Consider the following 43,495-nt stretch of genomic DNA (forward strand, 5'->3'; position numbering starts at 1 on the left):
CACAACTCATCTGGCACCAGACGCTCAACGATCCCCACGACGCCAGACTATCGAACAGGCCAAATGAGACGACGTCTTAAAGCGGGTGTCGCAGGTTCGAATCCTGCCGGGGGCACAATGCGTTACCGCTCTGACCTGGGATTTATCCCCAAGGGAGGGCTCCTACTCGGCCTCGGGCTCCTCGCCCGGGGCCGTTTTGCGTGAGCGGACGGAGAGTTGATCTCCCGAATATTTCTCAAAGGATCTGCATCATCGGGCACGGCCTCCGAGCCGGGCGAACATGGCATACTTGAAGTATGGCAACCCGGAAGATCACCATTACCGTGCCGGAAGAGCTGGTGGAATCGATCAAGGAGCGCGTCGACGCACGCGGAGTGTCCGGCTATATCGCGGCCGCCGCCGCTCATCAGGACGCCATGGACCGACTGCGCGAGCTGGCCGGGCGCATCGAGGAAGAGCACGGCGCCGTGACGGACGACGAGCAGCAGGCAGCGCTGGACCGCATCGCCGCCATTGACGGCTGGCATGACGAGCAGCGATCGCATTCGGACGAGGCCGCGTGAGCCGCACCGCCCGGGCGAGGCTGCATCGGCCGCGACAGCGCGTCTTCGTGTTCGACTCCGAGGCTCTCTCCAAGGCGGTCCAGGGCGATCGGGAGGTGGCAGCGCTGATCAAGACGGCTCCACGGCTCGACATCCCGATCGTCACCTCGGCGCTCACGACCTTGGAGGCATGGGACCCGCGCGAAGCGTCGAAACAGGCACTGTGGAACTGGACGCTGTCCCGGATCCGCGTCGTGCACACGGACGACCAGGTGATCGCCATGGCGCGCGACATGCTGAAGACAGCCGGCCTGCATGGGCACAAGTACGCCATCGACGGAATTCTGGCGGCCGTGGCCGGGCAGGAAGCCGCGCAGGGAGCTGAGGCAACCGTCTTCACCTCCGACACCGACGACATGAATCAGCTCCTCGCCGGACACTCCGTGCGAGTCGAGAAGGTCTGACGAGACGCCGCCCGCACTTCACTCCGACGACTCGCCGGCTCCCCCGACTGCCCGCTGGCCGTACACCGACAGGCGCTCTGGCATTCCTCAAGATCAGTACCATCCGGCACAGCTTCGGCCGAGGTCTTCCACATCGTCGGGCTCGGACACCATCGGACTGGTACGGAGTCGACGTGGGCTCCCGCGACTGTTCCTCGCTGAACTTCGCATCGGACCAAGTTGACAGTCGCTGCGACTGATCAGCTCGGCGCGGCGGACACGCAGTCCGGCCGGGGCGCAGATGAGGGCGATTCGGTGGGCTTCGGCCAAGGGGCCGAGCTCGGGTGGGAGCTCGACCACGCCGGAGAGGAGCGGCGCCAGCCACACGACTGTCGGCGCCTGCACCTCCGGCTCCTCCGGCGAGGCGGCCGGGGCGGGTGGGAGGTGGCCGGCCTGTCCGTGGACCATGCGGGCGGTCAGGATAGCCGCCTCCCAGACACGCGTGCTCTCCAGGCGTACTGATGGCGTCCCGCGCCGCCGCTCACCCCTCGGTGCGGCGCCACGCCCCGGAGAGGGCCATGTCCCTCAGCTGCGGAATGCCGAGTGCCGGCTAGAGAGCGCAGCGTTCGCGCCACCTCCTTGCAGGCAGCAGGGGCGGAGACGCGGCCGGTGGCGCGCCGCAGGGTGAGACCGGCGAGGGCGTCGGCTGTCTCGTTGAGGTCGTGTCCGATATGGCCCTTGAGCCAGCGGACCTGGAGACGTTCGCGATGGGACAGCAAGCGGTCCAGGAGATCTCGGCCCTCGGGGAAGAGGACGGTGCGATGGGCAGCCGCCGGATCGGCGCTCGCCAGGGCCAGGTTCACCGCGTCGACGGCCTCGGTGCTGTCGCACAGGACCACCACGGGTACTTCCGGGTGGCGGCCCAGGAGGTCGAGGGCCGCCTGGCAGATACCGATGGCCTCGGCCTCGCCGCTGCACGAGGCCATGGAGTCGCCGTATCCGGCTGTCCCGTCCTCGGCGGCCCAGCCGTAGCCGCACAGTGCGGATTCGTCACCGACCGCGGCGTCGGCGACGGCCACTGCGGCGGCGCGGCCGGAGAAGTCGTCGAGGATGGCGTAACGCTCCTTGTATCCAGGGGCAAGACCTTCTGAACCGTCACCGTCACCGTCGCCCTCGCTGTCCCTGTCCCTGTCCCTGTCCCTGTCCCTGTCCCTGTCGCCGTCATCGTTCTGCGACGTGTCGGCGGACGCGTTCTCGGCGAGGAGGGTGGCGAGGGCTCGGTGGCACCGCGGACAGTCATCGGCCCGTGCGTCGCAGACCGTCCGATGCTCGGCGGACAGTCGGCAGGCCCTCTGCCACAACCCGGGTTCATCGGCGGCGAAGCGTATGAGTGTTGCGGCGCGGCACTGTGCGATGAGTGTCGCGAGCGGATCAACGGCCGCACGGTCCCGGATCCGGTCATGGAGATCGGCGATCAGGTGTTTGGCCTCGCGGGCGCGGGCAGCGAGGACGGCGGCGTCCTGGTAGGCGTCGTCGAGCGCGTCGAGCACCACACGGCGGGCGGTCGGAGGACAGGCGAGCACCTGGCGTTCGGCCTGTGCGATGGCGTAACGGCCCCAGGCCAGTGCGGTACGGGCATGCCGGCCCCAGCGTTCGACCACCGCGTCGTGGGCAAGGTGCGGATTCTCCCCTTCCCGGGCGTCCTTCAGGAGAGCCTGGACGAACGCTTCGTCGTGACACTCCAGCAGTTCGCGGACGGCGCCCGGCGGTTCGGGGGCCACCGAACCCCATGCCCGAGCCGTCAGAGCGAGGTCGTTGTCCAGCGCCCGTACATCGGTGGTCGGGAGGGTGTGCCCACCGGCGGTCGGCGACCCGCGGCTGAGGAGTTCCTGCCGCAGGGCCCGGTCGTACGCTTCCGGGTCCGCGGCGCGCGCCACGCGCAGCTCGAGTGGTTCCAGCGGAGGCCTGGGGCGGTCGGCGACGCGGCGCGCACGCTGCTCCTTGCACAGGGCGTCCGCCTCGGACCGGGCCCGGCGCACCCTGCGTGCGTGCTCGCGCAGCGGCCGCAGCCGGTGGGGCGCCGGCAGTCCTGAGAGCTCGGCGCGCCTGATGTCCCCACGGGCGAGGACGTCGGCGTGGGCCAGAGCGATGGCGATGGGCCCGACGAGCGAGGGGTGGGCCAGTGCCTCGGTGGTCTCCGGGGAGGCCATGCCGTTCATACGTGCGAGGACGGCTTCCTGCAGGGCGGTGAAGTCTCCGGTGAAGCGGTGGACCAGCTCTGTGTGCGCGGCGATCGTCACGGTGACCTTCCAAGTCACGTGCAGGGCGATGGGTGTGGGCGGCCGGGGTGCTGGGTCTGACCGGAACGAGGAGCGGATGTGGGCGCTGCCGCCCGGCACCCCCGCGGCGGGTTCCGTCGAACGGATCAGTAGTTGCCGTTGCTCAGGATGTCGCCGGCGGCGTTGTACACGGTGACGAGGCCGTTCTCGCTGTCGTTCCCCCGGTCGGCCTGGAAGTCGGCGAACGCCGAGGCGAGCAGCTTGGCCTTGCCCGCGTCCGCGCTGATCAGGTCCCCGGTGTAGTCCGTGTGGATCTCGGCCGTGTCCAGGATGTCGTTGTTCTCGTCGGCGCCCTGGACCTTGGTGACGTGCGTCGCGGCCTCCTGCGTCGCCGCCGTCTCGTGCTTCTTCACGTACGCCTTGAAGGCGTCGACGGTGGACTGCCGGGGCGCGGCGGCCGCGGCGGAGGGGGAGGACGTGGAGGACTCCGTGCCGGACGAGGCCGACGCGGCGCCGGTCCCGGAACCGGCCGCGGAGTCGTCCGAGCCGGACCCCGCCACGGACGCGATGCCACCGATCACCATCACGGCCAGGACACCGAGGCAGCCCAGCTTGGCGACGGACCGCTTCTTCAGCGGCACGGGCGGCTGCGGGTATCCGAGCTGCTGCGGCGGAAAGCCGGCCTGCTGAGGCTGTCCCGGCTGCTGCGGAAATCCAGGCTGCTGCTGAAAGCCGGGCGGTGGCGGGGGCTGAGTGGTCATTCGGGTTCCTTCTGCTGCGCGTGCGGTGAGCGACGAGTGGCAGCAGGCAGAGCGTCCTGCGCCACGCTTCCACTCGGAAGCAAAACCAGATAAACACAACACTGAAAGCATCGTAAAACGGGATGACAAACTTGACGGCCGCTGTATCGTGTTAGCCATCCCCTGCCCGACTGGCCCGAGAGGTGCGGAACCCCACGCCATGCCCCAGCAGCCACCAGCCCACCCGGCGCCATCGGCGCACGTGACGGCCGCCGAGATCTCCCGCATCGCGGGGGTCACGCGCGCCACCGTCAGCAACTGGCGTCGCCGCCATGACGACTTCCCGGCTCCCAGCGCGGGCACGGAGGCCAGTCCGCTCTATGACCTGCCGGCCGTCCAGGCGTGGTTGCGGGGACGCGGCCACACCTCCGCCGCCTCGCCGGTCGAGGAACTGCGTACCGCGCTACGGCTGCTGGGACCCGGCTCGGGAGTGACCGCGCGGCTGTTCCCGCTGGTGGCCGCCGTGTCCCGCCGCACGCCGGAGGAGCTGACCGAACTCGCCGCCACGTCCGACGACCAGCTGATCACCCGGGCGGAGAAGACCGCGGCCGAGCTCCCGGCCGTCGTGCCCGAGGCCGAGCCGGTCCGTTACGGTCCCAACGACGCGGGCGCGGTCCGGGCACTGCTGGAGTGCGTGCGCGAGGCAGGGGCGCAGGCCGCCGCCGACGTCCTCGCCGAACGGGAACTGGACGAGGGCGCCGCCAGCGGCGTCTACCAGACCCCGGAGGGTCTGGCCCGGCTCATGGCACGGCTCCTGCCCGCCGGCGCGTCCCGCGTCCTCGACCCCGCCTGCGGCAGCGGCACGCTCCTGGCCGCCGCCGCCCGGCAGGGCGCGCGGGAGCTGTTCGGGCAGGACTCGCTTGCCGTCCAGGGCCGGCGCACCGCGGTCCGGCTGCTGATCGCCGCTCCCGAGGCCGAGACGGTGATCCGCGTCGGCGACAGCCTGCGCGCCGACGCCTTCCCCGACCTCACCGTGGACGCCGTCCTGTGCAACCCGCCGTTCGCCGACCGCGACTGGGGTCACGACGAACTGGCCTACGACCCGAGGTGGGCCTACGGACTCCCGCCCCGCTTCGAGTCCGAACTGGCCTGGGTGCAGCACGCCCTCGCCCACCTGGAGCCCGGCGGTCACGCCGTCATGCTGCTGCCGCCCGCGCTGGCCTTCCGCTCCTCCGGCCGCCGCGTCCGCGCGGAACTCATCCGCGGCGGGGCCCTGCGCGCGGTCGTCTCGCTCCCGTCGCGTGCCGCGTATCCGCTCCACATCGGCCTGCAGATCTGGGTGTTCCAGCGTCCCGAGCCGGGCGGCACGGACCGTACGGCGGTGCTGTTCGTCGACGGGGAGGGCGAGCACCGGGACGGCGCCACGGGCACGCCGTCCGCCACCGGTACGGCGACGGCGGGCGCCGGCTCCCGCGGCGACTCGCGCTCCCGCCGGTCCGGCTCTTCCGCCTCCACTCCCATTTCTTCTTCGGCCTCAGCCGCCGCCTTCGACTGGGAGTGGCTGTCGGAGCGGGTCCTCAGCCAGTGGGCCGCGTTCACCACCGCCCCCGACACCTACGCCGACGAGCCCGGCGTCGCCCGCGCGGTGCCGCTCGTCGACCTCCTCGACGACGTCGTCGACGTCACCCCGGCCCGCCATGTACGGGCGACCGCGGCCGACATCGACCCGGCAACCCTGGCCGGGCGCGTCCACGACCTGCATGAGCAACTGGCCCAGCAGGTCGCCGCATTGGGAGCAGCCTCCGCCTCCGGTGGGTGGCAGCCTGCCGGGGACTCGGCCCGCGTGTGGCGTACGGCGACCGTCTCCGACCTGGCACGCGGCGGCGCCCTGACCGTGCTGCGGGCGGCGACGCCCGGCACCCGCGGCTCCAAGGGCTCCGCCGCCCCCGCCGTCGACCGGCCGGTCCTCACCGCCCAGGACGTCTCCACCGGCAACCCCCCGTCCGGCGGGGCCGGCGACCTCCACGCCGACGCCGCGCAGCCCGTCGCCGCCGGGGACGTCCTCGTCCGCGCCGTCGCGAACGGCGGCAACGAGTCCGCGATGACCCGGGTCGCGGACGACCGGGACGCCGGAGCCCTGCTCGGCCAGCACATCCACCTCCTGCGCCCCGACCCGGCCCGCCTCGACCCGTGGTTCCTGGCCGGGTTCCTCGGCGCCGACGACAACATCGCCTCCGCGTCCACCGGCTCCACCCTCGTGCACGTCACACCGGGGCGCCTGCGCGTACCGCTGCTGCCACTGGAGGAACAGCGACGCTACGGGGAAGCGTTCCGCCGCGTGCACGAGCTGCGCGCGGCCGTCCGCCGTACCGCCGACCTCGCCGCCGACACGGCGGCCACCCTGACGACCGGCCTCACGGCCGGGGTACTGCTGCCACCGGGCAGCCTTGATGCGTCGGGCGCCCAGGACAGCCGTTCCGTCTGAAACGCCCCACGCGTCCCACCGCACACGACCACACTGGATCCCTGTCGTCCTCCGCCCGGACGGCGCTCTTCGGAAGGAAGCCGGGACCTCTTGAACAGCAGCAAACACACGGAGCTGGCGAACCACGCCTGGTCCGTCGCCGATCTCCTGCGCGGTGACTACAAGCAATCCGACTACGGCAAGGTCATCCTGCCGTTCACCGTGCTGCGCCGCCTGGAGTGCGTCCTTGAGCCGACGCGCGAGAAGGTCGTTGAGACCGTCGCCAGGTTCGCGGGCCAGGACATCGACACCGGCCACTTCCTGCGCAGGGCATCGGGCCACTCCTTCTACAACAAGAGCGACCTCACACTGAAGAAGATCGCGGCCGACCCGCAGAACGCGGCGAAGAACCTGCAGATCTACGTCGGCGCCTTCTCCGACAACGCCCGCGAGGTCCTCGACAAGTACGAGTTCAACCAGCAGGTCAGGAAGCTCGACAGCGCGAACCTCCTCTACCAGGTCATCGGCAAGTTCACCGACCTCGACCTGCACCCCGACGTCGTGCCCAACCACAACATGGGCTACATCTTCGAGGAGCTGATCCGCCGCTTCGCCGAGCAGTCGAACGAGACCGCGGGTGAGCACTTCACCCCGCGCGAGGTCATCAAGCTGATGGTCAGCCTGCTGGTCGCACCGGATGCGGACGCCCTCACCGTGCCGGGTGTCGTCCGCACCGTCATGGACCCGGCCTGCGGCACGGGCGGCATGCTCAGCGCCGCCGACGAGCACATCAAGGGCTACAACCGGGACGCGACGGTCGAGGTGTACGGGCAGGAACTCAACCCCGAGTCCTGGGCGATCTGCCGGTCCGACCTCATGATCAAGGGCCAGGACCCGGAGAACATCCGCTTCGGCAACTCCTTCTCCGACGACGGCCACGCCCGCCGCAAGTTCGACTACATCCTGGCCAACCCGCCGTTCGGCGTTGAGTGGAAGAAGGTCAAGGACGAGGTCGAGTACGAGCACAAGTCGCTCGGCGACGCCGGCCGCTTCGGCGCGGGCCTGCCGCGCATCAACGACGGCTCACTGCTCTTCCTCCAGCACATGGTCTCGAAGATGAAGCCGGTCGACGTCAACGGCGGGGGCGGCTCCCGCATCGCCGTCGTCTTCAACGGCTCCCCGCTGTTCACGGGAGCGGCCGAGTCGGGCGAGTCCAACATCCGCCGCTGGATCCTGGAGAACGACTGGCTGGAGGCGATCGTCGCCCTTCCCGACCAGCTCTTCTACAACACGGGGATCTCGACGTACTTCTGGATTCTGACGAACCGCAAGGACAAGGATCACAAGGGCAAGGTCGTGCTGCTGGACGCACGCGACCAGTGGGTGAAGATGCGCAAGTCACTGGGCGACAAGCGCAAGGAGCTCGGCGACGGGACGAACGGGCGCCCGGACCACATCGGGGACATCACGCGGCTGTACGCGGAGGCGCTTCAGGTCGCGGGCGATCCGGAGCACCCGCTGCACGGCAAGGTGAAGGTCCTCTCCAACGAGGACTTCGGCTACCAGCGCATCACGGTGGAGCGGCCGTTGAAGCTGCGCTTCGAGGTGACGGAGGAAACGCTGGCGGCGCTGGAGGAGTCCAAGCCGATCCAGAGGCTGCCGAATGTTTCGGTTTTCTTCGACGCCATCGATTCGATGCAGGTTCGATCCTGGGCCACCAAGTCTGAAGCGTGGCTGGCGCTCAAGGACGCGGTGGTTCAGGCCGGGTTGACCTGGCCGACAGGCGCGCCGTTCAACAAGGCGCTGCGGGACGCGATCGGCGTACGGGACCCGGAGGGCGAGGTCCAGATGGTGAAGGGCAAGCCGGAGCCGGACCCGGACCTGCGGGACTTCGAGAACGTTCCGCTCGGCGAGGACGTCGAGGAGTACCTGAAGCGCGAGGTGCTGCCACACGTGCCGGACGCGTGGATCGACCACACGAAGACGAAGATCGGCTACGAGATCCCGTTCACGCGGCACTTCTACGTGTACAAGCCGCCGAGGCCGCTGGCGGAGATCGACGCGGAGTTGAAGTCGCTGGAGGCGGAAATTCAGGCGCTGTTGGGTGAGGTGACGGAATGACCACGGTGCTGGGCGTGTCCCTTCCTAATTCTTGGTCTGCCGCTCCGCTGAAGTACGTGACATCAATGCTGAATCGCGGGTCTGCTCCCGACTATGTGGATGCCGGACCCGTACGAGCCATCAGCCAGGCCTCGAACCAAGCCAGCGGTCTCGACTGGTCGCGCACTCGCTTCCATAATTTCAACGGAAACCCAAAGAATCTCAAGGGCCACCTGCACCCAAATGACGTGCTCATCAACTCCACAGGCACAGGCACTCTAGGCCGCATCGGATATTTTACCGCTCCGGCCGACGGGCTCCCATGCATGGCAGACAGTCACATTACGATCGCACGGGCAGAGCCCGACGAATTGGATGCCCGCTTCTCCTATTACTGGCTCAGTTCACGGCCATTCCAGGAGTACGTGCATGCGGCCCTCGTGGTCGGAGCAACAAATCAGATTGAACTTAACCGGGACCGGCTCGGTGACGCACCAGTCCCCCTCCCCCCACTGGAAAAACAGCGCCACATCGCCGACTTCCTCGACGCCGAGACCGCCCGCATCGATGCTCTCGTCAGCAGAAGGAAGATTCAACAAAAACTCCTCGTGGACCGCAGGGCGGCACTGAAGACTGAATGTGTAACATATTCCGGGACCGGAAAGGTCCACCATCCTCTATTGGGTGACATCCACCCAAATTGGCAGATTCTACCCCTCCGGCGAATTCTGCCAGCCATCAACGTGGGCGTTGTCATCAACCCGTCGCACTTTTTCACGGAATCTGGCGTTCCCTTCATTCACGGATTCAATGTGCGTGAGGGGTTCATTAGCTCCGACGGCATGAAGTTCATGAGCAGCGAGAGTAACGATCTGCACAAGCGATCGAAAGTCTACGTTGGAGATGTCCTCGTTGTGCGCGCCGGAGCCACTGCCGGACGGGCCGCCAAGGTGAGCGAAGGGTTCGGTGGGGCTAACTGTGCTTCAGTTTTGATTCTCAGGAAAAGCGAGGCGTTGGACGCGACATACTTGGAAACGTTCATTAACTCTGCCACCGGAAAGGGGCAGGTGTCTTTCTCTCAATACGGTGCAGCTCAGGAAGTGATCAGTGCAGGACAGGTTTCTTCCTTCTTCATCGCCCTTCCCTCAGTTAGCGAGCAGGTCGCGAGAGTGGCCAGACTCTCAGCAGCCACTGCTGAGACAGCTACTCTCGAGTCGGGACTCACACGCCAAGTCGCTCTCTTGTCTGAACGCCGCCAAGCCCTGATCACCGCCGCCGTAACCGGCCAGATCGACGTATCCACCGCCAGCGGGCGCAACGTAACGGACGGAGTGACCGCGTAGCCATGAGCCCCATCCACACAGAGTCCGCCTTCGGTGACGCCATCGTTGCCGCCATGGTGGAGCGCGGCTGGCGCGAGGCGCGCTCGCAGGACTACCAGGCCGATCTCGGTCTGGACACCAACGAACTCTTCACCTTCATCGGGGCGACCCAGCCCGACGAGTGGGACGAACTCCTCACCGTCTACGGCGGCGACCCGAACGAGGCACAGCGCGGGTTCGCCACTCGCCTGGACCAGGCCATCGCCACCAACGGGCTCCTCGATGTCCTCCGCAACGGCGTCAAGGACCGGGGTGTACTCCTCCGCGTCGCGTACTTCAAGCCGAACCTCGTCGCCCACGACTCCGTACTGGACGGCTACCGGGCCAACCGTCTCACCGTCGTCCGGGAACTCCGCTACGCGACGAAGCAGGCCGACTGGGGCAACGAACTCGACCTCACCCTCTTCCTCAACGGTATCCCCGTCGCCACCGCCGAGTTGAAGAACCCGCTGACCAGGCAGGGAGTGGAGCGAGCCAAAAAGCAATACCGCACCGACCGCGACCCCACCGAGCTGATCTTCACGCGCCGCGTCGTCGCAAACTTCGCCGTCGACCCGGACCTGGTCTTCGTCGCCACCCAGCTCAAGGGCAAGAACACCCACTTCCTCCCCCTCAACACCGGCTCCAACGGCCCCGGTCAGCCGGGCGGCGCCGGCAACCCGGCCCCCACCGCCTACGGCACGTACGCGACCTCCTACCTCTGGGAGCAGGTCTGGCAGCCGGACAACTGGCTGGACCTGCTCCAGCGGTTCGTTCACCTGCACAAGAGCAAGACGCCCGGCGGCGGCACGACGAAGACGATGATCTTCCCCAGGTTCCACCAGTGGGACGTGGTCAAGAAGCTCACCGCGCACGCCGCCACGCACGGCGCCGGGCACGACTACCTGGTCATGGCGTCGGCCGGCTCTGGCAAGTCGAACACCATCGGCTGGCTCGCGCACCGCCTCAGCGACCTGCACACCCCCACCGACTCCCGCGAACTCGACCCCGAGGCCGTCGTCAAGGGGCTCAAGCCGGGCGTTCCCGTCTTCGACAAGGTCATCGTCATCACCGACCGCCGGAACCTGGACGCGCAGCTCCGGGAAACGGTCGGCAGTTTCGAGCAGACCGCGGGCCTCGTCGTGAAGATCGACGAGAAGCACGGGGCGAAGGGCGAGCAGCTCGCCAAGGCCCTCTCCCGCGACACCGGCAAGATCGTCACCGTCACCCTGCACTCGTTCCCGGCGCTGCTCGACTACCTCCAACGCAACCCCACCGAAATCCAGGGCAGCCACTTCGCGATCATCGTGGACGAGGCGCACTCGTCGCAGTCCGGCGACGCCGCCACCGCCGTACGGTCCGCCCTGCGCGACCTCGGCCTGGACTCCGACTCGGACGACGCGGGCACGACCACGGTCAAGGCCGAGGACACCACCCTCGACGAGCAGCTCAAGAAGCGGGCCGAGCAGCGTTCCCGCGCCGCGAACCTCTCCTACTTCGCCTTCACCGCCACGCCGAAGGCCAAGACCCTCGAACTCTTCGGCACCCTCCAGGACATCGACGGCAAGGCGGCCTACCGGCCCTTCCACACGTACTCCATGCGGCAGGCGATCGAGGAAGGCTTCATCCTCGACCCGCTGCGCAACTACGTCACGTACAAAACGTACTGGAAGCTGGTGAACCAGAACCCCGACGAGCGGGAGGTCGACCCGTCGAAGGCGAACAGCCTGCTCGCCCGGTACGCGCTGACCCATGACTCGACGGTCGCCCAGCACGCCCAGGTGATCGTGGAGCACTTCGTGGCGCACAGCCGGGGCCGTCTCGGCGGGCGGGCCAAGTCGATGGTGGTGACGGCCTCGCGGCAGTCCGCCGTGCAGATGGCGCGCGCGATCAAGAGCTACATCAAGGACCGGGACTACGACACCAAGTACCCCGACCTCGGTGTCCTCGTCGCCTTCTCCGGCTCGCTCACCGTCGACGGCGAGGAGACCACCGAGCCGAAGGAGAACGGCGGACTGTCGGAGAGCGCGCTGCCGAAGGCGTTCGCGTACACGCGCGCCGACGACAAGGCCGCCCGAGCCGGCGGTCCGGGCCAGCGGGAGTACAAGATCCTGGTCGTGGCGGAGAAGTACCAGACCGGCTTCGACCAGCCGCTCCTCACGACCATGTACGTCAACAAGACGCTGACCGGCATCTCCGCCGTCCAGACCCTGTCCCGGCTGAACCGCACCGCCGAGCGCAAGACCCAGGCCGACCTGGCGGTCCTGGACTTCGTCAATGACGCCGAGGACATACAGGAGTCCTTCCGCCCGTACTTCGAGGAGGCGAACACCCTCCCCTCCGACCCCAACCTGCTCTACACCGCGCAGAGCCGGGTCATGCAGGCGGCGATCCTGTCCGGGCAGGAGATGGACGAGTTCGCCGCGGCGTACTTCGCCGCCAAGGAGAAGGCGGCGGGCTCGCAGTCCAAGTGGGAGAAGCTGCACGCCGAGCTGTACCGGCTGCTCTCCCCCGCCGTCGCCCGCTTCACCGCGCTGCAGGACAGCGCCGACGAGGACGACCAGGAGACGGCGGAGGGGTTCCGCGCCGACCTCAACGACTACGTCAGGAAGTACGGCTTCCTCGCGCAGATCGTCCCCTACCGGGACGCCGAGCTGGAACGGCTGCACCTCTACGGCCGCTACCTCCTCAACCGGCTGCCGCGCCGCGCGGACGGCGGCGTGGACATCGGCGAGGTCGACCTCAGCCACATGCGGGTGGAGAAGACCGGCGAGTACGACGTCTCCCTCACCCCCGAGGGGCCGGCGACGATGCCGGGCTTCGGCGACGGCTCGGGCGGCGCGAAGGAAGCGGAGAAGTCGCTGCTCTCCGAGCTGATCGAAAAGTTCAACGAACGGTTCGGCACCGAGTTCACCGAGCAGGACGTCATCCGCCCGTTCGAGGAGGCCAAGGCCGACCCGAAGGTGCGGGCGGCGGCCGTCGTCAACGACGAGGAGAACTTCGGCCTCGTCTTCGACAACGTCTTCGCGGACAAGATGGCCGACCACATCGACACCATCGCGGGCATGGGCCGCCAGTACTTCGGCCCCGACAAGGGCTTCAAGTCCAGCCTGGACCGCAGCGCCCGCAAGGCGGCCTGGCGGATGATCCGCCGCGAGGAGGGGTTGGACGACGACGTCTGATGCGTGCGCCCCGGTCGGACATGCCGGCCGGGGCGTCCGGAAGTACAGGTTGCCCTCGTCGTGAGGTGCGACAAATGGGGAGGGGTAAATGAACAACGCAGTGGACGAGTCCGGAGGATCTCGGCTCCAGAAGGCCGTCGAGACGATCGCCATGACACCGGCGGCAGCCGGGAAGGTCGTGGACGGTTACCGGACGGCCTTCGAGGACAAGAACGAGCGGAAGCCCGAGAGCCTGGAGGACAAGCGCCGGATCGCGGCCAAGATCATAGGCCGGTACTCCAAGATGTCGGCAGCCGCTGGGGCCGCCACCGCCGTCCCCAGCGTGATCCCGGGGGTCGGAACGGCGGTCGCCATCCTGGGCGGTAGCGCCACCGACGTCGCCATGGCGCTCAAGCTCCAGGTCGACATGTGCATGTGCCTGGTCGAGGTGTTCGAGACGGAGCTGAGCACCGAGGACAAGAAACATCTCGCCTTCACCCTCGCCCTGGCGGGTTCAGCGGAACAGCTGGCGTCGAAGGGCGGCAAGGCGGCGGTAACGAAGATCGCCGAGAAGCTGGTCTACCAGTATCTCTCAGGGCCCGCCCTGGTCACGATCAAGGAGTTGTTCAAGAAGGTCTCCATCACCTTCACCCAGAAGGCGATGGCCAAGGCGATCCCGGCCGGCGTGGGTGTCGCCTTCAGCAGCTCGACCAACTACGTGCTGACGAGGGTGGTGGGCAGGGTTGCCGTTGCCGTCCTGGCCAAAGACGTGAACTAGCTATGCGGTGGGGGCGGGGGTTTCAGGGGAGGGCGGCAGGGGATCCGCGACGAAAGTGCCCAGCCCGACCTCGCCCCGCGTCCACCCCTGCTCCCTGACATGCCGCATCGCCTTCGCCGCTGTCGCATTCACCACGCCGAACTCCTGGGCGATCTCCAGAGTGGAGGGCACGCGGCTTCCCGGCGGATACGTGCCGTTCTTGATGCGCTGGATGATCTCCGCTGCGATCTGCCGCCACAGGGGGCGTGTGCGGTCAAGCTCCATGACCCCAGCGTGGGTGACCACGGCATTCCGTGCATCCGTGGTTATCTGCGGTTATCTGCGGTTATCCACGCTATTCTAGGTCCGCAACGCAAAGCGGCCCCGACGGGAAGCGGCTACTTCCCTACCGGAGCCTCAGCCGACTGATTGGGAGTCGACCTATGCGCAGCCTACTGGCCGCGATCCTGACCCTCTTCCTGCCCGCCAGCGGTACCCACCGCTCCACAGCACCCCCACCACCACGGCCCCTCACCCCCTGTCCGCCCGCCCCGAAGTCCGCAGCCGTGATCACGTGTCCGCACCCGGCGGACGTCATCACCGCCGACCGCATGCCCCTGGTCCGGCCGTACGTCGTCGAATGGGAACGCGAGCGCGATGAACATGACCGGCGCCGCCTTCAGCGCGACCGGCGCCGGGCGGCGGTCCTGGCGACGCTGGGGCAGGACTACGTTCCGGTTTCGGTGCCGTGGGAGGTCGCCGCATGAGCGGGAGTACGTCGCGGCTGCGCAGTCTCGGCATCGACCCGGTCACCGGCAAGGAGGCACTGGCGGTCACCCGCCCCGGAGGCCTGCTCGCGGAGCTGGCCGACGCGCACGCGCTGAAGGCCGCCACTGTCCTGGTGACGGTCGTCGGCGCGGTGCTGGAGGTGGGGAAGGCGACGGACACCGAACTCGCCGCCTTCGTGACGCCGTTGCACGCCGCGCTCGAAGAATGCGTCGGCATCCTGGCAGCGGACAGGGAGTGACAACGGCGTAGAGATACGCCCCCTTGCGGCCGGTGGCGCCCGGAGGGTTCGTGCTGGGCGCCACCGGCCCACGTCCGCCGCTGTTCCTTGACCTCAGATCCGTATCCGGTCGTCACCCGCCTCGCCCACGTGGCACTCGGCTGCTGCCCGCCTCACTCCCGGATGACCGCGACGCACCGCCCACGGCCGAGCGGCAGCAAGCCGCCGCGAGGAGGCCCTGAACCACGATGCGGGAGGAGATCCTGACCAGCGAGGGCTGCGGCCAGGCGGCCTGACCGGGGCCTCGACGCGGGCGCATCCTGAGCAGGCGGTACGAAGGCGGCCCCGGTCGCCGCCCCACGGGGGAAGGGCGGCGACCGGGGCCGACGACTTCACGTCAGCGGGCTGACCAGCAGTGTTCACCGGTCTTGCGCGAGTTTGTACAGCTCGGCGAACAACCCGGCCGCATCCAGCAGGGACTCGAACGTCCCCGTCTCCACGATCCGGCCGCCGTCGAGGACGACGATCCGGTCCGCGATCCGGGCGTTGTCGAGGTTGTGGGTCACGAACACGGCGGCCTTGCCCACGGCGAGTCCCTTGAACCGGCGGATCACCAGATGCTCGGCCCGCGGGTCCATCGCGGATGTCGGCTCGTCCAGCATCAGCATGGCGGCGTCCCTGTAGAACGCGCGCGCGACCGCGATCCGCTGCCACTGCCCGCCCGACAGATCGGTGCCGCCCCAGTTCGAGCCGGCGACCAGCGTGTCCAGCCCGTACGGGGCCTTGTCGATGACGCTGTCCGCGCCCGCCGCGCGGGCCGCTTCCAGCAGGAGGGCGTCGTCACTGGTGAGGGGCTGGCCGAGGTGGATGTTGGCGCGCAGGTCCATGGGCCAGCGGGTGTAGTCCTGCGGCACGAGCCCGACCTTCGACCACACCCCGGCCGGGTCGGCCTCGGCGAGGTCGGTCCCGTCCCAGGCCACAGTGCCGGTGGTGGGCAGGTAGAGGCCGGTGAGGAGGCGGGAGAGGGTGGTCTTGCCGGAGCCGTTCTCGCCGACCAGGGCGATCAGTTCGCCCTGGCGCAGGGTGAGGCTGACGCCGTCGACCGCCGGGGTGTCGGCGCCCGGGTATGCGTACGTGATGTCCTTCGCCTCGATCACGCGCGGGGCGCCGGCCGTGATCGCCTTGGTGCCGCGAACGGCGCGCAGGGTCTTCGCGTGGCGCAGGAAGGACTGCCAGTCCTCCAGGTAGAGGCTGGTGCGGAAGGTGCGGGCGGCGGCCATCACCAGCGATGTCAGCGCCCCGGTGGAGGTCCGTACGGCGACGACGGCGGTCGCTGCGACGGCGAGGTCCATCCGACCGGTCGCGGCGAGCCACCCGAGCGCCGCCCAAGTGGCGGCGAGCATGAGCCCGCTGGCGGCGGAGCCGACCAGGGTCACGCGCAGCACGCGGGGGGCCGCCTGACGGTGGGTGGTCTTGATCCGATCGGTGATCTCCCGGTACCAGGTGGTGAGGAAGCCGGACATGGTGGCGGCGCGGACCTCGGCGGCGGTACGGCGGTCGGTGGAGTAGTACCGCAGCAGGTAGCGCAGATGGTTGTCGGAGATGTTCTGGAAGTCCGCCCGGTGCCGGATGCGCGCGGTGGTCACCGCGGCGGCGCCCTTGGGCACCACCGCCAGCAACAGAAGCGGCAGCAGCAGCGGGTGCAGCACCGTCAGCACAGAGGCGGCGGCGACGAGCTGGGCGAGCGCGGAGACCATGGCCTGCGCGTCGCGGATCAGGTCCTCAGTCGCCTCCGCGCCCTTGCCGGCGGCCTGGAGGCGGTCGGTGAACCCGGGCCGGTCGTACGCCTCCAGCTCGACCTGCGGGGTTGCGGCGAGAATCTGCAGGTCGGCCTCGGTGGCGACCTCCGGGGCCAGGCGGGCGGCGGCGTACACGGCGAGTGCATCGGCTCCGGCCCGCACGGCGGTGGCCACGGCGGCGACGACGAGCGCAGGCGTCGCGGCGCTCACCCGCGCGGCGACGTCCCCGCCGCCGAAGAGGTGGTTCATCGCGCCCGGGATGGCGGCCAGGGCGACGGCGGCGGAGACGGCGACGACGAGCTGGGTAAGGCCCAGCCAGATCATGGCCGGGCGGTCGGCGGCCCAGCCGAGGCGTACGGCGGCGGCGAGGGTGCGCGGGAGGCGGGAGGCCATCCGCCACCAGGTCGCAGTGGCGATGTCCTCGGCGTGCGGGTCGGACTGGTAGCCGACCTGCTGGGCCGGTGCGGCGGGGGGTTTCGGGGCGGGTGAGGAGTCGGTCACCCGCCCCATCCTCGCGGGGCCGGCGGGGCGCGAGGGGCCGATTGCGCCGAAGTCGCCCAGCCGGTGGAGAAGGCGTCTACAGCGCCCGCAGGGCCAGCTCGACGGCGGTGATCAGATACAGGCCCGTACGGTACGGCGCCGCGTCCTCGGGCGACAGGGCGGCCCGCTCGACGGCCTCCGCGAGCACCGCGGCGTCAACGAAACCCTGCTCGACGAGGTGGAGCTCCTTGCCCCAGCCGCGCAGCAGCCCGGTCGCGTGGCGGTGGACGGCGGTGTTCATCAGATGGCCGAAGTTCTCCCGCAGCGGCGGGTTCACCACGTCCTCGGGCAGGCCGCGGGCGGCGAGCCGCCGGTGCAGCAGATGCTTGTCCGTCTTCCACATGGTCGGCAGGCGGTGCCCGAAGCGGACCATGTCCGCGTCGGTGAACGGCGCGACCGTCCACAGCCCGCGCCGGGCCATCAACGGGGTGGCGACCTCCAGGGCGATCAGCGCGGTCTCCGGCGCCACGGTCGCCGGGGAGATCCCCGTGTCCACCTCACCCAGCAGGTCCCGCACCCGCTCGCCGCACCAGGACGACGCGACGGGCGTCCGGGCGGGTGTGCCGGCGGTGCGACGGGTGCGGGCGACCTCGTCGCCGCCGAACCCGGCCGCCACCGTGTGGACGCCGCGGGCGCGCAGGGCCTGGGCGAGCGCGTCGGCGGCCTCCAGGTGCGGCTCGTCCAGCGGGCTGACCGCCCCTGCCCGGGAGCGTCGCAGGCCGCCCGGGGACAGCGCCAGATGGTCGCCGGCCCGCACGGTGACATCGGCGGCGAAGCCGGTCCGCTCGATGACCGCCCGGCGCCGCGCCTCCTGCTGAGGCCCGGCCTCGCCACCGATGAGCATCGCGCACGGCGTGATCGCCCCCGGATGCGCGAGGGCGAGGGAGATGGCGAGGTTGGTGGAGTCCATACCCCCGGACAGCTGGGCCGCCGTCTGCTCCGGGGCGACGGGCCGCTTGGCGAACACGTGGTCGGTCAGGGCCCCGAAGGCGCCGACGAGTTCCGCCTCACCGACCTGGTCGGCGAGGTCGGAGGGCTGGGCGTGCTCGGCCGCTGCCGGGTAGAGCAGGCGCAGGCCCTCGGCGTCCGCGTACGCGGTGGAGCGCTCGGAGAGCCACCCACGCCCACGCGCTCGCCAAGACCGGTCAGACCCGCCATGCTCTCGCCGACGTCCAGCTCGCCGAGACCGCGCTGGCGGCCAGGGCCGGGGACGAGGTGCCGTTCTGGGCGCTGGTGTGGGGCCCACCGGCGGCCACCGTCCACTCCCGTACGGCGAAGGTCTTCGAGACCCTCGGCGATCGCCCCAACGCCGCACAACGGTACGCGACCGCGGCGGCGAGCAGGCCTGGGGCGACGTACGCGCGGATCATCGCCCTCGATCTGGTCGCCCAGGCCGAGCAGCAGGCCAAGCAGGGCAGTATCGAGCAGGCGTGCGGCACCTGGGGGCGCGCGATCGACACCATGGCCGGGGTGAAGTCCACGCGGACCCTCAAGGCCGTCCGCTCCCTGCGCTCCGACCTTCGCCCTTACCGGGCTCGCGGCGTACGGGTCGCGGCCGAGCTCGACGAGCGTGCTCGCGTCTTCCTCGCCCACGCCTGAGTCGAGGAACATCGGTACAGCGATTACTGACTTCGGCCTGTCAGGGGGAGGTTGGATCGTCGAGAATCAGGCCGGTTCCGACTACGCGGAGGGAGCGGGGGTTTCAGGGAAGGGCGGAAGGGGATCGGCCACGAACGAGCCTCGTGCGCGCACGGTCACCACCAGCCCCCGGTCCCGAAGGATGTTCAGAGCACGGCGGACGGTACCCGGACCGACTTTGTAGTCGTGCGTCATCGTCAGCTCTCCCGGCAGCCGGGTGCCGGGCGCGTACTCACCGGAACGGATCTTCCGCTCAATGATCGCGGCCAACTGCTCATACACGTACTGCGGCGAGTCAGGGCTGATCGTGTCCACGTTTTGACCGTAGAGCGCCACTCTCTACTACGCATTACCTAGCACCACTACCAACTACTACCAACTACTACCCACTACTGCCGTTGCAGCGGTAGGGTTCAGAGGGAACAAAGACGCCCCGGCGGGAAGGTTCAGAGCTTCCCGCCGGGGCTGAGCCGACTGACAAGGAGTCGACCCATGCGCAGCCTACTGGCCGCGATTCTGACCCTCTTCCTGCCCGCCCGCGGTACCCACCGCTCCACAGCACCCCCACCACCACGGCCCCTCATCCCCTGTCCACCCGCTCCACAACCCTCGCCCCTGAGCACGCGTCCGCACCCGGCGGACGTCATCACCGCCGACCGCATGCCCCTGGTCCGGCCGTACGTCGCCGAATGGGAACGCGAGCGCGATGAACATGACCGGCGCCGCCTACAGCGCGACCGGCGCCGGGCGGCGGTCCTGGCGACGCTGGGGCAGGACCACGTTCCGGTTTCGGTGCCGTGGGAGGTCGCCGCATGAGCAGGAGTACGTCGCGGCTGCGCAGTCTCGGCCTGGACCCGGACACCGGCAAGGAGGCCCTGGCGGTCACCCGCCCCGGCGGCCTGCTTGAGGAGCTGGCCGACGCGCACGCGCTGAAGGCCGCCACTGTCCTGGTCACGGTCGTCGGCGCGGTGCTGGAGGTGGGGAAGGCGACGGACGCCGAGCTCGCCGCCTTCGTGACGCCGTTGCACGCCGCGCTCGAAGAATGCGTCGGCATCCTGGCAGCGGACAGGGAGTGACAAGGGCGTAGAGGCAATCCGACCGCAGGGCCGGTGGTGCCGTGGGTGCCCCGGGGTTCTCCTGGGCACCCACCATGCACCGACCGCAGGTCCATGTCGCACCCCGAACTCTGGACGGCATCCTGACGCACCGGCCACACTTGACCCCTGACCGTGACTGTTCACACGCACACCGGGGGCAAGGTGCCGCAGGAGGCGATCTCCGACCGTTACGAACTCCTGGAGGAGCTCAGCCACGGCGGCATGGGTGACGTGTGGCGCGGTTACGACGCCGTGCTCGACCGGCCCGTCGCCGTGAAGCTCATCCGGCAGGCGTCGGTCACCTCCCCGCAGTTGGCCGAGGAGTTCGCCAAGCGCTTCCGTCGCGAGGCCCGCATCACCGCGCGCATCCAGCACCCCGGTGTGCCGCAGGTGTACGACGCGGTGCTCGACGCGTCGTACGAGCGGCTGTTCCTGGTGATGGAGCTGGTCGACGGCGTACCGCTGTCCGCCTACCTCGACCCCGGCCGGCCGCTGCCGGTCAGCTGGGCCGTCGCCGTCGCCGCGCAGGTCGCGACCGTGCTGTCGTACGCGCACGATGTGCCGGTGATCCACCGGGACCTCAAACCTGGCAACATCCTCGTCGCCCGCGACGGCACCGTGAAGGTCCTCGACTTCGGTATCGCGGCGATGCTGCGGACCGACGTCACCAAGCTGACCGCCACCGGCAGCCCCATCGGCACCCACCAGTACATGTCGCCCGAGCAGGTCCGCGGGGGACGTATCACCCCGCAGACGGACCTGTACGCGCTCGGCTGTGTACTGCACGAACTCCTCAGCGGGCGGCTCGTGTTCGAGGCGGAGAGCGAGTACCTGCTGATGTACCAGCACGTCAACGCTGCCCCCGCCCCGCTGCGACAGCTGCGGCCCGACGTTCCTGAGGCGCTGGAGGAGCTGGTCCTGCATCTGCTGCGCAAGGCGCCCGAGGCGCGGCCCGCCGACACGCAGGAGGTGTACGCGCGGCTGCTGCCGTTCCTCCCGCCGCCGGGCCAGGAACCCGGCACGGCGGATACGGGGCCGGCCGGTGCGCCCGACCCGACGGGCGTGTTCCGTCGCCCGTTCGCGCCTCGCGCCCGCGCCCAGGCCCCGGCGCCCGGCGGTCCGGCGCCGACGGCCGTCCTCCCGGAAGCCCCGCCGGTGCCCGTCCCCGCCCGGCTGCGCGAGGACATCAAGGAGGCGTACGCCCACTCCGACGCCCTGCTGGAGGAGGAGCGGTTCGCGCAGGCCGTCGAGGTGCTCGGCGAGGTCGTCGAACCCGCCGCCCTCGCCCTCGGCTCCGAGAGCAGGCAGGTCCTGGCGCTGCGCCGGCAGCGGGCGGCGATCCGCCTCCTCGGCGGCGACTACCGGGCCGCCCTGCCCGAGTTCGACGCCCTCGCCGACGCCTACGCCCGTATCGCCGGGCCCACCGGCGAGCAGGCCCGCGCCTGCCGCGCCCAGGCGGCCCGCTGCCGCGCCGAGCTCGGCCAGGTCACCGACGCGCTGGCCGCGCTCCAGGATGTGCTGAACGTCGTGCGTGCCGTCGACAGCGACGTGAGCGAGGAAGCCGTGGAGCTGCGGCACAACATCGGGATGCTGCTGCTCGCCCAGGGCCGGACCGCCGAGGCGCGGCAGGTGCTCGAACCACTGCACCAGGACATGTGCATGGTGTTCGGCCCGGAGGACGAGATGACCGTCGAGATCGCCGAGGCGCTCGCCGTGATCCGCCTCGACCTCGACGGTCCGGCTTCCTGACCCGCTCCGTCCAGGCGCGGCATCGCCACAACCATGCCGCTCTGCGGCGGTCGGAAGGACGGCAGACAGTACGCTCCAGCGGGATCGGGCCTGCGGCACAGTGTCCGGGAGGTGCTTCATGACGGCCGAGATGGTGGCCCCGGCTTGGATGCATGAGCAGATCACGGCGGAGGAGTACGAGTCGTGGTCCGAGGAGCAGTGCGCCGGTATCGAGACCGTGGACGGGATGATCGTCGTGCGTCCCAGTGCCTCCAAGCGGCACAACCGGCTGGCGCGGATTCTGGCGAACTCCCTGGATGCCGCCGCGGTCCCGGAGTGGAACGCCGACACGGATCTCGACGTCCGGCTTCAGGACGTCCCGCTCACCAATCACCGCCCGGACGTCCTCGTGTACCGCGCGGACACGATCGACATCACCCCCACTCCTCCTGAGCACGTGCTGCTGGTCGTGGAGGTGGTGTCGCCGGGCTCGGAGACCACCGACCGGATCGTGAAGGTCGACCAGTACGCCAAGGCGGGCATCGGCTTCTACCGGTGGATCGAGCAGGCCGCGACAGGCGCTCCTCTCGTATACGTCTACTTCTCGACCCCCGCGGCGTAGACCTACCGGGACGGAGACGTCTTCACCGGCGTCCTCGAGGTCGCGGTCCCCTTCCCGGTGGAGGTCGACCTCGGTCAGGTCTGACCACGCACTGCTTGGCAGTCGACGATGCATGAGCGATGCGTGAGCGATGCGTGAGCGGACTGCCCGGTGTCGCCGATTTGAATCCTGCCGGGGGCACCGGCTGCGCAGCTGGTCAGAAGGGATCCTCCGGCTCCTCGTTCTTCTCGGACGGGGAGCCTCGCTCCCGCAGGCAGCAGGGCGGCAGGTGTCGTGTGGGGATCAGGTCGGCTTTCTCAGGCCTTGTTGTCCAGCATCTCCATGATCTCGTCGCAGTAGACCTGGAAGGCGCGCTGTTCCACCGTGGTCACCACGGACATCCGGTTGTGCACCATGGGGTTGCGCACCTTCGCCAGGAGGGTGAACCGCTCGTTCCAGTAGTTCTTGTCCTTCTTCAGGAACGGTCCGAACAGGTCCCAGTGCGATGCCATCAGGTCGTACAGGTCCCTCGGGTAGGTGAAGTCCAGGATGCGGGTGGATCCTCGGGCGCCGAAGGACCGCAGTTCTCGGGCCTTGAGCTCCTCGCAGTGATCGAGCATGGCGACCAGCTTGGGGCGGACTTTGCGCAGCCCGGTGGGCCAGTCGGTGCCGTACCTGTCCTCGAAGACGGACTCGATCAGGTCGCGGACCCGCCGCTCCACGGTCATCCAGTTGTCCCAGTGGCCCAGCTTCCGCCCGATCAGTACGAGGAACTGCTGGAAGTCGTCGGAGAAGGCCCGGTATCCGCCCTCCCGTACCCTGATCAGCCCTTGCTGCAGCAGGGACTGGGCGTCGTCCGGGGTGACGACGAGTTGCGGGCCGAGGATCACCTCCAGCAGCGCGCGCAGCCGGCCGTCCGCGCGCAGTAACTCTTCGAGATCGCGGTAGTAGTACTGGAACTCGGCGGGCAGCGCGGGAGCCAGCCCGTCGAGCGCGTCCAGGAGGCGCACCGGGCCGCCTCGAGCGGCACTGCACACCCGGTCCAGGAGCACGCTCGCCAGATAGGGGTGGCCACCGGTCAGGTCGTCCAGTCTCGCGACGGCTCGGCTGCCCGGGTCGTCATCCGGATCCGGCGAGGCGCCCGGCACCCGGGAGGTGAGAGCGCCCAGTTCGGCGGTGTCGAAGCAGGTCAGGAACAGGGAGCGGAAGATCCCCGGGAAAGTGGACTCGTCGGGGTCGGCCATGTCGACGATCTCGCGGAGTTCCCGCCGGGACGTGGTGACCAGGCCGATGTTCCAGTCCAGGTTGTAGGCGATCTCCCGGAGGGCCTGGAACGTGCCCGGCTCGGTCTTGAACACGTCGCGGGCCGCGTCGAACTCGTCCAGGATCAGCACGACCCGCCATCCGCGCCGGCGTACCAGGCGGAGGAATTCCTGGGTCTCGCTCTGCGCCTGGGCCCAGGGAAGACCGGGCTCCACGGCCCTGTGGTAGGCGTCCGCGGTCCGCCGGTCGATCTCGGCCGACCGCTCGGTCAGGGCGTCCCAGACGTCGTCGGACAGTCTGCGGAACACCTGCTGCACTCCGGCCTGGGTCCGTACGTTCATCCATACCGGCAGCAGCTGGGGGAACGCCACCCGGGCCTCGGGGCGCATGAAGACGTGGTAGGCCAGACTGGACTTGCCGATCCGCGGCGGACCGATGATGGCGGTGGCGCCGGCGGTCGGCTGGGACAGGACCCGCTCCCGCAGGACCTCGATGGGGCCGGAGCGGCCCACGTGCCCGTCGCCGTGGACGGGATGCCCGACGGTGGCGAAGGGATTGTTGGACGTTCTCTGTGCCATGTCTGCCACGGCCGCTACGCCTTCCTGTGCCAGAGCCATTCCGCGAACAGCCCCACCTTGATCCGGTAGCGGTCCTCGGACTCGCGCACGACCACGTCGCGGCGCAGCAGGTCTTCGATGACGCGGGGGCCTTCGGGTAGTTCGCGGGCCTTGCGGCCGTCGAGGTGGAGGTCTCGCCGGTGTCCCGTCAGGCTGCCTTTGAGGACCGCCAGTATGGTCTCGTCCGACAGGTCGCTGACGTCCGCGTCACCGGGAGTGAGGAGATTGTCGAACTGCTCCTGCAGCAGCGCCCGGTCCCCGCTGACCAGCGCCGCCGCGACGTTGTCCACGTCGGCGGGACCGATCAGCGGCTGGCGTTCGACGTTCATGTGGTGGACGAGGCGGTTGCAGAACAGCTGGATGTAGTAGGGGCTCCGGGCGGTCAGTTCGATGACCCGCTGGACGGAATCGCCGCGATAGCGGCTCTCGCCGTTGTCCAGGGCGATCGGTTCGGTGATCAGTGCCTTGGCGGGCCCCCCGTCGAGATAGGACACCGGCTCCTGCCGGGCCACCTGGAACTCGTTGGGGTACGCCTTGAGGAAGCGGGGCATCAGGTCGTTGCCCACCACCACGCTGCTGAACAGCTTGCTCTCCAGCATGGCCTTCCAGGACTTCATGAACTCCCGCGGGAGATCGCCGCGCTCGATGGCACCGTAGAGGACGGTGAACTCGTCCAGCAGCAGCACCATCCGCCAGCCCCGGTAGGCGTCACTGCGGTGCATTCGCCGCAGGATGTCCCGCATGTAGTCGTCGAAGTGGATCTGCGGCGAGCCGCTGTCGATGAACTCCCGCAGCACGGGCCGGGGGAGGTCCAGTCCCGGGAGCCCGGCGTCCTCCAAGTCCTCCAGGCGCCGGTAGAAGGCGTTCGAGATCTTGTACAGCAGGCCGGCGTGCGTCAGGTTGGTGGCGAGTTCGCCCATGCTGAACTTCGCGGCCAGCACGGGCGGTTTGAGTGCCTGTTGCAGATGGTGCAGGACCGACGACTTTCCGACGCGTTTCTGCCCGTAGATCACCACGCACTTGGCGTCGGCCCGCTCCAGGGAGTCCACGAGAATCTGGATCAGCGGTCCACGGCCGTAGAACATCTGCTCGTCCTCGACGGGAGCGCCCTCGGCGTACGGGTTGCGGATCGGTTTCCAGTCCTGCGAGTCGTTCAGTCGCAGGGGCAGCGTCCGCGGTTCGGTGACGACGCGCCGGTCGGAGCGGACCATGAACTCCAGGCTGTAGTGGAGCGTCAGGACTTGCTCGGCCACGGCCCGGGGCGTCACCACCAGCGGGAGCGTGCAGGTCTCGGTCTGTTCGTCGCGCAGGCTGTGAGCGACCGGTATGGGCTCGGCCACCGGCTGGTAGTCGTCCGTGTTGTCCAGTACCCGCAGCATCACGTCGACGGCGGGGCTGCGCCGGGGCAGGTTCTTGACGCTGAGCTGTACGTGGATGGTGAACGCGGCGCTGGGCGCGTAGCTGGACAGCACCTGGGTCACTTCGAGATCGGTCGGTTCGGCGGCCCGCTGGACATCCGCGAAGTGGCCGGCGAGCGCCTGGTCCAGCTTGGTCAGCAGCGGTACCAGGTATTCCAGGCTCAGCCGGGTCGGATACGCCTCGATGGTGGCGACCAGCTCCCGCACGGCGGTGCGGATCTTGGACTCCAGCCGTTCCTGTTCCAGGTACGAGGGCTGGTCCAGGTAACCGTGGATGTCGGCCAGGGTGGTGGCCACCTTCTTGAGGCGGTCGATGTCGAGGGGTGTGCTGGGCGCCAGGCCCCTGGCGCGCTCCAGCAGTTGCTGGTCCTCGGCCAGGGCGCCCAGAGGTTCGCTGCGATTCAGCGGCAACTGGAGCGACTGACGCTGTGCGTCCAGCTCTTGGCGCAGCTTGCGCAGTGCCTCCTGCCACAGCTCCGCGTAACCGTCGTGCGCGCCCGACGGCTCGGTCTCACCCAAGTAGTCGCACAGTTGCCGGAACAGGATGTCTCTGATGGGGGCGACTCGGAACGTACGGGAGACGATCTCGCGCCGTACCCGGTCGGAGCCGTTGGTCATCAGGCTGAGCAGGCCGAACGTCAGTGGTTTGTGCAGGCTTTCGTCCTCCAGGACCCACTGGAGCGACTTCTCGAACGTCGGGCGGGATTCCGGCTGCGGCCAGTCGGGGTCGAGGTACGACCGGACGAACTGCTTCACCTTCAACTCGCCCATGTCGTCCCACCCGCCCAGTGCCACCGCTTCGGCGTAGTAGGTGCGGGTGACGTCTCCGTGCCGGCGCTCGGCCGTGCAGAGGTCGCCCATGGCCGCGCCGAAGCTCCGCAGCGACTTGTGGAAACGGCCGTCCTCGGACTGGTTGAGATCTCGCAGGATGCGCGCCACCGACAGGTTGTAGGCGGCGCGGTCGGCGGATCTCCGCGATCCGAGGGTGCGGATGAGATCGTCGAGTTCCTGAACGTCCCGCTCGCTCAGGGTTCCTTCCTGGACACGTGCCGGGTTGACTCCGGCGTACTCGCAGCGGTCCAGGTGGAGCAGGAGGATGGGACTGATCGAACCGGGCTGTTCGGGCTTCCAGTCGCTCTTGGCGAGGAGCTGGTCGATCTTGTCCCAGATGCCTGATCGTTCGGCCTTCTCGACCTCTTCCCAGAGGCTGCGGAACTCCGGGTTCCGGGGACCGTGGTTGAGCAGGCGCTGTACCGCTCCCTTGGCCCGCTCGGCGTCCCGAAGCCTTCGGTACAGCACGATCAGGCGCTTCAGCAGGCCGGTCCGGGTCTGCTTGGAGTGCTCCCGCTTCAGGAGCACCTCCAGAAGGCGAGCCGCTTCGTCCCAGTTGCCCTTGTCGCTCAGGATCGTGATGATCATGTTCTGGTGCGGCAGGATGTCCTGGACGACGACACTCGGGTCCCGCAGCAGTTCGAGCGCCTCGTCACTGCGCTTGTAGCGGTGCAGCCCCCAGGCCAGGCTGCGTCGGGCCCGTTCGTTGTTCGGGTCCTCCGTCAGGGCCTGCCGGTACAGCTGCTCGGCTTTCGGCCAGTCCTTTTCCTGGGTGTCGGCATGCTGTGCCCGCACATATGCCGAACGGCGGTGCCGGGGCACCTGCGACTGGGCGGTGCGCTTCGACGGCGGGACGGCCGGTATTCGCGCGACCTTCTCGCGCTGGACGATTGCCGCGATCTCCATCAGTTCGGCATGACCGGGGTGGCTCGCCAAGGCGTTCTGCGCGATCTTCAGCGCGGCGCCGAGGTTTCCCTGATTGAGCTGATTGCGTGCGGCCGCCACATGGAGCTGAGGCTCCTTCGGCCCGGCGGTCCGCTCCGTCCCGCCGTCTGTCCCTCCTGCCCCTCCTGTCCCGCCAGTCCCGCCTGTCCCGCCACCTGTTCTGCCGCCGGGCTTCGCCTGGGGCTCAGGAGCATGGTGCGAGGCCGGCTCCGGAACGGGGCCGGGCCTGCCGCTCTGGGACGGGTGCGCGCGCGGGGTGGTGACCGCCGCCGCTTGCCGGGTCTCCGGTGGCGCAGCGAGGGGCCGCTCCCCGGTGCCCGGGTCGAGGACTTCCAGGACCCGGCGCAGGTCGTCGGGCGACGGTGCCGAGGAGTTCAGCAACGGTTCCAGCGGTGCGGCCAGTTCCGGGGGAGAGAGCCGGGAGACGAGATAGAGACCGGCCCGGGTGGCCACCCGCCGGTGGACGGGGTTCTCCTCTACGGCGGCTCCGAGCGCCGACGCCGCCGTGCGCGCGTCGCCCTCATGCAGCACCAGGGACAGGAACAGCCGCAGCAGTTCATCGTCGGTGTGACCGGCGGGGCTCAGCCTCAGGGCTTCGCCGAGTGCCGCCACCGCCTCTCGGCCACGGCCGTTTCGGATGCGCAGCACCGCCAGGTCCCAGGCGTAGCGGTCGCCGCAGGACACGGCCTCCGCCATCCATGCCTCGGCCTGGTGTCGGGCTGCTTCCGAGTCGACCCGGTCGAGAAGCAACAGGGCGGCGAGGTGGAACGCCGGCGGGTAGTCGCACGCCGCCGCGGCCGCGGCCAGGTCGCGTATCGCCCCCGGCGCACGTGACGGTTCGCCCAGCCTCCGGGCCGACTCCAGGCGATTCTTGGCCCGGTTGATATGGCCTTCGATTTCTTTGACCTCGGTGTACCCCAGTTCCATCGAGGAATCGAGCGCGAACACCGGTGCGGTCAGCCGAGCCTGCCCCATGTCCATCGCGAACTCGCCTTCCAGCGCGCCCCACGCGGCGGACAGCACCACGGGCTCGGGTTCGGGCGGGGGCGGGGGTACGGGGGGTTCCGGTGGAGCGGGTCTCGCGACCGGCGCAGGCGGGCTCATGGCCTCAAGCTGCTCGATCGCGGTGGCTCGCAGCAGGGTGGGCCCTTTGTCGGTGACGAGCACCAGGCTGTCGGTTCCGACCGCCTCCAGACGCCCCCGAGCAGACCGCCCCCCGGCGAGATAAATCACGACATCCGTACCCACGGGGTACCACTGTTGGATCATCCCCAAGTCCACAGGAACACCATAGCCGAGGTCACACCCGGAGTAACCAGGAAAATGCACATCCGTGAACCGGCCGCGGAACAGGCGCCGACCCGCCCGGCCGGAACGGCATCCGCGGCAGCGCCACGGAACTACGCCGCGCACCAGGTGCCAGCCGCGCGGGCACGGAAATCTGTATCCGCGGGGGGAGGGTTTGCCGAATTTCGCGGGCAGTTTTCATGGGGCGACGGGCCGAGTGTAATTACTCAACACGCATGGTCCGGCGCAACGTGCTACTGTCGATCTCAGTTGCAGTTGTGGTTCCCGCATTCCTTTTGGTACCGGTGCTTTTTCCGGGCAGGGTGATCATCGCGGCGACGTGGTATTCGCGGAGTGCGGATACTGATTCACCCCGAAGGAGAAAAAGACATGGCTACTGGCACCGTGAAGTGGTTCAACGCGGAAAAGGGCTTCGGCTTCATCGAGCAGGACGGTGGCGGCGCCGACGTGTTCGCCCACTACTCGAACATCTCTGCCCAGGGCTTCCGTGAGCTGCTCGAGGGCCAGAAGGTGAGCTTCGACATCGCGCAGGGGCAGAAGGGCCCGACGGCCGAGAACATCGTCCTCGCCTGACGCCTGCGCGTATTCGTAGCTGGGGCCCGCATCCTTCGGGGTGCGGGCCCCAGCTGCATTTTCAGGGTTTTCAGCTGCGTTCCATTCGGCTCGTTCTTGCGATTCTTCATGCCGCTTTCCAGGTCATGCGGGGATTCCTTGATATGTGCCGCACCGCAATCAAGGAAGCAAGGAAGGTTCCGTATGAACCATGCACGTCCCACCCAACGGTTCCGTTCGACGAGTTCGACGAGTTCGGCGAGTTCACGTAGTTCGGCGGGGGCGCGGCGGCGGCCCGCCGCGCCCCAAGGCGAGTTCGCGCTGCCCAGGACGGTCACCCCGGCGTTGCCCGCCGTGGACGCTTTCGCCGATCTCGACATGCCCGCCGCGCTGCTGGCCGCGCTCGGGTCGCAGGGCGTCACCGTGCCGTTCCCCATCCAGGCGGCGACGCTGCCCAACTCGCTGGCCGGGCGGGACGTACTCGGCCGGGGCCGTACCGGTTCCGGCAAGACCCTCGCCTTCGGGCTGGCCCTGCTGGCCCGTACCGCCGGTCGCCGTGCCGAGGCCCGGCAGCCGCTCGGGCTGGTCCTGGTGCCGACGCGGGAGCTGGCGCAGCAGGTCACCGACGCGCTCACGCCGTATGCCCGAGCGGTGCGGCTGCGGCTGGCCACCGTGGTGGGCGGCGTGTCGATCGGCCGGCAGGCGAGCGCGCTGCGCGGCGGGGTCGAGATCGTCGTCGCCACGCCCGGACGGCTCAAGGACCTCATCGAGCGCGGCGACTGCCGCCTCGACCAGGTCGCTGTCACCGTCCTCGACGAGGCCGACCAGATGGCCGACATGGGCTTCATGCCGCAGGTCACCGCGCTGCTCGACCAGGTGCGCCGGGACGGTCAGCGGATGCTGTTCTCCGCCACCCTCGACCGCAACGTCGATCTGCTCGTCCGCCGTTACCTGAGCGACCCCGTCGTGCACTCCGTCGACCCGTCGGCCGGGGCGGTGACGACGATGGAGCACCACGTGCTGCACGTGCACGGCGCCGACAAGCACGCGGCCACCACCGAGATCGCCGCCCGCGACGGCCGGGTGCTCATGTTCCTGGACACCAAGCACGCCGTCGACCGCCTCACCGAGCACCTCCTGAACAGCGGGGTCCGGGCCGCCGCCCTGCACGGCGGCAAGTCGCAGCCGCAGCGCACCCGGACGCTGACGCAGTTCAAGAGCGGGCACGTCAGCGTGCTGGTGGCGACCAACGTCGCCGCGCGCGGCATCCACGTCGACAGTCTCGACCTCGTCGTCAACGTCGATCCGCCGACCGACCACAAGGACTACCTGCACCGCGGCGGCCGTACCGCCCGGGCCGGTGAGTCCGGAAGCGTCGTCACCCTGGTCACCCCGAGTCAGCGCCGGGCCATGAGCCGGCTGATGGCGACGGCCGGCATCGTGCCGCAGACCACTCAGGTGCGGGCCGGCGCGGAGGCCCTGCACCGGATCACCGGCGCCCAGGCGCCGTCCGGCGTCCCGGTCGTCATCACCGCGCCGGCCGCACCCGAACGGCCGGGGCGCGGTTCCGGGTCCCGCGGCCGGCGCCGCCCCGCTTCGGCGGCCCGGCGGGCGGCGTCCGCGCGGCGCTCCGCCACCGGCACGGCAGCGGCCTAGGCGCCGGCACCGGCGGCCGGGGGCCCGGCCCGTGGTCGACGGACACGGCAGCGCGCCGGGCGTGCTCGCCCGCACCCACTGAACCCCCGTCTTCTTTTCTCTGTGAGGCATCATGCGCTGTGTCATCGCACGCTTCCCGTTCGAGCTCACCAAGGAACGCGTGCTGGAAGCGATGAAGGGCGTCAAGCCCGAGCCGGTCAACGGCGACTACGTGATCGTCGGGCGGCGGCACTACCCCGTCAAGCAGGTCGGCCAGGTCGTCACCCGGCAGGACCGCCGCGACTTCAGCAGCGGCGAGGTGCTCCGGGCCATGACGCAGCTCGGCTTCACCTGCCGTACCGCGCCCGCGCCCACGGCCGCGGTCGCCAGGATCGTCGACCCGCTCCAGCGGGCCTCCGCGATGCTCGGCATCACGCGTTCCGTCTGATCCCCGGGCGGTTGTCCTGATCACTGGGCGACTGTCCCGATCCCCGGACGGTCGCCCCGATCCCCGGGCGGTCGTCCGGGTCAGGCGTCCGGCCCGCGGCCGGCTCCGGCGGTACGGCTGCGCAGTTCCTCGTTGATGCGCCGGGCCTCTTCGAGCTGGTCCTCCAGGATGATGATGCGGCAGGCCGCCTCGATGGCGGTGCCCTGGTCGACCATCTCGCGGGCCCGTGCGGCGATGCGCAGCTGGTAGCGGGAGTAGCGACGGTGACCGCCTTCCGAGCGCAGCGGCGTGATCAGCCGGGCTTCCCCGAGGGCGCGCAGGAAGGCGGGCGTGGTGCCCAGCATCTCCGCGGCCCGTCCCATGGTGTAGGCGGGGTAGTCGTCGTCGTCGATTCGGTCGAGCGGTGTGTCTGCGGTCATCTGCACCTCTGAGGGACCTTCGGGTCTTCGTTTGGAACACGCGTGCGGAACACGCGTCCACGGGACACGCGTCGAGGGGCCTTGGTGCCGTACGGCACCAAGGCCCCTAGGGATTTCTAACACCATCGGCCGACCTACTGCGGTACCGGCCTGACTTTTCCGTGCTGTTGCCTGACCGTGGGACCACCTTCCGTTCCGGGGCCGACTTCTCGGTAGTACTGCGGTCCTGCGTACGTACTGCATGCGGGCAGTTCATCTCTGCCACGCCTCACTGACTTCTGGCTACAGCACATACGTTAGCCCTGTGATCGAGGAATGTCTACAGCAGCCACAGTAGGTTTTCTATCGAAACATTCGGTCGGGAAGGGCGATGGCAGATGGATCACCGGGGTGCGATCGGTCGATCATCGCCCTGATGTCGCCTTACAGCACCGCCAAGCAGCCATCGAATGTTTCGGTGAAGGTGCCGAAACCGAAACTATTGACAGTTGACGAGGGCACCTCAAAACTGCCCGGCATGAGACATCGCTTCCGGTTATTCATCAGCGTGCTCTGCGCCGCCGTACTGGCCGCCATGGCGCCCGGTACCGCGCACGCCGACACGGTCGTCACCACCAACCAGACCGGCACGGACAACGGGTACTACTACTCGTTCTGGACGGACGCCCAGGGCACCGTCTCCATGAACCTCGGCTCCGGCGGGAACTACAGCACCTCCTGGTCCAACACCGGCAACTTCGTCGCCGGCAAGGGCTGGAGCAACGGCGGGCGCCGGGCCGTGACCTACTCGGGCACCTTCAACCCGTCCGGCAACGCCTACCTGGCGCTCTACGGATGGACGTCGAACCCGCTCGTCGAGTACTACATCGTCGACAACTGGGGGACGTACCGGCCCACCGGCACCTTCATGGGGACCGTCAGCAGTGACGGCGGTACCTACGACATCTACCGGACGACGCGGTACAACGCGCCGTCCGTCGAGGGCACCCGCACCTTCGACCAGTACTGGAGTGTGCGGCAGTCCAAGCGGACCGGCGGGACCATCACCACCGGCAACCACTTCGACGCGTGGGCCCGCGCCGGGATGCCGCTGGGCAGCTTCAGCTACTACATGATCATGGCGACCGAGGGCTACCAGAGCAGCGGCAGCTCCAACATCACCGTGGGCGGCACCGACTCGGGCGGCGGAGGCGGGGGCGGCAGTACCGGGTGCAGCGCCACGCTCTCCGCCGGACAGCAGTGGAGCGACCGGTACAACCTCGACGTCGCCGTCTCCGGCTCCAGCGCCTGGACCGTCACCATGAAGGTCCCGGCACCGGCCAAGGTGCTCTCCACCTGGAACACCGACGCGGCCTACCCCGACGCCCAGACCCTCACCGCCAAACCCAACGGCAGCGGCAACACCTTCGGCGTCACCGTCCAGCACAACGGCAACTGGACCTGGCCGACCGTCTCGTGCGCCGCGAGCTGACCGAGGAGTCCGAGATGATGCTGTCCTTGCGTTCCCTCCTCGTCCGGGCCGTCGTTCTCGCGGTGGCCGCCGCGGGCACGCTCGCCGTCCAGTCCGCCGCCGCACCGGCCCGCGCCGCCGCCTGCACCGGGTACGTCGGGCTGACCTTCGACGACGGTCCGTCCGCTTCCACGCCCGCGCTGCTCAGCGCGCTGCGGCAGAACGGGCTGCGGGCCACCATGTTCAACCAGGGCCAGTACGCCGCCGCCAGCCCGGCCCAGGTCAAGGCACAGGTCGACGCCGGCATGTGGGTCGGCAACCACAGCTACACCCACCCGCATCTGACCCAGCTCGGCCAGGCCCAGGTCGACTCCGAACTCGCCCGCACCCAGCAGGCGATCGCCGGCGCGGGCGGCGGTACGCCGGTGCTGTTCCGGCCGCCGTACGGCGAGACCAACGCGACCGTGCGGTCGGTGGCGGCCAAGTACGGGCTGACCGAGGTCATCTGGGACGTCGACTCGCAGGACTGGAACGGCGCCAGTACCGACGCCATCGTCCAGGCGGCCGGCCGGCTCACCGACGGCCAGGTCATCCTCATGCACGACTGGCCCGCCAACACGCTCGCCGCGATTCCGCGGATCGCCCAGGGCCTCGCCGCCCGCGGACTGTGCGCCGGCATGATCTCGCCGGCGACCGGGCGGGCCGTGGCACCGTCCGACGGCGGAGGCGGAGGCGGCGGCGGGGGTGCCGCGTGCAGCGCCACGCTCTCCGCCGGGCAGCAGTGGAGCGACCGGTACAACCTCAACGTCGCCGTCTCCGGCGCCGGCGCCTGGACCGTGACGATGAACGTTCCCGCCCCGGCCAAGGTGCTCTCCACCTGGAACGTCACCGCCGCCTACCCCAGCGCCCAGGTCCTGACCGCCCGGCCCAACGGCAGTGGCAACACCTTCGGCGTCACCATCCAGCACAATGGCAACTGGACCTGGCCGACCGTGTCCTGCGCGGCCGGCTGAACCAGCGGGCCCGCACCGGGTACGCGGTCGCCCGGTGCGGGCCCGGCACCCTCTAGCATCCGGACATGACTACTGACATCGACACCTCTTCCTCCCCGCTCGGCGTCGAGATCGGCGCGCTCCAGGGCGGTTCCGCGGATCTCGGGCAGTACGCCGGGCAGGTCGTGCTCGTGGTGAACGTCGCCTCCAAGTGCGGGCTGACGCCGCAGTACTCCGGTCTGGAGCGGCTGCACGAGCGGTACGCGGAGCGGGGCTTCACCGTGCTCGGCGTGCCCTGCAACCAGTTCATGGGCCAGGAGCCCGGCAGCGCCGAGGAGATCGCCGAGTTCTGCTCGGCCACGTACGGGGTGACCTTCCCGATGACGGAGAAGGCCGAGGTGAACGGGGCGGGGCGGCATCCGCTGTACGAGCGGCTGGTCGGGTTCGCCGACGCGGACGGGCACCGCGGGGACATCCGGTGGAACTTCGAGAAGTTCCTGATCGGCCGGGACGGGGAGGTCGTCGCGCGGTTCGCGCCGCAGGCCGAGCCGGAGGCGGCGGAGGTGGTGGCGGCCGTCGAGGCGCAGCTGGCCTGACGTCCGGGCCGCCCGGGCACGAGCCGAGCCCCCTCGGCAAGGTCGGCGCACTGGTCGAGAGGGCTCCGCGCGTACTGCGTGCGTCAGTGCTTGACCGACGACACGAAGGCCGACCAGGCGTTCGTGGGGAAGGCCAGCGCCGGGCCGGCCGGGACCTTGGAGTCACGGACCAGCAGTGCCGCCACGACGGGGGACTTCACCTCGACGCACGCGCCGTTCCCCCCGGAGTAGGAGGACTTGGTCCACGCGTCGGTGACGCCCTGAAGAATTGCCATTTTTCCGCTCCGGTTGCGAGTTGTGATCGTTGGCGTGATCGACGCTACTCGCCGCGCTCCCCATACGGAGCAGTCGTTCACCCGACCGGATGGCATATTCCAGGTGAGTCTTCCAGTTCGGCCTGTCCGGGGTGTACGATCCCCGCCGCCTTGTGGGTCGGGGCCGCCGCGGACTCAGCGGGCGTACTCCTTCGCCACGTGCTCGATGCGCCGGCGGGACTCCTCCACGTTCAGCGCCTGCGCCCGCAAGTGCTCGTACATCACCGTGTACTTCTGCACATCGTGCGCCTTCTCCAGATACAGGTCGCTGGTCACGCCCTCGATGTAGACCACGCTGGAGTCGGCGGCGTCGGCGAACTCCAGGATCGAGTACTGGCCGTTGACGCCGGGGTGCGCGCCGACGTCGAACGGCAGCACCTGCACCGTGATGTGCGGCTGCTGCGACATCTCCGCGACGTGCTCCAGCTGCTCCCGCATCACCTGCGGACCGCCCACCACCCGGCGCAGACACGCCTCGTCCAGCACCACCCACAGCCGCAGCGGGCCGTTCTCGGAGTGGATGCGCTCCTGACGCCTTATCCGGACGTTCACCCGCTTCTCGACGTCGGCGGCCGGGCTCTCCGGCAGCGCGCCCTGGATCAGCGCCTCGGCGTACGTACGGGTCTGGAGCAGGCCGGTGATGATCTGCGGTTCGTAGGTGCGCAGTGACTCCGCGTCGGTCTCCAGGCCGATGTAGACGCTGTACGGGATGTCGCCGAACGCGTGCCACCAGCCCTGCTGGCGGGAGTCCTTGGCCATCTGCATCAGCGAATCGACGATGCGCTGGTCCTCGACCTCGTAGACCCCGCACAGATCACGGACGTCGCGCTGGCTGATGCTGCGCCGGCCGTTCTCCAGGCGGCTGATCTTCGACTGCGACACCAGCAGCCGCTCCGCCACCTCCTCGGCGGTCATGCCCTTCACCTCGCGGAGCCGGCGCAGTTCCTGGCCGAGCCGGCGCCGCCGGACGGTGGGATTCACATTGGACGCCACGGGACGTGCACCTCCGGCTGCGTGCGTCTTGCCTGCCACTTGCGACTTTGCGTATCTGCTGTTGAGCAGACTGCCACCAAGGTGCGTGCTGCCGCTGGGAAACGATCGATATGCGCCGCGCATGCGGCCGCGCGGGGCGGCGGGACCGGGTCGTCGTCCGGACGTCCGGTCCTGTCGCCCCGCGCGGCCAGCGGCTCCCGGACCGGTCTCGGGGACTGTGGTGCGGCGGCTCGGGTGGTGCGGGTGGTGCTCGGGTGGTGCTCGGGTGGTGCGGGTGTACGGGTGGTGCGCCGGTAGTGCTGGTCGTGCCTGTGGTGCCTGTGGTGCCTGTGGTGCCGGGGCTCAGTGGGCCGCGGCGCGCGCCATGGGGCCACGGCGCGGTTGCGACGGAACACCGCGGGCGGGTTCCGGCGCGGGTCCGGCTCCGGGGGCGGCCTGGCGGCCGGCCGGGGCCGGGCTGCGGCGCGGCTGGACCGCGACGCCGTTCTGGACGTCCATCACGGCGTGCGCCACGAGGCCGCCCATCGGGTCGTGCCGGATCAGATCCCGGAGCCGGGAGCGGGAGGACCGCCCCTCGTTGCCGGGATAGAGGTGCTTGCCGAGCCCGACCGCGTGCGCCAGTGCGGCGAGCGCCGCGGTCCGCGGGTCCGGCGGTACGCCGGTGCGGATCGCGGAGTCCAGCCGGGCCCTGATCTCCCGGCTGATCTCGTTGTCGGTCGCCTGATAGCGAGTCGTCGGCAGCACCCCGCACATCTGACCGGCCACGGCATGCACCATGCCGCACCGCTCCAGATGCGAAAGGTAGGTCTGGCGGAGCCCCAGCCGGGGTCCGCCGATCCAGTTCACCGCGCGTACCGGGGCGCCACGCCTTCGCAGCAACTCCAACGCGCAGTCCAAGGTCGGATCTCCAGTCGGCCGTGGTGCCACCACGGCGATACGATCCCCGTCTGGGGCTATCCGTCCGGCCAACGCCAGCTCGACGAGCTGCGCTCCGGCCAGGCCGAGGTCGAGCGACTGCGGCTGTGCAGTGGTACCCGTGGCCGGGTCCAATGCCAGCAGCAGAAGCTCCTCCGGAAGTGTTCTGCGGCTCCTGCCCATCCATGCCTCCCCGCGTGGATGACAGACAGGGTGACCCCTCTCACATTGGTCTGTCGAGAGTGCGTGACCGCTTCGTAAGGGAACCGGCAGGTATGTCGTTCTCGTCTACCGGTTCGGTCAAGCCCGTACACAGGACACTGGTACATGGTTCGGACAGCGCCTGCGGGCGGTGTCCCGGGCGGCGGTTCACGGTTCGGTACGCGCACGCGGGGCGTGCGGCGCATGGAGGAGGCATCGGTGGCGGGCGAGTCCCCCGACAGGTCGAAGCAGCGCGAGTCGTCGGCAGAACGGACGTCGGGGAGCGGGGGTCCGGTTCCCGGCGCCCGGACGGAGGACGGCACCGAGGAGGCGCGTGATCCGCGGCTGGCGGTGACGCGGGAGGCGGCGGAGACGCGGCGCGCCGCGGGGCAGGGCTCGGGACCGGGCGGTGGTGCCGATACGGCGACGCGGGTGCGGCCGGCTCCGGCGGACGCGGCGGACTCGGATGCCGAGGGCGCCGAGGACCCCGAGGACACCGGGAGCGGCACCGAGGGTGATGGGCGGCTGCGCGAGGCGGTGGCCGCGTGGGTGCGGTCGGCCGACGCCGACGAGGAGCCGACGGACGCCGATGCCGGGCCGGACGACGCCGCCGAGAGCGCGGACGAGGACGTGACCGAGGGCACGGAAGGCCCCCAGAAGGACGACGAGGCTCCCAGGGGGCCTGCGGACGCCGTTGACGACCCCGGGGCGGGCTCCGGCGCGTCCGAGGGCGCACAGGGGCGTGCGGAGGGCTCCGCCGGGGCCGGCTCCGGCGACGACACCGCGACCGACTCCGAGACGGACGACGACACCGAGTCCGAGTCCGAGTCCAAGTCCGAGTCCGGCAACGACGCGGAGTCCGGTGACGCCGACGCCGCGGGCGGTGACGACACCGCCGCCTCCTCCCCCGCCAAGGACGAAGACCAGCCCAAGAAGCCGGACGCGGACACGGACGAGGACGCAGACGACGTACCCCAGTCCCCGGACCAGCCCACCGCCGTCTTCAAGGCACCCCGGCCCGCCGCGCCCCCCGTCGACCAGCCCACCACCATGCTCAAGCTGGGCGGCAAGCAGGACGAGAAGGGCGAGAAGGACAAGGCGGGCGAGGCCCTCGCCGAGCGGACCAGCAGGTTCGTCGCGCTCAAGCCGCTGGACGACCCGGCGCCGAAGCCGGTGCCGAAGCCCGCGCCCGCCGCCGAGGGCTTCGAGCGGACCCGGCAGCAGCCGCTGCCGCCCAAGCCGCCGCTGGATCTGCTGGCGGAGCTGACCAACACCCCGCCGCCGCCGGAGACACCGCTGCGCACCACCTGGCGGCGGGTCAAGATCTGGACGCCGCTGGTCCTGCTGCTGGTGATCGTGTTCGCGGTCGTACAGGCCGTGCGCCCGCTGCCGACGCCCACGCTCCAGCTCACCGCGCAGCAGACCGTCTCCTTCGAGGGCGACAAGCCCTCGGTGCCCTGGCCCACCCAGGGCCAGGCGGCCATGGACGTGAACGGCATCGGCAGCTTCGGCACCTCCGGCGACCAGAAGCCCGTACCGATCGCGAGCATCGCCAAGGTCATGACGGTGTACCTGATCCTGCGCGACCACCCGCTGAAGACCGGCGACAAGGGCCCGAAGATCACCGTCGACGCGGCCGCGCAGAAGCACTACGAGACCGGCAAGGCCGCCAGCGAGTCGGTGGTGAAGGTCACCGAGGGCCAGAAGATCACCGAGTACGAGGCGCTCCAGGCGGTCATGCTGCCGTCCGCCAACAACGTCGCCAAGCTGCTGGCCCGCTGGGACACCGGCAGCAGCTCCGAGGACGAGTTCGTCGCGAAGATGAACAAGACCGCGAAGGAGCTGGGGATGACGAACACCACGTACACCGACCCCAGCGGCCTGGACAAGACGACCGTGTCCACCGCCGCGGACCTGGTGAAGCTGGGCCGGGCGGCGATGGAGAACCCGGTCTTCAAGGAGATCTCCAAGCAGCCCAGCTACGTCGACCTCAACGGCGAGACGCAGACGAACTTCTTCGGGCTGGTGCCGACCGTGGCCATCGGCATCAAGACCGGCACCACCACCGCGGCCGGCGGCAACATCCTGTTCGCCGCGGAGAAGAACGTCGGCGGCAAGACCCAGACGATCATCGGCGCGGCCCTCGGCCAGTACGGGCAGAACGGCACCGCCAACATCGACGAGGTCACCAGCGTCGTACGGGGGCTGATCGAGTCGGGGCAGGACGCGCTCACCGCGAAGACGATCGTGAAGAAGGGCGATGTCGTCGGGCAGGTCGACGACGGCCTGGGCGGCACCACCCCGGTCGTCGCCACCAAGGACGTCTCCGCCGTCGGCTGGTCCGGCCTGACCGTGAAGCTGGAGCTGGACGAGCCGAGCGACGGCTCGGTGCCGCACACCGCGCAGGCCGGCACCAAGGTGGGCACGCTCACCGTCGGCGACGGCAGCAGCGCCGAGACCATCGAGGTCCCGGTCGCGCTCAAGGACGATCTCGCGGAACCCGCGCTCACCGCGAAGCTGACCCGTATCGGCTGACCCCGCCGCGTCTCCACCGCACCTTCACGCACCCCGCCCGGCAGTCGCTGGGCGGGGTGCGTGCTAGCGTCACGAAACGGGCAAGGTGGCCGGTCGGAACAGCGCGGGCGTGAACCGCACGGGAACGGGACGCGGCCGAGATCAGAAGACCGGGACACGGGGAGTGCCTTCAGGTGGCCACTGCGGAGCCGACACGCGCCGACGACGCCGATCCGGGCCCGGGAAGCGGTCCGCGAATACCCGTCCCGGCACCGGACGGACCGGAGCGGCCGAGGGCGTCCCGCGCGGCCGCCCTGCGCGAGTGGCCGCTGCGCCACCCCGTCCTCTTCGTCACCGCCCTCTCCGGGGTGCTGCACGTCGTCTGGTTCTTCACATTCGCGAACAGTGGCGGTGATCTCGCCGCGCAGGACGCGTGGGCGGAGTTCGTCGGCCGGCACCCGGACTCGGCGTACAACCTCGCCTGGTACGGCGGGATGCACCCGGTGTCGTACAGCGTGGTGTCGCCGTATCTGATGTCCGTGCTCGGGGTGCGGACCACGATGATGATCGCGGGGACCGTCTCCGCCGGGCTGCTGACGATGGTGCTGCTGCGCGGCCGGGTGGTGCGCAACCCGCTGTGGGCGGCGCTCGCGGGCGTGTACGCGCTGCTGTGCAACGCGGCGTCGGGGCGGGTGACCTTCGGGCTCGGCACGATGTTCGGGCTGGGCGCGGTGGCGGTGGTCTTCTGCTGGCCGTACCGGTGGCGGTACAAGCGCTGGGCGAAGGCGCTGTGCGCGGCGCCGCTGGCCGCGCTGGCGACCATGGCCTCACCGGTGGCGGGTCTGTTCGTCGGGCTGGTGGCCGTCGCGCTGTTCCTCCAGAAGCGGCGGCCGGGTGCCTGGGCGCTGGGGCTGGCGCCGGCCGCGGTGGTGGCGCTGTCGTCGTGGCTGTTCCCGTTCTCGGGGACGCAGCCGATGTCGTTCGGCTCGGCGGTGCTGCCGATGGTCTACGCGGCGCTGGTCTTCCTGCTGGTGCCGGGCACCTGGACGACGGTGCGGATCACGTCCGCGGTGTACGGGCTGTCGGTGCTGCTGGTGTGGCTGATCAGCTCGCAGATCGGGTCCAACATCACGCGGCTGCCGATGCTGTTCGCGGGGGTGGCGCTGGCCGCCGCCCTGCCGTTCACGGTGCCGCGCACCCGCAAGTGGTACGCGGTGCTCGTCGCCCTGACCGGTTTCGTCACCTGGATCGGCTACAAGTCGGTCGACGACGTGGTGCACACCACGCCGGCCGCGTCCTGGGCGCGGGAGCTGGCGCCGCTGGTCAACGAGTTGCAGGAGGTCGGCGCGTACCGGGGTCGGGTGGAGGTGGTACCGGCCCGCTCGCACCGGGAGGCGTCCGCGCTGGCCCCGTATGTGAACCTGGCGCGCGGCTGGAACCGGCAGGCCGACATGGAGCGCAATCCGCTCTTCTACGACGACACGCTCAACTCGGCCAACTACAACGAGTGGCTGAAGCGCTGGGCGGTGCACTTCGTGGTGCTGCCGAAGGACGAGCCGGACGGGGACGGCGGCGAGCGGGAACGGGAGCTGGTGCAGCGCGGGCTGCCGTATCTGAAGCAGGTCTGGGGCGACGCGAACTGGCAGCTGTTCGAGGTGGCCGAGCCGGCGCCGCTGGCCGAGCCCGGCGCCGAGGTGCTGCGGGCCGAGCAGGGCGAGTGGACGATCCGGGTCGAGGAGGCCGGGCGGATCCTGGTGCGGATCCCGTACTCGCCGTGGCTGAGCATCGTCGACGCCAAGGGCAAGAGCCTGAAGGCGCCGCAGGAGACCGAGGCGTCGAAGAACCGGGCGGACGGCGAGGAGAAGACGTACGAGAACGTCGACGGCTGTCTGATGGAGACGGCCGAGGACGCCGACGGCGACAAGTGGACGGTGCTGCTCGCGCCGAAGGCGGGCACCTACCGGCTGGCGGCTCCGTACCAGTTCCCGCGGGGTACGCAGTGCCCCGAGGAGTGGCGCGAGGAGTAGCGGCGGGCGCTCAGTCGCCGCCCAGTCGTCGTTCAGGTGAGTGAACAGTGACCAACAGGCCGAACTTTTTTACGTGCTCTTGACTTTCCCCTTCCTTGTCGTGTCCTAGTCACCGCACTCACGATGAGCGGGCCGTTCACAAGGCGGACCCTGGAAAGGGGGCACATGAACAGTCTCGACTGGGCCGTGCTCATCGGCTACTTCGCCGTGATGGTCGCCATCGGCGTCTGGTCGCACAAGCGCGTCGACAGCGTCAGCGACTTCTTCACGGCGGGCGGCAAGATGCCGTGGTGGCTCTCCGGTATCTCCCACCACATGTCGGGCTACAGCGCGGTGATGTTCACCGGATACGCGGGCATCGCCTACACCTACGGGGTCACGTCCTTCGTGACCTGGTCCTTCCCCATCGCACTGGGCATCGCCATCGGGTCGAAGCTGTTCGCGCCCCGTATCAACCGGCTGCGCTCACGACTCCATGTGGCCTCCCCGCTGGAGTATCTGAAGAACCGGTACAACCTCCAGACGCAGCAGGCGCTGGCCTGGTCCGGCATGCTGCTGAAGATCGTGGACGTCGGCGCGAAGTGGGCGGCCATCGCCACCCTGCTGTCGGTGTTCACCGGGATCAGCCTCAACCAGGGCATTCTCATCACCGGCGTGATCACCGGTATCTACTGCACGATCGGCGGGCTGTGGGCCGACGCGCTGACCGAACTGGGCCAGTTCATCATCCAGTTGCTGGCCGGCGTCGCGATGTTCGTGGCGGTCGTGCTGGAACTCGGCGACCACGGCGGCTTCTTCGGCGTCTGGGACGAGCCGGCCCTCCAGGGCCACGGGAAACCGCTGGTCGGCCCGTACGGCACGGTGTTCCTGCTCGCGTTCCTCTTCATCAAGCTGTTCGAGTACAACGGCGGCATGCTCAACCAGGCGCAGCGCTACATGGCGACCCGCGACGCCCGGGAGGCGGAGCGGTCGGCCCGGCTGTCGGCGGTCCTGTGGCTGGTGTGGCCGGTGGTGCTGTTCTTCCCGATGTGGATGTCACCGCTGCTGGTCGAGTCGCAGAAGCCGGACGGGTCCGACTCCTACGGCCTGATGACCGAACAGCTGCTGCCGCACGGTCTGCTGGGCCTGGTCATCGTCGGCTTCTTCTCGCACACCATGGCCATGTGCTCCTCGGACGCCAACGCCATCGCCGCGGTCTTCACCCGGGACGTGGCGCCGGTGCTGTCGAAGCGGGCGCGCAGTTGGGACCAGCGGTCCGGACTGCTGGCGGCGCGGGTGACGACGGTGCTCTTCCTCGGTCTGTCGATGGCGGTGGCGACCCAGGTCAACTCGCCCACCTTCAAGGACATCATCACCGTCGTGATCAAGTGGGTGGCCGGGCTGATGGGCCCGATCGCGATCCCGATGATGCTCGGTCTGCTGCGGCCCTTCCGCCGCTCGGGCCCGACCGCGGCGCTCACCAGCTGGGCGCTGGGGCTGCTGGCCTTCTGGCTGGTCAACTACCCGATCAACTGGGCCGTCGAGGGCGGTGTCCCGCTCGAGTACCAGGTGTCGATCCCGCTGGCCGTCTCGCTGGTGCTGTACATCCTGATCGGCTTCGTCAAGCCGGAGGACACTCCGGAGCGGCTCGCGGTCATCGAGACGGTGAACACGGACGGGGGCGGCACCGCGGCGGCGGTCCCGGTTCCGGCTCCGGCTCCGGCTCCGGCTCCGGCGGACGGGACGGAGGACACGGCCGGCCGTACCCCGGTCAAGGACTGAACCGCTATGGCGACGGCCCCGCTTCCGGTCGGAAGCGGGG

Annotated in this window: 33 protein-coding genes and 1 pseudogene; 22 read left to right on the forward strand and 12 right to left on the reverse strand. The window is 69.5% G+C overall.

The annotated features are described in order from the left end of the window. Positions 1 to 296 precede the first annotated feature (296 nt). Together ACTT8P_RS24955 and ACTT8P_RS24960 are read left to right on the forward strand one after the other, a co-directional pair. Complete coding sequence (locus tag ACTT8P_RS24955) at positions 297 to 563, forward strand: hypothetical protein (RefSeq protein WP_442833973.1); 267 nt, start codon at positions 297 to 299, stop codon at positions 561 to 563. Then, complete coding sequence (locus ACTT8P_RS24960) at positions 560 to 1,006, forward strand: hypothetical protein (RefSeq protein WP_442833974.1); 447 nt, start codon at positions 560 to 562, stop codon at positions 1,004 to 1,006. Before ACTT8P_RS24955 ends, ACTT8P_RS24960 begins: the two co-directional genes overlap by 4 nt. Before the next feature lie 455 nt (positions 1,007 to 1,461). On the opposite strand, the gene ACTT8P_RS24965 is transcribed toward ACTT8P_RS24960, so the two are convergent. Both ACTT8P_RS24965 and ACTT8P_RS24970 read right to left on the reverse strand, forming a co-directional pair. Then, positions 1,462 to 3,285 (reverse strand): ribonuclease HI, encoded by a 1,824-nt coding sequence (locus ACTT8P_RS24965; protein WP_442833975.1) that lies wholly within the window; start codon positions 3,283 to 3,285, stop codon positions 1,462 to 1,464. A gap of 125 nt (positions 3,286 to 3,410) precedes the next feature. Continuing rightward, positions 3,411 to 4,025, reverse strand: coding sequence for a hypothetical protein (locus ACTT8P_RS24970; protein WP_442833976.1), 615 nt, complete (start codon positions 4,023 to 4,025; stop codon positions 3,411 to 3,413). A 241-nt stretch (positions 4,026 to 4,266) separates the two neighbouring features. On the opposite strand from ACTT8P_RS24970, the gene ACTT8P_RS24975 reads away from it, so the two are divergent. From ACTT8P_RS24975 to ACTT8P_RS24995, 5 genes are all read left to right on the forward strand, one after another. After that, positions 4,267 to 6,489, forward strand: a complete 2,223-nt coding sequence (locus ACTT8P_RS24975; RefSeq protein WP_442833977.1) for an N-6 DNA methylase — start codon at positions 4,267 to 4,269, stop codon at positions 6,487 to 6,489. 90 nt (positions 6,490 to 6,579) lie between these two features. Further along, a complete protein-coding gene (locus ACTT8P_RS24980; protein ID WP_442833978.1) occupies positions 6,580 to 8,589 on the forward strand; it encodes a type I restriction-modification system subunit M in 2,010 nt (669 codons plus the stop codon). Continuing rightward, a complete protein-coding gene (locus tag ACTT8P_RS24985; RefSeq protein ID WP_442833979.1) occupies positions 8,586 to 9,911 on the forward strand; it encodes a restriction endonuclease subunit S in 1,326 nt (441 codons plus the stop codon). Before ACTT8P_RS24980 ends, ACTT8P_RS24985 begins: the two co-directional genes overlap by 4 nt. Before the next feature lie 2 nt (positions 9,912 to 9,913). Continuing rightward, positions 9,914 to 13,111 carry a type I restriction endonuclease subunit R gene (locus ACTT8P_RS24990; RefSeq protein WP_442833980.1) on the forward strand — a complete coding sequence of 1,066 codons (3,198 nt, stop codon included), beginning with the start codon at positions 9,914 to 9,916 and terminating at the stop codon, positions 13,109 to 13,111. Positions 13,112 to 13,199: 88 nt separating this feature from the next. Continuing rightward, a complete protein-coding gene (locus ACTT8P_RS24995) occupies positions 13,200 to 13,868 on the forward strand; it encodes a hypothetical protein (RefSeq protein ID WP_442833981.1) in 669 nt (222 codons plus the stop codon). Here the strand turns inward: ACTT8P_RS24995 and ACTT8P_RS25000 are convergent, their stop codons facing one another. Beyond that, the gene (locus ACTT8P_RS25000) at positions 13,869 to 14,132 is read right to left on the reverse strand and encodes a GntR family transcriptional regulator (protein WP_442833982.1); all 264 of its coding nucleotides are present in this window, start codon (positions 14,130 to 14,132) and stop codon (positions 13,869 to 13,871) included. Positions 14,133 to 14,290: 158 nt separating this feature from the next. On the opposite strand from ACTT8P_RS25000, the gene ACTT8P_RS25005 reads away from it, so the two are divergent. Together ACTT8P_RS25005 and ACTT8P_RS25010 are read left to right on the forward strand one after the other, a co-directional pair. Beyond that, positions 14,291 to 14,614 (forward strand): hypothetical protein, encoded by a 324-nt coding sequence (locus tag ACTT8P_RS25005; RefSeq protein WP_442833983.1) that lies wholly within the window; start codon positions 14,291 to 14,293, stop codon positions 14,612 to 14,614. Beyond that, positions 14,611 to 14,874, forward strand: a complete 264-nt coding sequence (locus ACTT8P_RS25010; protein ID WP_442833984.1) for a hypothetical protein — start codon at positions 14,611 to 14,613, stop codon at positions 14,872 to 14,874. The genes ACTT8P_RS25005 and ACTT8P_RS25010 overlap by 4 nt, the downstream gene beginning before the upstream one ends. Before the next feature lie 398 nt (positions 14,875 to 15,272). Here ACTT8P_RS25010 and ACTT8P_RS25015 read toward each other — a convergent pair whose 3' ends face one another. After that, positions 15,273 to 17,153 (reverse strand): ATP-binding cassette domain-containing protein, encoded by a 1,881-nt coding sequence (locus ACTT8P_RS25015; protein WP_442833985.1) that lies wholly within the window; start codon positions 17,151 to 17,153, stop codon positions 15,273 to 15,275. Positions 17,154 to 17,229: 76 nt separating this feature from the next. Next, positions 17,230 to 18,159 (reverse strand): asparagine synthase-related protein, encoded by a 930-nt coding sequence (locus tag ACTT8P_RS25020; RefSeq protein WP_442833986.1) that lies wholly within the window; start codon positions 18,157 to 18,159, stop codon positions 17,230 to 17,232. A gap of 248 nt (positions 18,160 to 18,407) precedes the next feature. Between ACTT8P_RS25020 and ACTT8P_RS25025 the strand changes: the two genes are divergently transcribed. Further along, a complete protein-coding gene (locus tag ACTT8P_RS25025; RefSeq protein WP_442833987.1) occupies positions 18,408 to 18,791 on the forward strand; it encodes a hypothetical protein in 384 nt (127 codons plus the stop codon). Positions 18,792 to 18,872: 81 nt separating this feature from the next. Here ACTT8P_RS25025 and ACTT8P_RS25030 read toward each other — a convergent pair whose 3' ends face one another. After that, positions 18,873 to 19,145: a GntR family transcriptional regulator gene (locus ACTT8P_RS25030; RefSeq protein WP_442833988.1), complete on the reverse strand. Its 273-nt coding sequence runs from the start codon at positions 19,143 to 19,145 to the stop codon at positions 18,873 to 18,875. Positions 19,146 to 19,642: 497 nt separating this feature from the next. Here ACTT8P_RS25030 and ACTT8P_RS25035 point away from each other — a divergent pair, with 497 nt between their 5' ends. The 3 genes and pseudogenes from ACTT8P_RS25035 to ACTT8P_RS25045 all read left to right on the forward strand — a co-directional run bounded on the left by ACTT8P_RS25035 (position 19,643) and on the right by ACTT8P_RS25045 (position 22,361). After that, on the forward strand, positions 19,643 to 19,906 hold the full coding sequence (locus tag ACTT8P_RS25035; RefSeq protein WP_442833989.1) for a hypothetical protein: 264 nt from the start codon (positions 19,643 to 19,645) through the stop codon (positions 19,904 to 19,906). 183 nt (positions 19,907 to 20,089) lie between these two features. Next, on the forward strand, positions 20,090 to 21,676 hold the full coding sequence (locus tag ACTT8P_RS25040; RefSeq protein ID WP_442834003.1) for a serine/threonine-protein kinase: 1,587 nt from the start codon (positions 20,090 to 20,092) through the stop codon (positions 21,674 to 21,676). A 118-nt stretch (positions 21,677 to 21,794) separates the two neighbouring features. Then, positions 21,795 to 22,361: pseudogene (locus ACTT8P_RS25045) on the forward strand (Uma2 family endonuclease). A 212-nt stretch (positions 22,362 to 22,573) separates the two neighbouring features. Here ACTT8P_RS25045 and ACTT8P_RS25050 read toward each other — a convergent pair. Both ACTT8P_RS25050 and ACTT8P_RS25055 read right to left on the reverse strand, forming a co-directional pair. Further along, positions 22,574 to 24,097: an ATP-binding protein gene (locus ACTT8P_RS25050; RefSeq protein ID WP_442833990.1), complete on the reverse strand. Its 1,524-nt coding sequence runs from the start codon at positions 24,095 to 24,097 to the stop codon at positions 22,574 to 22,576. 14 nt (positions 24,098 to 24,111) lie between these two features. Further along, positions 24,112 to 28,356 (reverse strand): tetratricopeptide repeat protein, encoded by a 4,245-nt coding sequence (locus ACTT8P_RS25055; RefSeq protein WP_442833991.1) that lies wholly within the window; start codon positions 28,354 to 28,356, stop codon positions 24,112 to 24,114. Positions 28,357 to 29,007: 651 nt separating this feature from the next. Between ACTT8P_RS25055 and ACTT8P_RS25060 the strand changes: the two genes are divergently transcribed. The 3 genes from ACTT8P_RS25060 to ACTT8P_RS25070 all read left to right on the forward strand — a co-directional run bounded on the left by ACTT8P_RS25060 (position 29,008) and on the right by ACTT8P_RS25070 (position 31,273). Further along, positions 29,008 to 29,211 (forward strand): cold-shock protein, encoded by a 204-nt coding sequence (locus ACTT8P_RS25060; RefSeq protein ID WP_073934532.1) that lies wholly within the window; start codon positions 29,008 to 29,010, stop codon positions 29,209 to 29,211. Between the two features lie 183 nt (positions 29,212 to 29,394). After that, positions 29,395 to 30,846, forward strand: a complete 1,452-nt coding sequence (locus ACTT8P_RS25065; protein ID WP_442833992.1) for a DEAD/DEAH box helicase — start codon at positions 29,395 to 29,397, stop codon at positions 30,844 to 30,846. 112 nt (positions 30,847 to 30,958) lie between these two features. Continuing rightward, positions 30,959 to 31,273: an SCO5918 family protein gene (locus ACTT8P_RS25070; RefSeq protein ID WP_442833993.1), complete on the forward strand. Its 315-nt coding sequence runs from the start codon at positions 30,959 to 30,961 to the stop codon at positions 31,271 to 31,273. Between the two features lie 80 nt (positions 31,274 to 31,353). Here the strand turns inward: ACTT8P_RS25070 and ACTT8P_RS25075 are convergent, their stop codons facing one another. After that, positions 31,354 to 31,692, reverse strand: a complete 339-nt coding sequence (locus ACTT8P_RS25075) for a MerR family transcriptional regulator (RefSeq protein ID WP_442833994.1) — start codon at positions 31,690 to 31,692, stop codon at positions 31,354 to 31,356. A gap of 517 nt (positions 31,693 to 32,209) precedes the next feature. Between ACTT8P_RS25075 and ACTT8P_RS25080 the strand changes: the two genes are divergently transcribed. The 3 genes from ACTT8P_RS25080 (at position 32,210) to ACTT8P_RS25090 (ending at position 34,730) form a co-directional block, all read left to right on the forward strand. After that, positions 32,210 to 33,163, forward strand: coding sequence for a glycoside hydrolase family 11 protein (locus ACTT8P_RS25080; RefSeq protein WP_442833995.1), 954 nt, complete (start codon positions 32,210 to 32,212; stop codon positions 33,161 to 33,163). A 14-nt stretch (positions 33,164 to 33,177) separates the two neighbouring features. Beyond that, complete coding sequence (locus ACTT8P_RS25085) at positions 33,178 to 34,155, forward strand: polysaccharide deacetylase family protein (RefSeq protein WP_442833996.1); 978 nt, start codon at positions 33,178 to 33,180, stop codon at positions 34,153 to 34,155. 65 nt (positions 34,156 to 34,220) lie between these two features. After that, on the forward strand, positions 34,221 to 34,730 hold the full coding sequence (locus ACTT8P_RS25090) for a glutathione peroxidase (RefSeq protein WP_442833997.1): 510 nt from the start codon (positions 34,221 to 34,223) through the stop codon (positions 34,728 to 34,730). Between the two features lie 83 nt (positions 34,731 to 34,813). On the opposite strand, the gene ACTT8P_RS25095 is transcribed toward ACTT8P_RS25090, so the two are convergent. From ACTT8P_RS25095 to ACTT8P_RS25105, 3 genes are all read right to left on the reverse strand, one after another. After that, on the reverse strand, positions 34,814 to 35,005 hold the full coding sequence (locus tag ACTT8P_RS25095; protein WP_442833998.1) for a DUF397 domain-containing protein: 192 nt from the start codon (positions 35,003 to 35,005) through the stop codon (positions 34,814 to 34,816). 174 nt (positions 35,006 to 35,179) lie between these two features. After that, positions 35,180 to 36,037, reverse strand: a complete 858-nt coding sequence (locus ACTT8P_RS25100; RefSeq protein WP_442833999.1) for a helix-turn-helix domain-containing protein — start codon at positions 36,035 to 36,037, stop codon at positions 35,180 to 35,182. 342 nt (positions 36,038 to 36,379) lie between these two features. Beyond that, complete coding sequence (locus ACTT8P_RS25105) at positions 36,380 to 37,135, reverse strand: GOLPH3/VPS74 family protein (RefSeq protein WP_361156573.1); 756 nt, start codon at positions 37,133 to 37,135, stop codon at positions 36,380 to 36,382. A 222-nt stretch (positions 37,136 to 37,357) separates the two neighbouring features. Between ACTT8P_RS25105 and ACTT8P_RS25110 the strand changes: the two genes are divergently transcribed. The 3 genes from ACTT8P_RS25110 to ACTT8P_RS25120 all read left to right on the forward strand — a co-directional run bounded on the left by ACTT8P_RS25110 (position 37,358) and on the right by ACTT8P_RS25120 (position 43,455). After that, positions 37,358 to 39,688, forward strand: coding sequence for a D-alanyl-D-alanine carboxypeptidase (locus ACTT8P_RS25110; RefSeq protein WP_442834000.1), 2,331 nt, complete (start codon positions 37,358 to 37,360; stop codon positions 39,686 to 39,688). Positions 39,689 to 39,861: 173 nt separating this feature from the next. Further along, the gene (locus tag ACTT8P_RS25115) at positions 39,862 to 41,694 is read left to right on the forward strand and encodes an MFS transporter (protein ID WP_442834001.1); all 1,833 of its coding nucleotides are present in this window, start codon (positions 39,862 to 39,864) and stop codon (positions 41,692 to 41,694) included. A 165-nt stretch (positions 41,695 to 41,859) separates the two neighbouring features. Continuing rightward, positions 41,860 to 43,455 (forward strand): sodium:solute symporter family protein, encoded by a 1,596-nt coding sequence (locus ACTT8P_RS25120; protein WP_442834002.1) that lies wholly within the window; start codon positions 41,860 to 41,862, stop codon positions 43,453 to 43,455. Positions 43,456 to 43,495 lie beyond the last annotated feature (40 nt).

It is taken from the genome of Streptomyces sp. JW3 (genome assembly GCF_052216785.1).
Classification (GTDB): domain Bacteria; phylum Actinomycetota; class Actinomycetes; order Streptomycetales; family Streptomycetaceae; genus Streptomyces.

Coding starts and splice junctions, on each gene's coding strand:
- ACTT8P_RS25075 (WP_442833994.1), bottom strand. CDS start 31,692: ATGACCGCAGACACACCGCTCGACCGAATCGACGACGACGACTACCCC.
- ACTT8P_RS25080 (WP_442833995.1), top strand. CDS start 32,210: ATGAGACATCGCTTCCGGTTATTCATCAGCGTGCTCTGCGCCGCCGTA.
- ACTT8P_RS25120 (WP_442834002.1), top strand. CDS start 41,860: ATGAACAGTCTCGACTGGGCCGTGCTCATCGGCTACTTCGCCGTGATG.
- ACTT8P_RS25095 (WP_442833998.1), bottom strand. CDS start 35,005: ATGGCAATTCTTCAGGGCGTCACCGACGCGTGGACCAAGTCCTCCTAC.
- ACTT8P_RS24990 (WP_442833980.1), top strand. CDS start 9,914: ATGAGCCCCATCCACACAGAGTCCGCCTTCGGTGACGCCATCGTTGCC.
- ACTT8P_RS24985 (WP_442833979.1), top strand. CDS start 8,586: ATGACCACGGTGCTGGGCGTGTCCCTTCCTAATTCTTGGTCTGCCGCT.
- ACTT8P_RS25065 (WP_442833992.1), top strand. CDS start 29,395: ATGAACCATGCACGTCCCACCCAACGGTTCCGTTCGACGAGTTCGACG.
- ACTT8P_RS25035 (WP_442833989.1), top strand. CDS start 19,643: ATGAGCAGGAGTACGTCGCGGCTGCGCAGTCTCGGCCTGGACCCGGAC.
- ACTT8P_RS24995 (WP_442833981.1), top strand. CDS start 13,200: ATGAACAACGCAGTGGACGAGTCCGGAGGATCTCGGCTCCAGAAGGCC.
- ACTT8P_RS25085 (WP_442833996.1), top strand. CDS start 33,178: ATGATGCTGTCCTTGCGTTCCCTCCTCGTCCGGGCCGTCGTTCTCGCG.
- ACTT8P_RS25000 (WP_442833982.1), bottom strand. CDS start 14,132: ATGGAGCTTGACCGCACACGCCCCCTGTGGCGGCAGATCGCAGCGGAG.
- ACTT8P_RS24970 (WP_442833976.1), bottom strand. CDS start 4,025: ATGACCACTCAGCCCCCGCCACCGCCCGGCTTTCAGCAGCAGCCTGGA.
- ACTT8P_RS25050 (WP_442833990.1), bottom strand. CDS start 24,097: ATGGCACAGAGAACGTCCAACAATCCCTTCGCCACCGTCGGGCATCCC.
- ACTT8P_RS25090 (WP_442833997.1), top strand. CDS start 34,221: ATGACTACTGACATCGACACCTCTTCCTCCCCGCTCGGCGTCGAGATC.
- ACTT8P_RS25105 (WP_361156573.1), bottom strand. CDS start 37,135: ATGGGCAGGAGCCGCAGAACACTTCCGGAGGAGCTTCTGCTGCTGGCA.
- ACTT8P_RS24955 (WP_442833973.1), top strand. CDS start 297: ATGGCAACCCGGAAGATCACCATTACCGTGCCGGAAGAGCTGGTGGAA.
- ACTT8P_RS25010 (WP_442833984.1), top strand. CDS start 14,611: ATGAGCGGGAGTACGTCGCGGCTGCGCAGTCTCGGCATCGACCCGGTC.
- ACTT8P_RS25110 (WP_442834000.1), top strand. CDS start 37,358: ATGGAGGAGGCATCGGTGGCGGGCGAGTCCCCCGACAGGTCGAAGCAG.
- ACTT8P_RS25070 (WP_442833993.1), top strand. CDS start 30,959: ATGCGCTGTGTCATCGCACGCTTCCCGTTCGAGCTCACCAAGGAACGC.
- ACTT8P_RS25005 (WP_442833983.1), top strand. CDS start 14,291: ATGCGCAGCCTACTGGCCGCGATCCTGACCCTCTTCCTGCCCGCCAGC.
- ACTT8P_RS25060 (WP_073934532.1), top strand. CDS start 29,008: ATGGCTACTGGCACCGTGAAGTGGTTCAACGCGGAAAAGGGCTTCGGC.